General features: G+C 48.5%; 52 protein-coding genes, 3 pseudogenes and 1 riboswitch (1 of these 56 only partly in view). Of the genes and pseudogenes, 14 read left to right on the top strand and 41 right to left on the bottom strand.

The features are described from left to right. Positions 1-41: 41 nt before the first annotated feature. The 4 genes from spoVAE to ACAN56_RS20030 all read right to left on the bottom strand — a co-directional run bounded on the left by spoVAE (position 42) and on the right by ACAN56_RS20030 (position 2,235). Complete coding sequence (spoVAE, locus tag ACAN56_RS20045; protein WP_038587876.1) at positions 42-398, bottom strand: stage V sporulation protein AE; 357 nt, start codon at positions 396-398, stop codon at positions 42-44. Continuing rightward, on the bottom strand, positions 395-1,429 hold the full coding sequence (gene spoVAD, locus ACAN56_RS20040; RefSeq protein ID WP_379145307.1) for a stage V sporulation protein AD: 1,035 nt from the start codon (positions 1,427-1,429) through the stop codon (positions 395-397). The genes spoVAE and spoVAD overlap by 4 nt, the downstream gene beginning before the upstream one ends. 3 nt (positions 1,430-1,432) lie before the next feature. Next, positions 1,433-1,930: a stage V sporulation protein AC gene (gene spoVAC, locus ACAN56_RS20035; RefSeq protein ID WP_379145305.1), complete on the bottom strand. Its 498-nt coding sequence runs from the start codon at positions 1,928-1,930 to the stop codon at positions 1,433-1,435. Between the two features lie 134 nt (positions 1,931-2,064). Next, positions 2,065-2,235: a hypothetical protein gene (locus ACAN56_RS20030; RefSeq protein ID WP_179091735.1), complete on the bottom strand. Its 171-nt coding sequence runs from the start codon at positions 2,233-2,235 to the stop codon at positions 2,065-2,067. 152 nt (positions 2,236-2,387) lie between these two features. On the opposite strand from ACAN56_RS20030, the gene ACAN56_RS20025 reads away from it, so the two are divergent. After that, on the top strand, positions 2,388-3,461 hold the full coding sequence (locus ACAN56_RS20025; protein ID WP_379145302.1) for a M42 family metallopeptidase: 1,074 nt from the start codon (positions 2,388-2,390) through the stop codon (positions 3,459-3,461). 67 nt (positions 3,462-3,528) lie between these two features. Here the strand turns inward: ACAN56_RS20025 and ACAN56_RS20020 are convergent, their stop codons facing one another. The 15 genes from ACAN56_RS20020 to ACAN56_RS19950 form a co-directional block, all read right to left on the bottom strand. Next, the gene (locus ACAN56_RS20020) at positions 3,529-4,674 is read right to left on the bottom strand and encodes a mannitol-1-phosphate 5-dehydrogenase (protein WP_379145514.1); all 1,146 of its coding nucleotides are present in this window, start codon (positions 4,672-4,674) and stop codon (positions 3,529-3,531) included. Beyond that, on the bottom strand, positions 4,674-5,108 hold the full coding sequence (locus ACAN56_RS20015; protein WP_038587865.1) for a PTS mannitol transporter subunit IIA: 435 nt from the start codon (positions 5,106-5,108) through the stop codon (positions 4,674-4,676). Before ACAN56_RS20015 ends, ACAN56_RS20020 begins: the two co-directional genes overlap by 1 nt. Before the next feature lie 16 nt (positions 5,109-5,124). Beyond that, complete coding sequence (locus ACAN56_RS20010) at positions 5,125-7,191, bottom strand: BglG family transcription antiterminator (RefSeq protein WP_379145298.1); 2,067 nt, start codon at positions 7,189-7,191, stop codon at positions 5,125-5,127. Between the two features lie 96 nt (positions 7,192-7,287). Beyond that, entirely contained in the window at positions 7,288-8,736 is a 1,449-nt protein-coding gene (locus tag ACAN56_RS20005; RefSeq protein ID WP_379145296.1) for a PTS mannitol transporter subunit IIBC, read from the bottom strand. 389 nt (positions 8,737-9,125) lie between these two features. Further along, positions 9,126-9,989, bottom strand: a complete 864-nt coding sequence (locus ACAN56_RS20000) for an aldo/keto reductase (RefSeq protein WP_379145294.1) — start codon at positions 9,987-9,989, stop codon at positions 9,126-9,128. Positions 9,990-10,096: 107 nt separating this feature from the next. Continuing rightward, positions 10,097-10,411, bottom strand: coding sequence for a DMT family transporter (locus ACAN56_RS19995; RefSeq protein ID WP_076110504.1), 315 nt, complete (start codon positions 10,409-10,411; stop codon positions 10,097-10,099). A 1-nt stretch (position 10,412) separates the two neighbouring features. Further along, on the bottom strand, positions 10,413-10,745 hold the full coding sequence (locus tag ACAN56_RS19990; protein ID WP_038599007.1) for a DMT family transporter: 333 nt from the start codon (positions 10,743-10,745) through the stop codon (positions 10,413-10,415). Positions 10,746-10,852: 107 nt separating this feature from the next. Continuing rightward, positions 10,853-10,960, bottom strand: a riboswitch (guanidine-I (ykkC/yxkD leader). Positions 10,961-11,036: 76 nt separating this feature from the next. Next, positions 11,037-13,049 (bottom strand): beta-galactosidase, encoded by a 2,013-nt coding sequence (locus ACAN56_RS19985; protein WP_379145292.1) that lies wholly within the window; start codon positions 13,047-13,049, stop codon positions 11,037-11,039. A gap of 21 nt (positions 13,050-13,070) precedes the next feature. Next, positions 13,071-13,898, bottom strand: coding sequence for a carbohydrate ABC transporter permease (locus tag ACAN56_RS19980; protein ID WP_076110502.1), 828 nt, complete (start codon positions 13,896-13,898; stop codon positions 13,071-13,073). After that, entirely contained in the window at positions 13,895-14,779 is an 885-nt protein-coding gene (locus tag ACAN56_RS19975) for a carbohydrate ABC transporter permease (RefSeq protein ID WP_076110501.1), read from the bottom strand. The genes ACAN56_RS19980 and ACAN56_RS19975 overlap by 4 nt, the downstream gene beginning before the upstream one ends. Before the next feature lie 101 nt (positions 14,780-14,880). Beyond that, the gene (locus ACAN56_RS19970) at positions 14,881-16,185 is read right to left on the bottom strand and encodes an ABC transporter substrate-binding protein (protein WP_076110500.1); all 1,305 of its coding nucleotides are present in this window, start codon (positions 16,183-16,185) and stop codon (positions 14,881-14,883) included. Between the two features lie 79 nt (positions 16,186-16,264). Next, the gene (locus ACAN56_RS19965; protein ID WP_379145286.1) at positions 16,265-17,350 is read right to left on the bottom strand and encodes a response regulator transcription factor; all 1,086 of its coding nucleotides are present in this window, start codon (positions 17,348-17,350) and stop codon (positions 16,265-16,267) included. Next, complete coding sequence (locus ACAN56_RS19960; protein WP_379145284.1) at positions 17,343-19,127, bottom strand: sensor histidine kinase; 1,785 nt, start codon at positions 19,125-19,127, stop codon at positions 17,343-17,345. The genes ACAN56_RS19965 and ACAN56_RS19960 overlap by 8 nt, the downstream gene beginning before the upstream one ends. A 167-nt stretch (positions 19,128-19,294) precedes the next feature. Then, on the bottom strand, positions 19,295-20,644 hold the full coding sequence (locus tag ACAN56_RS19955; RefSeq protein WP_379145282.1) for a glycoside hydrolase family 30 protein: 1,350 nt from the start codon (positions 20,642-20,644) through the stop codon (positions 19,295-19,297). Positions 20,645-20,859: 215 nt separating this feature from the next. Continuing rightward, a complete protein-coding gene (locus ACAN56_RS19950) occupies positions 20,860-23,130 on the bottom strand; it encodes a glycoside hydrolase family 3 C-terminal domain-containing protein (protein WP_379145280.1) in 2,271 nt (756 codons plus the stop codon). Positions 23,131-23,242: 112 nt separating this feature from the next. On the opposite strand from ACAN56_RS19950, the gene ACAN56_RS19945 reads away from it, so the two are divergent. Together ACAN56_RS19945 and ACAN56_RS19940 are read left to right on the top strand one after the other, a co-directional pair. Next, the gene (locus ACAN56_RS19945; RefSeq protein ID WP_379145278.1) at positions 23,243-24,520 is read left to right on the top strand and encodes a helix-turn-helix domain-containing protein; all 1,278 of its coding nucleotides are present in this window, start codon (positions 23,243-23,245) and stop codon (positions 24,518-24,520) included. 67 nt (positions 24,521-24,587) lie between these two features. Then, on the top strand, positions 24,588-25,007 hold the full coding sequence (locus tag ACAN56_RS19940) for a hypothetical protein (protein WP_197073668.1): 420 nt from the start codon (positions 24,588-24,590) through the stop codon (positions 25,005-25,007). A gap of 186 nt (positions 25,008-25,193) precedes the next feature. On the opposite strand, the gene ACAN56_RS19935 is transcribed toward ACAN56_RS19940, so the two are convergent. The 8 genes from ACAN56_RS19935 to ACAN56_RS19900 all read right to left on the bottom strand — a co-directional run bounded on the left by ACAN56_RS19935 (position 25,194) and on the right by ACAN56_RS19900 (position 33,513). Beyond that, complete coding sequence (locus tag ACAN56_RS19935) at positions 25,194-25,415, bottom strand: hypothetical protein (protein WP_038587825.1); 222 nt, start codon at positions 25,413-25,415, stop codon at positions 25,194-25,196. A 668-nt stretch (positions 25,416-26,083) separates the two neighbouring features. Continuing rightward, positions 26,084-27,274, bottom strand: a complete 1,191-nt coding sequence (locus tag ACAN56_RS19930; RefSeq protein WP_379145274.1) for a trans-sulfuration enzyme family protein — start codon at positions 27,272-27,274, stop codon at positions 26,084-26,086. Positions 27,275-27,407: 133 nt separating this feature from the next. Continuing rightward, positions 27,408-28,244, bottom strand: coding sequence for a carbohydrate ABC transporter permease (locus tag ACAN56_RS19925; protein WP_038587822.1), 837 nt, complete (start codon positions 28,242-28,244; stop codon positions 27,408-27,410). Next, a complete protein-coding gene (locus tag ACAN56_RS19920; RefSeq protein ID WP_052091911.1) occupies positions 28,244-29,128 on the bottom strand; it encodes a carbohydrate ABC transporter permease in 885 nt (294 codons plus the stop codon). The genes ACAN56_RS19925 and ACAN56_RS19920 overlap by 1 nt, the downstream gene beginning before the upstream one ends. Before the next feature lie 96 nt (positions 29,129-29,224). Next, positions 29,225-30,574 carry an ABC transporter substrate-binding protein gene (locus ACAN56_RS19915; protein WP_038587819.1) on the bottom strand — a complete coding sequence of 450 codons (1,350 nt, stop codon included), beginning with the start codon at positions 30,572-30,574 and terminating at the stop codon, positions 29,225-29,227. 181 nt (positions 30,575-30,755) lie between these two features. Beyond that, positions 30,756-31,703, bottom strand: coding sequence for a PHP domain-containing protein (locus ACAN56_RS19910; RefSeq protein ID WP_038587816.1), 948 nt, complete (start codon positions 31,701-31,703; stop codon positions 30,756-30,758). A 41-nt stretch (positions 31,704-31,744) separates the two neighbouring features. Next, a complete protein-coding gene (locus tag ACAN56_RS19905) occupies positions 31,745-32,566 on the bottom strand; it encodes a metallophosphoesterase family protein (protein WP_038587813.1) in 822 nt (273 codons plus the stop codon). Between the two features lie 146 nt (positions 32,567-32,712). Next, positions 32,713-33,513, bottom strand: a complete 801-nt coding sequence (locus tag ACAN56_RS19900) for an HAD-IIA family hydrolase (protein WP_038587809.1) — start codon at positions 33,511-33,513, stop codon at positions 32,713-32,715. Between the two features lie 603 nt (positions 33,514-34,116). Here ACAN56_RS19900 and ACAN56_RS19895 point away from each other — a divergent pair. Together ACAN56_RS19895 and ACAN56_RS19890 are read left to right on the top strand one after the other, a co-directional pair. Then, a complete protein-coding gene (locus tag ACAN56_RS19895; RefSeq protein WP_038587806.1) occupies positions 34,117-34,968 on the top strand; it encodes a MurR/RpiR family transcriptional regulator in 852 nt (283 codons plus the stop codon). A 720-nt stretch (positions 34,969-35,688) separates the two neighbouring features. After that, positions 35,689-36,015: a hypothetical protein gene (locus ACAN56_RS19890; protein ID WP_379145266.1), complete on the top strand. Its 327-nt coding sequence runs from the start codon at positions 35,689-35,691 to the stop codon at positions 36,013-36,015. Positions 36,016-36,041: 26 nt separating this feature from the next. Here ACAN56_RS19890 and ACAN56_RS19885 read toward each other — a convergent pair whose 3' ends face one another. After that, complete coding sequence (locus ACAN56_RS19885; RefSeq protein ID WP_379145263.1) at positions 36,042-36,626, bottom strand: recombinase family protein; 585 nt, start codon at positions 36,624-36,626, stop codon at positions 36,042-36,044. Between the two features lie 99 nt (positions 36,627-36,725). Between ACAN56_RS19885 and ACAN56_RS19880 the strand changes: the two are divergent. After that, positions 36,726-36,956, top strand: a pseudogene (locus ACAN56_RS19880) (transposase); the annotation flags it as partial. 208 nt (positions 36,957-37,164) lie between these two features. Here ACAN56_RS19880 and ACAN56_RS19875 read toward each other — a convergent pair. Then, positions 37,165-37,743, bottom strand: coding sequence for a hypothetical protein (locus ACAN56_RS19875; RefSeq protein WP_379145259.1), 579 nt, complete (start codon positions 37,741-37,743; stop codon positions 37,165-37,167). A gap of 1,692 nt (positions 37,744-39,435) precedes the next feature. Next, positions 39,436-39,807, bottom strand: coding sequence for a VOC family protein (locus ACAN56_RS19870; RefSeq protein ID WP_038587795.1), 372 nt, complete (start codon positions 39,805-39,807; stop codon positions 39,436-39,438). A 489-nt stretch (positions 39,808-40,296) separates the two neighbouring features. Between ACAN56_RS19870 and ACAN56_RS19865 the strand changes: the two genes are divergently transcribed. Next, complete coding sequence (locus ACAN56_RS19865) at positions 40,297-40,476, top strand: hypothetical protein (protein ID WP_379145257.1); 180 nt, start codon at positions 40,297-40,299, stop codon at positions 40,474-40,476. A 6-nt stretch (positions 40,477-40,482) separates the two neighbouring features. On the opposite strand, the pseudogene ACAN56_RS19860 reads toward ACAN56_RS19865, so the two are convergent. Continuing rightward, positions 40,483-41,127: pseudogene (locus ACAN56_RS19860) on the bottom strand (IS630 family transposase). Positions 41,128-41,698: 571 nt separating this feature from the next. Here ACAN56_RS19860 and ACAN56_RS19855 point away from each other — a divergent pair. Continuing rightward, positions 41,699-42,178, top strand: a complete 480-nt coding sequence (locus ACAN56_RS19855; RefSeq protein WP_379145255.1) for a hypothetical protein — start codon at positions 41,699-41,701, stop codon at positions 42,176-42,178. A gap of 68 nt (positions 42,179-42,246) precedes the next feature. On the opposite strand, the gene ACAN56_RS19850 is transcribed toward ACAN56_RS19855, so the two are convergent. From ACAN56_RS19850 to ACAN56_RS19830, 5 genes and pseudogenes are all read right to left on the bottom strand, one after another. Next, positions 42,247-42,717, bottom strand: coding sequence for a hypothetical protein (locus ACAN56_RS19850; protein WP_379145253.1), 471 nt, complete (start codon positions 42,715-42,717; stop codon positions 42,247-42,249). 67 nt (positions 42,718-42,784) lie between these two features. Then, a complete protein-coding gene (locus ACAN56_RS19845) occupies positions 42,785-43,342 on the bottom strand; it encodes a GNAT family N-acetyltransferase (RefSeq protein WP_379145251.1) in 558 nt (185 codons plus the stop codon). A 661-nt stretch (positions 43,343-44,003) separates the two neighbouring features. Beyond that, positions 44,004-44,075 (bottom strand): annotated as a pseudogene (gene rpsI, locus ACAN56_RS19840) (30S ribosomal protein S9); the annotation flags it as partial. Positions 44,076-44,126: 51 nt separating this feature from the next. Further along, complete coding sequence (locus tag ACAN56_RS19835; protein WP_379145248.1) at positions 44,127-46,952, bottom strand: glycoside hydrolase family 3 protein; 2,826 nt, start codon at positions 46,950-46,952, stop codon at positions 44,127-44,129. 165 nt (positions 46,953-47,117) lie between these two features. Beyond that, entirely contained in the window at positions 47,118-48,059 is a 942-nt protein-coding gene (locus ACAN56_RS19830) for a helix-turn-helix transcriptional regulator (RefSeq protein ID WP_379145246.1), read from the bottom strand. Positions 48,060-48,145: 86 nt separating this feature from the next. On the opposite strand from ACAN56_RS19830, the gene ACAN56_RS19825 reads away from it, so the two are divergent. Next, the gene (locus ACAN56_RS19825) at positions 48,146-49,348 is read left to right on the top strand and encodes a sugar efflux transporter (RefSeq protein ID WP_379145243.1); all 1,203 of its coding nucleotides are present in this window, start codon (positions 48,146-48,148) and stop codon (positions 49,346-49,348) included. A gap of 25 nt (positions 49,349-49,373) precedes the next feature. Next, the gene (locus tag ACAN56_RS19820; RefSeq protein ID WP_038587775.1) at positions 49,374-49,739 is read left to right on the top strand and encodes a response regulator; all 366 of its coding nucleotides are present in this window, start codon (positions 49,374-49,376) and stop codon (positions 49,737-49,739) included. Positions 49,740-49,853: 114 nt separating this feature from the next. On the opposite strand, the gene ACAN56_RS19815 is transcribed toward ACAN56_RS19820, so the two are convergent. Next, positions 49,854-50,375: a DUF1036 domain-containing protein gene (locus tag ACAN56_RS19815; protein WP_231578393.1), complete on the bottom strand. Its 522-nt coding sequence runs from the start codon at positions 50,373-50,375 to the stop codon at positions 49,854-49,856. A 225-nt stretch (positions 50,376-50,600) separates the two neighbouring features. Between ACAN56_RS19815 and ACAN56_RS19810 the strand changes: the two genes are divergently transcribed. Continuing rightward, on the top strand, positions 50,601-51,644 hold the full coding sequence (locus ACAN56_RS19810; RefSeq protein WP_038587773.1) for a chymotrypsin family serine protease: 1,044 nt from the start codon (positions 50,601-50,603) through the stop codon (positions 51,642-51,644). A gap of 106 nt (positions 51,645-51,750) precedes the next feature. Continuing rightward, positions 51,751-52,095 (top strand): hypothetical protein, encoded by a 345-nt coding sequence (locus tag ACAN56_RS19805; RefSeq protein ID WP_038587771.1) that lies wholly within the window; start codon positions 51,751-51,753, stop codon positions 52,093-52,095. A 117-nt stretch (positions 52,096-52,212) separates the two neighbouring features. On the opposite strand, the gene ACAN56_RS19800 is transcribed toward ACAN56_RS19805, so the two are convergent. The 4 genes from ACAN56_RS19800 to ACAN56_RS19785 all read right to left on the bottom strand — a co-directional run bounded on the left by ACAN56_RS19800 (position 52,213) and on the right by ACAN56_RS19785 (position 55,177). Continuing rightward, positions 52,213-52,890 (bottom strand): sensor domain-containing protein, encoded by a 678-nt coding sequence (locus ACAN56_RS19800; RefSeq protein WP_379145239.1) that lies wholly within the window; start codon positions 52,888-52,890, stop codon positions 52,213-52,215. Positions 52,891-52,892: 2 nt separating this feature from the next. Continuing rightward, on the bottom strand, positions 52,893-53,534 hold the full coding sequence (locus tag ACAN56_RS19795; protein WP_379145237.1) for a TetR/AcrR family transcriptional regulator: 642 nt from the start codon (positions 53,532-53,534) through the stop codon (positions 52,893-52,895). Positions 53,535-53,768: 234 nt separating this feature from the next. Beyond that, the gene (locus tag ACAN56_RS19790; RefSeq protein WP_379145235.1) at positions 53,769-54,428 is read right to left on the bottom strand and encodes an urea amidolyase associated protein UAAP2; all 660 of its coding nucleotides are present in this window, start codon (positions 54,426-54,428) and stop codon (positions 53,769-53,771) included. A 32-nt stretch (positions 54,429-54,460) separates the two neighbouring features. Then, positions 54,461-55,177, bottom strand: a complete 717-nt coding sequence (locus ACAN56_RS19785; protein WP_038587762.1) for an urea amidolyase associated protein UAAP1 — start codon at positions 55,175-55,177, stop codon at positions 54,461-54,463. A 626-nt stretch (positions 55,178-55,803) separates the two neighbouring features. Here ACAN56_RS19785 and ACAN56_RS19780 point away from each other — a divergent pair. Next, a complete protein-coding gene (locus tag ACAN56_RS19780) occupies positions 55,804-57,531 on the top strand; it encodes an allophanate hydrolase (RefSeq protein ID WP_052092481.1) in 1,728 nt (575 codons plus the stop codon). A gap of 33 nt (positions 57,532-57,564) precedes the next feature. Further along, positions 57,565-57,671, top strand: partial view of a PucR family transcriptional regulator gene (locus tag ACAN56_RS19775; protein ID WP_379145233.1) — the 5' end (the start) only. The gene runs 1,522 nt beyond the window's last position; 107 of the gene's 1,629 nt are visible here — the first part of the coding sequence; the start codon lies at positions 57,565-57,567; the stop codon falls past the right edge of the window.

Here is a 57,671-nt window from a genome sequence, read left to right as displayed (position 1 = left end):
CAAAGTGGCGGCCGGAAATGAAACCTATAGTTTTCAGCTGATCAATGCGTTCCCTTAGGCCGTACAAGCAGGGCTGCCAGAAACGAGAATACAATGGCTGACGAAATCCCGGCACTGGTCACATCGAAAATCCCCGTCACCACGCCGACCCAGCCGTCCCGTTCCAGTTCCGTAAGCGCTCCGTGCACCAATGAGTTGCCAAAGCTGGTAATTGGAACGCTAGCCCCTGCCCCGGCAAATTTCACCAGCGGGTCATACAGCCCAAACGCGTCAGCGATTGCTCCGGCAACGACAAGCGTACTCATCGTGTGAGCGGGCGTCAGCTTCAGTACGTCGAACATGAGCTGCCCGATGACACAGATGGCGCCTCCAATCAAAAATGCCCATACATAAATCATGCTCCTTCACCTCCGCTCTCCAGAGCTACAGCATGCGCCACGCACGGTATGCTTTCTCCCTGCTGGTATGACAGCGGTGAAAGCAGCGCTCCGGTTGCCACGATCAGCACCCGCTTCAGCTCGCCTTTTTTCATCCGTTTGAGAATATGTCCATAGGTGACCACAGCCGAGCAGCCGCAGCCGCTCCCTCCGGCGATGACATATTTCTGCTTGTCGAGATTATAAATGAGCATCCCGCAGTCATCAAATGTCGTCTGCTCCATGGGAATGCCTTCTTTGGCCAGGAGATCTTTGGCAATGGGCAGGCCGACGGAAGCCAGATCACCGGTTACAATTAAATCGTAATGGCCCGGGGACAAGCCCGTATCGCGGAAATGTGCAGTTATCGTATCCGCGGCGGCCGGAGCCATGGCTGTGCCCATATTAAAAGGGTCCGTCAGTCCCATATCCATAATGCGTCCGAGCGTTGCCGACACAACATAGGGGCCTGCAGCCGAGCCGTCATTGCGGCCGACAATGGCACAGCCCGAACCGGTTACGGTATACTGGGCGGTCGGCGGCTTTTGGGAGCCGTATTCGACTGGATAGCGGAATTGCTTCTCCACGGTACAGTTATGGCTGGAGGTTCCCGCGAGCGCGTATTTGCCCCCGCCGGAATCCACAATCATCGAAGCGATGGCGAGACTCTCCATGGAAGTGGAACATGCGCCAAAGACGCCAAGATAAGGTACACCAAGCTTTCTCGCCGCGAACGAGCTGCTGATAATCTGATTCATTAAATCCCCGCCGACGAAAAACTCCAGCTTCTCCTGCTCGAGTCCCGCATGCATCAGCGCCAGCTTGGATGCTTTCTCGAAGAGGGCTCGTTCTGCCTTCTCCCATGTCTGTTCGCCCATTTTGAGCGAGTCATAGATAAAATCAAAATCGGAAACCAAAGGGCCTTCCCCTTCTTCCGGCCCTACTACTGCGGAAGAACCGAGAATGACAGGACGGGTTGTGAATTGCCAGGTCTGTCTGCCAAGCTGCTTCATAGTTTAGTGAGAACCTCCCCAGCCCATAACGGCATAGACTACCCCGACTATAAAGGCTGCGACGACACCGAATACAATGACAGAGCCGGCCAGCTTGAACATATTGCCGCCAACTCCGAGCACAAGACCTTCGGCACGGTGTTCAAGCGCTGCGGAGCACATACTGTTGGCAAAACCCGTGACGGGAACAGCAGTGCCTGCTCCTGACCATTGGGCCAATTTGTCATATACACCGCAGCTGGTCAGGATGACGGAGATAAGGATCAGAACTGCAACGGTAGGGCTTGAGGCTTCCCTGGAGGTCATATCGAATATCGCCATAAAAGCCTCCTGTATGCCTTGTCCGATCACGCAGATCAACCCGCCCGACAGAAAAGCCCGGATGCAGTTTTTGAACACAGGGCGACTGGGCACATACGGCTTGGACAATTTCTCATAATCCTGTGGGGTCATGGTGTCAAGCCGAAGCTTGACACCGGACTTTCTAGTTTTGGCCGGCAAATGAGGACACCTCCTGGAATGTATGCGAGGGGAGGGCTGGACCAGTGAGTGCGGACATTTCCCCTCGGACTTTTCTTCGCTTAGAAGTTTTTCCTTATTGTTCGCCTTAAGCCGCTTCGTTATGTCTCCCCAGTTCAGGAAAAATACAGCAGTATTACAATCAGCAGTATAAACAGAATCAAAATCAGCACAGCATCGCGCTCCGGCCCATACCGGCGGAGGTATCTTTTCGGCACCCCACGGGCATTCACTTTACCGTAGTAGCCCTGCGGGTTGTCTGCGGACCTGCTCCCAGCCACCCTCATCTTCCTCGCTTCCTTTCCCGGCTCCTGCCTGCAGAGCCACTACTGCATAATATTCGCAAAGGCGGCGCCCAGTGTTCATTTCCCCCTTTGCAGACATGGACAAGTAGCGCGACAATGTTCATACTAGACAATAGTAAAGGAGCGATATGTATATGAATCAAGAAACGACTAATCTGTTCAAAACATTGACTGAATTCCCCGCAGCTCCGGGCTTTGAGCGCGAGTTGCGTGCCTATGTCAAGGATGCTATGACACCGTATACCGAAGAGTTCGTCCAGGACCGGCTAGGCAGCCTGTTCGGTGTGCTGCGCGGCGAAGAGAACGGCCCCAAGATTATGGTGGCCGGTCATTTTGACGAGGTGGGCTTTATGGTCACCGACATCACTGACAACGGAATGATCCGCTTTCAGCCGCTCGGCGGCTGGCTGGCTTCCGCTGTAGCCTCACAGCGGCTGCAGATCATTACCCCGAAAGGTACATTGACGGGTGTTGTCGGCAGTACGCCGATCCATCTGCTGAGTGAAGACGAACGCAACAAAACCGGTGATATCCGCAGAATGTACATAGATATCGGTGCGGACAGCCGGGAAGAAGCACAGGGCTACGGCGTAGCTCCGGGACAGCAGATTCTGCCGATCTGCCCGTTCACCCCGCTGGCCAATCCGAAGAAAATCATGGCCAAAGCGTGGGACAACCGCTATGGCTTAGGCCTTGCCATTGAGCTGGTCAAAGCGCTGCACGGTAAAAAACTGCCAAACACCGTGTTTGCCGGCGCTACAGTTCAAGAAGAGGTCGGCCTGCGCGGTGCCCGCACAGCAGCTAACCTGCTGTCGCCGGACATCTTCTTCGGCCTGGATGCCAGTGCCGCCGCCGACATGACCGGCGACCGCCAGGCCTTCGGCCAGTTGGGCCAAGGAGCGCTGCTGCGCATTTACGATCCGACGATGATTACCCACCGCGGCCTGCTCGAATACGTTCAGGATACGGCAGATACCCACCGGATCAAATACCAGTATTTTGTCTCCCAAGGCGGAACCGATGCCGGGCAGGTGCATGTCAGCGGAATTGGCGTGCCGTCCACAGTGATTGGAATCTGCTCGCGCTACATCCACACATCCTCTTCCATTATTCACAGCGATGATTATGATGCCGCCAAAGAGCTGCTGATCAAGCTCGTAGAAGGACTGGACCGCACGACGCTGCAGACCATTATTGAGAACAGCTAAGCTACGCTGTTCGAAGAGCCGCAGGGGATAGAATCTTCCCTGCGGCTCTTTATGATGCCCTGCATCGTTATTTCAGTTTGTCATACTCTGCCATCACCGACCGGTGCACCGCATGATCTGCGGCCAGGCAGGTATATTTCGTAACTGCCGCTGCAGCACCAAGCTCTGCGACAGCCGCCTGAAGCTCAACCGCTTCCGGATCATCGCTCACGTTGAACAGCAGTGCTGCCGCCATGGAGCGGGACAGGGCCGTGAATCCAAGCCCTCTGTCAAAAGCCTGGAGCGCCGGCGATACCAGCCGGTCATTCGGCGACAGCTTGCGGATCGGTGAACGTCCTACACGGGTAACTTCATCCGTCAGGGCCGGATTGCGGAAGCGCTCCAGTATTTTATCGATATACTTGCTGTGCTGCTCCGCGTCGAATCCGTGCTTCTGAACCAGCACTGCACCTGTCTCCTCCAGCACTTCGCGCACAAGACCGGTCAAACCCTCATCTGCCATGGCCTGCTGGATCGTCCCGTAACCGCGCAGGTACCCGAGGTACGCTGCCGAACAGTGCCCGGTATTCACCGTGAACAATTTGCGTTCAATATAAGGTTCAAGATTATCTACATAGTGAACACCTTCTACCGGACGATAACCCGAAAGCATCTGAGAAGCGTCTACCACCCACTCATAGAATGGCTCTACCACTACCTTGAGGATATCCTCATGCTGCTGCAAGGGAACAATCCGGTCTACAGCCGCGTTCGGAAAAGCTACGGATTTATCCGCTTTGGACCGTGTCTCAGTATCCATCTTAGCGTATACGAGCTCTTTCAATTGCGCACTCCCGCCGATCGCATTTTCGCAGGCAATGACATGCAGCGGAGCGGTGGAACCCGCAAGCCGTCTGCCGATCCCCTCAGCCAGCCCCCCTGCAATATGCTTCAGGATGGATACTCCAACCGCTGTCGTAACAAGATCCGCTCCGGCAATGGCCGCGGCAACTTCTTCGGCATGGGTTACACTGCTTAGTGCAGTCACGTTCTTCACGATCACCGTCTCCTGACCCTCGCTGGCCAGCGTCACCGGATATTCCCCGCGTTCTTGAAGCTGTGTGACGAAGGTTTCATTCACATCGACGAAGGTGACCTCATAGCCTGCCTGCGACAGAAGCAGACCGATAAAACCTCTGCCGATATTGCCGGCACCGAAATGAACAGCCTTCATCATTCCAGGCCTCCTTCAAAGATGGCGATCACATCGGCCGGGGTTGGCGCATTCATGACCCGCTCAATGGCATCCTCTTCCGAGAAGATCATCGCCACATTCGTCAATATCTCCATGTGCCCGTCACCTGCCGCTGCAATGCCGATCACAACAAAGGCCGGCTCATCTCCGCCAAAATCAACACCATCCGGAAAGCGGATAATGGATAATCCGGTAGATTTAATGAAGGGTCTGGCTTCTTTGGTTCCGTGGGGAATGGCCAGTCCTTCGCCCATATACGTGGAAACGACCTCTTCGCGCTCAAGCATCTTCGGCACATATTCTTCCGTTACATGTCCGGCATCCACAAGCAGCTTTCCGGCCATGGTGATCGCCTCGTATTTATCTTTGGCAGCACCGTTCATAATCACTTTATTCTCTGACAGTATACTCATATGGTTTCTCTCGCTTTCACATTTTATTTTCGAAAAAACGCAGCAGCTCTGACGACAGATATCGCCTGATCTCGGACTCCGTACGCTCCTCAAGCAGCTTCACCAGCTCGGAATTAAGCAGCATTGCACTGATTTCACTCAACACTTCCAGGCTTTCCTTGGACAGCTTGCGCGGTGCAAGCATCAGCAGGATGACCCTGACCTCGGTACCCCCATCCAGAACAACCGGCTGGCGCAGACGGTACAGCGTCAGGGAAGACATCAGGATGTGGCTGCTTCTTGCATGAAACAGCGCAAGACCAGTGTCCGGAATGACCTGGCTGGCCATCCTTTCCCGTTCCAGCAGCCGCTCCAGCAGGATATCTGCATCGCCGACCACCCCGCTGCCATCCAGAAAATCGAGCATCGCCGAAATCGTTGCAGGCAGCGTTATCCCGCTGTTATCAAGCGGATAGAAGCGGAACCGCTCCAGCAGGCTGACCGTTTCATCCAGCATGCCCTGGTAGCTTTTCAACCGCTCCAGGGAATGCTCTTCACTCGCTGTTCTGTCGTACTCGCCTTGCGGAACGCTCTCCCGTTCTCTCAGCGTGGTGTTCTGGATATAACTCAGCAGTTTTTCTATTTCTTCCCCTGTCAACAGAGGACTGATTTTGATATAGCGGTCTTTGTCGAGCGGCAGATCAATCGTTGAAATAATCAGATCGTAGTCAACCTCAGGCAGCCGCGCCGCTTCGTACCAGGAAATATTGCCGAGAATTTCAATCTGCGGCATTTCTTTGGCCAGCCGGGTAGCCAGCAGCCGGGAAGAACTGAGACCGCTGGCGCAGACCAGAATTGCCCGGACGCCCCGCCTGAGCTGATTCAGACGTTCGACAGAAGCGCCGAAATGCATGACCAGAAATCCGATTTCCTCATCGGGGATGTCCAGTTCCAGCTCCAGCTCCTCCACCGCGGCCCTCACAATCTGGAACAAATATTCATAATCCTTACGGATGGGACCCAGCAGCGGATTGCGGATACGGGTTCCCTCCCGGAGCCGCTTGAAGGCCGGATCCATATGCTCCAGCAACCCTTCCCGCAGGGAGCGGTCGCTTTGAAACGGTACTCCGGTCCGTTTGACCACGCTCTCCGTCAGCTTATATACAATCTCCATCAGCTCAATGTCACCGGAGGCGAATCCGGCTGAGGAGAATGATTCCTGGACCCTGTCGAACAGACCGGCTATATATAGAATCTCTGCCCGCGGAATCTCAGCTCCCAGCGCCTGGCCCAGCCGCTGCCCAAATTGCTCGGCGGCAGTAATATGGCGGTGATCTGACATTCGGGGATATCCTGCTTCCCCGCCGTTGTCGATACTCCGGCCAATCTCAATCCGTCTGGTGGTTACAGCTAGGCCAAGCAGCATTTCCATATAAACGATCTCCGGCAGTTCCGCCGTCCATTTCCATTCCATATCCCACAGCGTGTTCTCCACGTCCATCAGATTGGTTTTGCCTACCGCATCCAGAAGAATCCGGAAGACCGGACTGCTCGCGGGCTGCGGATTATGCCCCACCAGATCTGAAAGATCCAGATGCTCGGCGGCCAGCCGGCCAATCGCCCTGCGCTTGTCAATCTCGCTGCCGGTAATCTCAACGCCGTAGCCCCGCCTGCGGACCAGCTGCAGGCCGAACTTGCGGACCCAGGGCTCCAGTTCATCCAAGTCATAGCTCACAGTAGCCACCGTAACTTTGAGCCAGTGGGCCAGTGTGAACAGCTTCACCGGCTCTTCTGCCTCCAGCAAGGAGCAGAGCTCATACACCTTGCGGTCCTCGCTGGAATGTTCCGCTGGCTTCTCTTCCCGCAAAAACAGGCGCAGCTCGGCAAGACCGGCCGCCGGGCCGCTCAGCTGAATCCCTTTTCCTGATTTACGGATCAAATCCAGACCGAAATCTGCCAGCGTAAGCTCGATGTCCTCCATCTCGCGGTGAACCGTTCTTACACTCACACCGGTGCTCTCGGCGATTTCGGCGGCAGTAATCTCTTCACTGACCCCTAAGAGAAGCCAGATGATTTGACGCTGCCTCGCGGTAACTTTTCTCATAACCGTGTACCCCCGCCCTAAATGGAGACAAACGCCGGCTTTGCGGGCCAGCGTCTCCTGAGTTAGCGTTATACATCATTTCTATGCTTGTTCCACTTACTTTAAACGTTCCACAAGCTCGTCATATTTAGGGCTCTTCAGGAAATTGTCGATGGAGATATGCTCTGCTTTCGGATTGCTGGCAATCGCCCGGTCCGTCAGCGTTTTTTGGGTAACCACGATATCAGCATCCGCAGGGATTTCGCTGACTGCGGAATTGACAACCGTAATATTGACTCCGGCAGCCTGCAGTTTTTTTCTTAACACGGATGCGCCCATCGCGCTGGACCCCATGCCTGCATCACAAGCGAAGACGATTTTGTTCACATCAGCTTTGCCGCGGACATTTACCGCTGTAGTTACAGTTGCGGCAGCAGCAGCGGTTTGCACTGCAGTCCCTGCCGACTTCATGTCTTTCACTTTTGCCGCGGCTTCTTCCAGATCCATCTCTTCTTCGTTGTTCTTCTTCACGGTCTTAAGGAGCAGTGTAGCCAGCACGAAGGATACGGCTGTGGCAACAATGACACCGGCAAGCATTGGCACATATCCGCCCTTAGGTGTCATGGCGAAGTAAGCAAAGATACTGCCTGGCGATGGAGAAGCTACCAGACCTGCGCCCAGCAATTGCAATGTGAACGTTCCAGACACGCCGCCGCCGATAACAGCCAGGATCAGACGTGGATTCATCAGAATGTACGGGAAGTAAATTTCATGAATCCCCCCCAGGAAGTGAATGATAACCGCACCCGGTGCGGAGGCCTTCGCCGAACCGCGTCCTACCAGCCAGTAAGCAAGCAGGATACCCAGCCCTGGTCCCGGATTCGATTCCAGCATGAACAGTACCGATTGTCCCAGTCTCTGTGATTCTTCCAGCGCAATCGGTCCGAGTACGCCGTGGTTGATTGCATTGTTCAGGAACAATACTTTTGCCGGCTCAATGATGATGTTGACGAGCGGCAGCAGGTTATGATTGACCAGAAATTCCACACCACCCGAAAGGATGTTGGTCAACCCTTCGACCAGAGGTCCGATTCCCTTCAGCGCAGCAATGGACAAGCCGCCGCCGATGATGCCAAGCGAGAAGTTGTTGACAAGCATTTCGAACCCGGCTTTGATCTTGCCGTCAACCGCACGGTCGAATTGCTTCAGAACCCAGCCGGCCAGCGGGCCGACAATCATGGCGCCGAGGAACATCGGAATAGAAGAACCGACGATTACCCCCATCGTGACTACCGCCCCGATAACACCGCCGCGTTTACCGTGTACCATCTGTCCGCCTGTATACCCGATGAGCAGCGGAAGCAGAAATTTGATCATTGGATCTACTAGAGCTGCAAGGCTTTCATTTGGAAACCAGCCTGTTGGAATGAATAAAGCCGTGATTAAACCCCATGCGATAAAAGCGCCGATATTCGGCATAACCATACCGCTGAGCATGCGGCCGAATTGTTGAACTCTCACCCTTGTACCCCCGGATGAAGTTTGCGTTGTTGCCGTTGTGGCCATTTAAAATGCCCCCTTAATAAATTAAATGGGATGCCTTTATTTAAGCTTTCTTTAAAAGATATCCCTTATGCACACAGCGTAAATCAAAGCGCTTTCTTTGTCATTAAATTGAAAACACGGTTTCGTCATGAACGTTGTTGACAACATTTAAGAGCTGTTGCCACAGGCTTTTGGACATGCATCCGGCTTATGGACACAAGAAAAAACGGCCCTGTCATCCCTATGGGATGAGGTCCGTTTCTTTAGCAAAAACAAAAATAATTTATGGCGTGAAGCCTAAACATCCTTATATTTACAAAAAAAACGGAAGTCTGCATTGGCTGCAAGACTCCCGTTTAGGGTGTGCTTTATTTAAATTTCCACTCCGTTATTTCTAATCTTTAAAAGTTTTAGATCATATCCAGTGGAACTCTCCAGGCGGGCTGCGGAAAAGCCTCATCCAGCTGCCACAGCTCATCGGTACTGAGCTTGATTGCCCCTGCTGCCGCGTTCTCGGCTACATGCCGCGGGGTCGATGCTTTGGGAATAGCGATTACGTCGCCTTCCCGGATGCTCCAGGCCAGCAGAATTTGCAGTGGTGTCGCTCCGTGTCTAAGGGCAACCTCCTGCACCGCAGCATTCTCCGTCAGCCCTTTTCTCAAGGTGCCTGCCTGTGCCAGCGGAGAGTAGGCCATTACAGGTATTTTGTGGCTCCGCTGCCAGGACAGCAGCTCATGCTCAATACCTCTGGAACCCAGGTGGTAGAGGACCTGATTAACAGCGCAGCGGTTGCCTCCGGGGATGCGCAGCAATTCCCGCATATCGTCCGTGTCCAGATTGGACACGCCCCAACGGGCTATTTTTCCGGCGGCCACCAGTTCCTCCATGCCTTCCACCGTCTCCTCCAGCGGAATCTTCCCCCGCCAGTGCAGCAGATATAGATCCAGATGATCCGTACGGAGCCGCTTCAGACTGTCCTCACAGCTGCGGGCCAGCTGTTTCTTGCCTGCATTTTGCGGATACACCTTGGAGACCAGGAATACGCTGTCGCGGATTCCCCGGATCGCTTCGCCAACAAGCTCTTCCGAGCGGCCGTCTCCGTACATTTCTGCCGTATCTATCACACTAAGACCCAACTCTACTCCATGCCTCAGGGCAGCTATCTCCTCAGAACGTCTGGAAGCATCATCACCCATACACCAGGTTCCCTGCCCGATTCTCGGCAAGTCTGTTCCGTCCGGAAGTTTAATCCGCTCGGGTATATTTTCATTCATAGTGGAAGTCTCCTTATACGATGGATTAAGTACTACTTACTATACTTACCATGTTACATCATTCGAAACATCGTACAGGTGTCTATTTCTTTAACATCTCAGCGTCGTCAGCCTACCATTTTCAAACCGACGGCAGCTCCGAGAATCACCACAATACAGATGATCCGCCGCAGATCCCGGGCTTCACCATACAGGACCATGCCCAGAATCGCACCTCCGGAAGCACCAATTCCTGTCCATACCGCATAGGCCGTGCCCATCGGGAGACTTTCCATGGCGAGCGACAGCAGCAGAAAGCTGCCTCCGAATCCGAGAACCAGCAGGGCAATCGCCTGCCAATTGCGGTCCCGGTGCAGCTTGCCTATCATCGCCACCCCGAACATTTCACAACAGCCGGCAGCAATCAGCATTAACCAAGCCATTTTAGGACACCTCCTTCTCTTTAGAATCACCAGTCACAAGCTTCAGCCCGATAACACCCGCCAGCAGAACCAAGACCAGCACCAGCTTCAGCGGCTTGAACGGCTCACCGAACCAGAGGATATCCGCCAGGACGGTCCCGGCTGTGCCGAGTCCGACAAATACAGAATAGACCGTACCTACGGGCAGCTTGCTGCTCGCCGAGATGATCGTATAAAAACTGATGATAATGGCCACTACTGTAACGAGCCACTCCCACGGAGCCGAAGCGTGCTTCAGCCCGATGACCCACACGACCTCGAAGCAGGCAGCGCCTGCGATCTTAACCCATGCCATACTGTTATTCACTGCCATTTCCTCCTCTTCCCCTAAATAAGTTATGGTACAAACCTCTTAACCGCGGAAACAAAATAAGCCCGGAAGGCCATCGTCTAATTGACGATACCTCCCGGGCTTTTATCCCTCCGTGTAGACATGTACATCGCAGTACAAGCGTTTTCCCTCGGACCAGCCCAGCCTGTAGCAGCTGCGGAACCCTAGAAAACAGAACAACTGATTAAGTTACATTGTATGTTAGCAAATACCGCCGATAAAAGCAACCCTCTATTATTCCCGGGGCCTCCGGTCTCATTGTCCGCTTGAATGCTCCAGGAGGATGTGCACACCCCAAGGCTCAAGCTCAAGTTTTTCCTCAGGCTGAACCTCTCTTCCGGACAACAGCTCTGCTGCCGCGCCATGCCGGTACACCATAGACACCGGCTCATCGCTATAATTAAAATAATAGCGTACCCTCTGCTGCTGCCGGTTCACTCCAGTCTTCACAATCAGCGGAAAAGCCAGCTCCTGATCGGGCCCCCATAGTCCGGCCTCCTGCGCAGCGGATTTCAGGATGCTGCCGGCCAGCCCGCTGCTTGTCATGCAGCCGATATAGGTTGCCGTACCGTTTCCGAACCTGTTTCGGGTGACGGCCGCATATTCGCCCCAATGAGGATGCTCATAACGGAACAGCACCTCCGCCGTATCCGGTGTAATCAGCTCCATCCATGTATTCACCGCAGGATCTGCCGCACCGGTATCCAGAGCTTCGCTGCGCAGTGTCACCTCATGCGGAGTCACAAACATGCTGTAGCTGATTCCGCAGGCCTCGCTGATAATGCCCGGCTGCTCTGCCGTGCGCACTTTGAGATCTTCATCCGCGAAACCGGATTTGAAGGAATAGACGGCGTGGCCTCCCTCGCGCACATATTCATTTAAGCGCAGCAGTGCTTCATCCGGAACGGCATAAAGTGCCGGAACAATGATTAGACTATATCTCGAAAGCCCGGTACAGCCGGGCTGAATGAAGTCGCATTCGATATTCATCCGGTACAGCTCATCGTAAAGCCAGCGAACCACATCATTGTAGTTCCTGCCATCCGGCAGCTTGAACCATTCCATCGCAGTCAGGGCTTCATTGCTGACCATTACCGCAGCCTTGTTATCCTTGCGCAGGTCACCCAGCGCCTGACTTAAGCGGGCAAAATCCCGGCCGATAGTCTTGGCCTCGTTGTATACCGGATTCGGCTTAAAGTCGTGGCTGAGCAGCCCCTTCCAGTAGGTCTCAAACGAATTATGAATGGAATGCCAATGCCAGTAAGCCACCATATTTGCCCCGGAGGCGAGATGGCTGAAGGCCTGGAGCCGCAGCTGGCCCGGATAGGGTGTCCAGTGGGGAAACGCCTGGGCTTGTGTCTCCAATACAAGATAATTGCTGCGCTTCAGGGAACGGGCGATATCCCCTCCGAAGGAGATTTCCGTTCCAGTCAGCTCATGCTGCGAGGGATGGTAAATATCCACTCCGGCGATGTCGAAGGCTTCAGCTGCGGCAAAATGATCCACGGACGGCTGTACGCCATACGAAAAGCCGCGCCATTCAAAATCAAAATTCTGTGTGACGAATTGTCCCGGCTGCTTGTACTCGTTCACCAGCGACACCTGCCAGCCAAGAAATTCCGTCACCAGACCGCGCTGGAAACGGGCGAATTCCGCACCCAGGCTGCCGTTGATCGTGCCGACAGCGGACGGAAAGTCCTCCCAGCTGTTAATCCGGTTGCTCCAGTAATCCAGCCCGAACCGGTCATTGATCTCATCCAGTGTTCCATACTTCTGCCGCATATGCTTAACAAACAGCAGCTGCACATTCTCTCCGGCTGTCCCGTAGTGCTTCGTCTCGTTGTCCGTCTGGTAGCCAATGACCGCCGGATGCTTGCTGACCCTGCCGATCAGCTTGCGGATGATCCGCTCCGCATGGAACAGGTAGACCGGGTTCGTTATATCCATGATCTGCCGTGCGCCATACCGGCCGGGACCGTCCGCCGTTACAGCCAGCACTCCGGGATGCTCTTTGACCAGCCATGTGGGAACGGCATAGGTTGGGGTCCCGACAATCACGGAGATTCCTGCGGCATGCATCGCATCCAGCACCCGGTCGACGGAAGTGAAGTCGAATATCCCGTTCTGCGGCTCATGCGTGCTCCAGGTCGATTCGGCGATGCGGACGGTATTGATCCCGGCCTCCAGCATCATAGCAATATCCTCATTCAGCCTCTCATAAGGCATATATTCATCGTAGTAGGCGACGCCGTAACGTAATTGACTCATTACTCTGTTGCTCCTCTCGCTTTAGCCTTTTATTGCCCCTTCGGCAATGCCCTGCATAATAAACTTTTGGAAGAATCCATAGATAACGATCACAGGAAGCGCAGTCAGCACCAGCGCCGCCAGAATCAGCGACCACTCCTTATTGTACTCTCCGAACAGTGTGTTGGTCGATAGAATCAGCGTATATTTGGTAGAGTCGGTGAGCATCAGCAGCGGCAGCAGGAAGTCATTCCAGATCCACAGGAAGTCCAGAATCGCAATGGTTACCGTAATCGGCAGCAAGAGCGGAAAGATGATGCGGAAGAAGGTCTGGAACTCGCCGCAGCCGTCAATCCGTGCCGCTTCCTCAAGCTCGCGGGGGATCGACTTCACAAAGCCGTGGTACAGGAAGATCGCCATGTTCACTCCAAGACCAATGTAGATCACAGCAAGGCCGTAAGTGCTGCCGCTGACATGCAGTGCTTTGGCCATCCGTGTAAGCGGAATCATAATCGAATGAAACGGTACCAGCATGGAAGCAATGAATAGCGAGAAGATCGCCGCGCTAAGTCTGCCGGAGGTCCGGGATAATTTGTAACCGGCCAGGGCAGCACAGAAAATGATGCCTCCAATACCAATGACCGAGACAATAACCGAGTTCAGGGTGCTGCTTAGCAGGTTGATTTTGCTAAAAGCCTGGCTGTAGTTCTCAAAGTGCAGCTTGGTCGGCAGCGCCGTGAAGGAAGCGAACATCTCGCCTTGGGTTTTCACGGAATTGATAATCGCCAGATAAATCGGGAAAAAGGACATGACAGCACCGATACAGAGAAACAGCGTGATGAATAGGTTGGCTCCCTTTCTCAGTCTCATGCTTCCACCTCTTTTCTCTTCATGACACCGATCTGGATAAAGGTGAAGAGCAGGATAATTACGAACAGAATCACCGATTTGGCGCTGGCATATCCGTAGCGGAAGTTGTTGGAGAACGCCTCCTCGTAGATATTCATCGTAATGACCTGTGTACTGCGTCCCGGACCGCCGCCGGTAAGCCCGTATACCACCTCAAATACCTTGAATGCCCCGTTCAGCGTAAGGAAAAAACAGATCGTAACCGCATGCGTAATCATCGGCATCGTCACCTTGCGGAACGTCTGGAACGGGCTGGCCCCGTCAATGACGGCAGCTTCCTTCAGGCTTTGCGGCACCCCCTGCAGGGCGGCCAAATATATAATCATCATATAGCCGACGCCATTCCACAGCGATACGATAATGATCGAATAGAAAGAAACGTTGGGATCTCCGATCCACAGCTGGTCCAGGAACGACGCTGCCGTCTTCTCGGCAAGCTGCGGCAGCACTTGGGAGAACACGAAGGTCCACATAAAAGCGCTGATGATGGTGCTGATCATATTCGGCATGAAGAAGATCGTCCGGAAAAAGCCTTTGGTTCTTGTTTTTGTCTCAATGAACACGGCAAGCACAAGTGCGAATACATTTTGCAATACGATCATGAACAGCACGTATTTCAGTGTAAAGAGCAAGGCGTGCACGAAATCCGGGTCCTCGCGCAGCGCTTCAATGAAATTGCCGAGGCCGATAAAAGAATAGTCGCGGTTCAGCCCGTTCCAGTCCGTGAAGCTGTAGTACATGCCGCCGATGGTCGGAATCAGCAGAAACAATGAATAAATGATAAATGCGGGTGCAACGAAAGCAAGCAGCGAAACAACACTTTTATAGCGCTTGACCGGCATAATATCCGCCCCTCTCCCTCTGTGGTGTGCAAAGCAAACGGGATGGAGGAAGGAGGGCCAGCGCCCCCGGTTTCTTCCATCCCGGACTGTAAAGCTGTTGCTTATTTGTTTACCTTATTGTAGGATTTCCAGGCTTTGTCGAGCGCCTTGAGCACATCATCCTGGCTCATTTGTCCTGCATAATATGCCTGCAGCCCTTTGCCCACCTCATCCTTGACGGATTGCGGAATGGCCGGGTCCTGCACCGACTTGCCAGCTTTGACATAGGTGGTCGCTTCGGTGATCCAAGGATAGCTCTCATAGGTGTGCACCGTGGACACCGGATTGAATTTCATTGCCTGGAATAAGCCGTTGGAGGCTTGATCATCCAGCACATAATTCAGGAAATCAAGCGCAACCTCCTTGTTCTTGCTGGTCGGGGATACCGCGAGCGAAGTCGAGGCGCTGAGATTGATCAGGGTCGCATCCGCATTGTCGCTGATCGGCAGCGGAGCAACACCGAAATCCAGATCCGGGTTCGACTTCAGAATGGTTTCCGCATACCACGGTCCCATCAGCCACATAGCTCCTTTGCCAGCGGCAAATGCCGCCGCACCGTCATCGCCGCCGACTTCGGTGGCCTTCGCCGTGCCGTTTGCGTTGATGAGATCAAACACATCAAAGATCGCGGATTTCATCTCGGTAAAGGAGCCCTCATCCTTGTTCATCTTGTTGACGAATTCAGGGTCCGCAGTTTTCATCATCCCACCTACAGCCAGCGGAAGCACCAGCTGCGGAATCCATGATTCCTTATAAGAGAGCACGAACGGCGTTATGTTCTTCGCCTTCAGCTTCTCGGTGACGGCCTTCATCTCTGTCAGCGTTGTCGGCGGGGTCAGGCCATTCTCGGCAAATATGGTCTTGTTATAGAGGTAGCCCCAGGACAGGGTTTCCAGCGGAAGCGCCACAACCTTGCCGTCCGTAGTGGTTACAGAGGGCTTCACGCTGTCCAGCAGCTTGCCGACAAAGGGCTGATCAGTCAGGTCTTCCAGGTACCCGGCCTTGTAATAGGATGGAATTTCGTTCACAGCATGGATAGCGAATATATCCGGTGCATCATTGGAGGCCAGGCGCGTCTTCAGAATTTGCGAGGCATTGTCTGCTGTCGGCATTTCGAGCTGTACGGAAACATCAATATTTTTGTCCGCTTTCTCTTTCTTCACGAACTCGGCAATATAATTATCATATTGTTCCTTAAAGCGCGGCTGCGCGATGAACATCTTCAGGGTAACGCTTTTGGCTGTACCGCTGCCTGTATTTCCTTCTTCCGCAGCATTGCTGTTGTTTGTACCGTTGTTGCTGCCGCAGCCGGCCAGCAGTGTGGCGGTGAGGAATGTACAGAGTACACCTTTGGTCATCTTGTTCATGTTGTAAGACCTCCCAATGTCTATGTTTTGTTTACGCTTTCATTGTATCTTTATTATGAAAGCGGTTAATTGGACGGAATTACCCTTTCGGATTGGACATTTTTAAACCGGCTGCTTGCTTGCGCATTTCACCGGGGGCAACGCCGTAATGCTTCTTGAACACTCTGTAGAAATAGCCGACATCCTCATATCCGGCCAGCTCTGCCACCGTCTTGATCGGAATGCTCTCCTCAGCCAGCCATTCCTTCGCCTTCTCCATCCGCAGCTGCAGGATATAATCCGTAACATTACAGCCATACTCCAGCTTGAACACCTTGCTCAAATATTCCTTGCTGACGAAAAAAGCTCTGGCCAGCCCTTCCAGCGTTACCACTTCGGCAAAGTGGGCATTGATATACTGCCGGACCTCATCCAAGTTCAGCTTATTCTTGAACTTGCGCTGTCCGATCAGCTGCTCCAGACTTGTCCCGTAGAGCTGTTTCAGATACGCTGCGGTGCTGCTCCCGGACATCAAAACCTCACGGGGGATCTCCGCCTTCAGGACATCCTCCTCCAGTGCGTTGCTCCGCATGAGCTCCTTCAGCAGCAGCAGCATTTCGCTTGCCGCCTGCCGCAGCATTCCCGGTCTGCCAGAGCCTCCCTGCACCAGTTCTTTCTCTATTCCTTCAAGGACGGCATTGACCCCTTCGGGATTCAGCTCATTGAAATGCACCCTCATCAGCTGCTTGTAAGAAGACAGCGAGAAGGATACCTCAATATCGAGGGCGAACGGTTCCCGGGCACGGTAGCTCTCCTCCAGCTCCTTCCGGCATTTGCGCAGCACGTCATTCAGTTCCCCCGGATCAATGGGCTTCAGCAAATAATCCACCGCACCGTAGCGGATGGCATTCTGGGCATAGTTGAAATCGTCGTAGCCGCTCACAACAATCACTTTAATCTCTGGATAACACTCATGAAGCTGATTCATCAGCTTGACACCGTCCGCACCAGGCATCCGCATATCGGTAATGACAATCTGCGGGGACAGCTCACCGGCCAGGCGCAGCGCCTCGCTCCCGTCTTCTGCTTCTCCGGCAATCTCCATGCCCAGTTCATCCCATAAGCCAAACGTCCGCACAATGTCACGGTTCCAGCTTTCATCATCCACCAGCAGCACTTTAAGCATGGTTTGCACCGTCCCTTTCCAGTGGTATTGTTACAGTCACCTTTGTGCCTTGCCCCTGAATGCTATCTAGACCAATCCCATATTTCCCGCCAAAATGCATCTGAATCCGTGAAGCAACATTGCTTAGGCCAATCCGCTCCCCATGCGTCCATAAATCGCCGCTGCGCCGCTCCAGTCTTCCCCGCAGCTCCGCCAGCTTATCCGGCTGCAGCCCGATCCCGTTGTCGCAGATGGTAATGACCGTGTCCTCCCCTTCACAAGTTACCTTGACCTCCAGCACCCAGGGGCCCGACTGTTGTTCCAGCCCATGAAAAAAAGCATTCTCGACAATTGGCTGCAGGCTCAGCTTCGGAATCAGACTGTCCGTCGCCTGCTCATCCACTTCAATCGCATAGCTGAGCCGGGCCGCGAAACGCTGCTGCTGGATCTGCATATAATTGTTCAGATGGTTCAGCTCCGCCCGCAACGGGGCCAAGTCCTCCGGCTCGCGGATGATGTAGCGGAACATGTCGCTGAGCGATCTCAGCACCCCGTAGCTTTCCGCCGGGCTGTTCTTGAACAGCATGCTGCCGATCATCTGCAAGGTGTTCTGCAGGAAATGCGGATTAATCTGCGCCTGCAGTGCTTTAAGCTCGGCACTCTTTTTCTCCAGGCCGATAACATATTCCGTCCGGATATGCTCGCGGATGCGGTACGACATCTGGTACAGCTTCGTCTCCAGAAGGCCAATTTCATCGACCCGGTTGCTGAGCCGCACTTCACGCTCCTTCATTAAGCCGAAGCCCTGGATGGACCGGGCCAGACTGACGATTGGCGTCGCCAGCCTCCAGGCCAGAATGACGGCGAGCAATATCGCCACGACCACGGTAATGGCGCCTACAATCAATCCGAAGTTCATGGTCGCCAGCGCACTCTGGTTAATGAAGCTGTTCGGAATAACGGTGACCAGCTTGAGACCCACTGGATCAATCGTATTGTAGAACACATAGGCCTGGTCACCGCGGAAAAAGCCCTGTGCCTCACCGGTGCCAGCAACCCGGTCCAGAATGGCTTCCGAAGGAGTCACTCCCCAGGGCTGGTACAGCACCTTGCCGTCGCTACTAGCGATAAATACAGTATGATCGTTGCCCCGGCCTAATAGATTCAGCGTCTGATCCAGTACACCCCAGCGGATTTCCAGGGAGATGCCTCCGAGCTTCTCCTGGTTCTCAAACCGGTTAATGCTGCGGATCAGCTGGAATTTCCCGTTGTCGTTGCCGCCAACGGCTATTGTGAAATCCTTGTTTTGCTCAAAAAGCAGCTTATACGGAGCAGGAATTCCGGCTGTTGAGGCAATGTCACTCTGCGAGGCGTTGATAGTAAACAGCTTGTTATATTCTTTCAGATACAGTTCCACCCCCACCACATGATTGCCCGCAGAGTAGAACAGATTCGTCAGCGTATCAATAATGTTCCGCTGTGCGGCAAATTGGCTGGACAGGCTGGACTCCTCTACATTCGCGAGGTATTCGCTCAGGTGGGGGCTGATCAGCACGGTATAGATCAGATTATTAAGCTGGGCGAACTGGTCACCCAGATAGACACCGGTCCATTTCATATTGGAAAGATTCGTGCTGATGACCTCGGCCTCCATTGAACGGCGGCTGTTCTCGGCTGCCAGTGCTGTAATCGTCACAATTGGCACAACAGCGAGGATAATCATAGTCAGAATAAGCTTATTGCGGATACTGCGGCGGAAAGGCTCAGTAAGTTTCATGATCCAATCGGCAACCCTCATTGCTGTACCAACCTCCAAGTTTCACTTGCCATAGTTTGCCCAAGTCAGAATGGAATTTTCTTGGGTTCAACAATTCATGCTAAGTGTGGAATGCTTTAAATTATTTTATCTTAACAAAAAACTAACGCCCCGCGAAGAATGGACGTTAGTTTAAGGAGAATGCCTTGTTAACTAAGGACAAACGTATGAAAGGATTCCGGTTCAAGCTCCAGGGAGTACGAGGAGGAACCACTATGCAAGTGCAGCATCCGCCGTTCCTTGAATGGATTGGCCAGAACGAGCGTGATCCCGCCCAGCGGTGTCCGGAAAGCAACGGCATGGCCGCTCCACGGACCTTTAAGCCCTACTCTTACTGAACCAGGGACGGCAAACCGGGAGAAATGCTTCATCACGTAATACTCCGGATTCACGGTCGCTTGTCTTTGGCCGGGGTCAATGGTCAGCAGGGAATTCTGCTCCCAGCCCCAAGTGCTCCTTCCCTTGGGCTCAAGCACCATGTTCCAATAGATATAAGCGTTCACACCGTTCATGAAATAATGCTGATACAGGTTAAATACATATCTCGCATAAAACCACGTATTTTTGCCATCGCCGCATTCATTTTCGGTCTGCATGTACCGCAGCTCCGGGTAGCTCTGCGCGGTGCGTTGGATGGCATGTTTGCCGGCCCATTGATAGCCTACTCCCTTAATATATTTATAGGCTTCGGGATCCCCGAGCACCACCCCGGCGAAGGCATCATGATCGCTTGATTTAGCTTTAAGCCACTCATCCCAAGGCTCCGGGGCATTGATCGTCCCCAGCCAAATTTCCGTCTCCAGCCCATGCTTCTCGAATGCCGGGCCAAGGTAGTCGCGGATGAAGATCCTCAGCTGCTCCCCGGTCCAGACGCAGGAAGGAAACTTCTGGTCGGCAACCACCTCATTCTGCACATGCACCTGATGAATCGTTATGCCTTCTGCACGGTAGGCTTCCACGAACTTCACGAAATAAAGGGCGTATGCTTCAAGAACTTGCGGCTCCCAGCATAGTGTTCCATAGTTATACGCTTTGGGGAACTTCATCCATGTCGGCGGGCTCCAGGGGGACGCGAACAGCTTGAGGTCCGGGTTCAGCTGCAGGGCTTCCTTGATGTAGGGAATCAGCATCTGCCGGTCACGCTCAATGGAGAAATGCTCCATGGCGTAGTCCCCGTCATTCTCGTTCAGGCTGTACCATTCCAGCGCATAATCGCTGGCTCCAATCGGCAGGCGGCAGATGCTGAACCGCTGCTCCCCTTCGGGATGGAACAGCTCATGCATCAGCCCCGCACGTTCTTCCTCCGGCAGATGCCCCAGTGCCACAAAGCCCAATTCGTTAAAGCAGCCGCCGAAGCCTTCCAGCGTCTGGAACGTCTCTGCGGTAACGGTCAGATTCGCGGCCGTCCCGGCTTGTTCTGGACCAGGACCAGGGATGTTTTGGGCCATCCAAGGTGCTTTTTCCGTGCTGGCAAACCATTTCTGAATTGTATCAGCCATATTATAAGTTCCTCCATTGGTTTAGTTTGGAGCTGTATTTTTTTAATGATTACGCTTTCATTATATCTCGGGTCATTCATAATGGAATTGGATAATCCGGCAATCACGGATTGGATTATTTTAACCTGTCAAAAGGCAGCGGCCTCATAACGGGGCGCTGCCTTTTCTATTCCTAACAGGTTATGTCTTCCTGCCAGTGATTCGGCAGGCGGCGATTATTGCTCTGCAACCAGCGCGTTCAATTCCCGCAAATCTTCGGCCAAATCAGCCTCGGTATATTTCCCTTGGCCAAAGCCGATCATCGCACGCAGCGGCATATATTTCATCATGGCAAGGAACATTTCCGGATTATCATCCATTGCATCTTCCAGGCCAAAGATACTGCTGTAATTCTTTGCTTTTTCCGCAGTCAACGGATTTGCCAGCAAATCGCCTACCGTGGTGTTGCGGTGGAAACTTACCGTAATCTTCGTTGTCGAAGTTACCGTAAGTGGAGCGGAGAGCCGGATATCCCGCGATGAAGAGCCTACGGCAATATTGAACGTTCCGCTTTCCACATGCCAGTCCGCCAGCTTCACGTTGTAATAGGCAAAAGCACGCTTATTCAGGGTGAAGGAGACTTCACGCTGTTCCCCCGGCTGCAGCTCCAGCTTCTGGAAGCCTTTAAGCTCGTGCAGCGGGCGGATGACACTGCTCTCCACGTCACTGACATAGAGCTGAACCACCTCTTTGCCTGTCCGGCTGCCTGTATTTTTGACATTGACCGTCACCTGGACAACATCCGTATCCCTGATACTGCTCTTGTCCAGTTTCAGACCGCTGTACTCGAATTGCGTATAGCTGAGTCCAAAGCCGAACGGGAACAGCGGCTCGATTTCTTTTTTATCATAATAGCGGTAGCCGACGAACAGGCCTTCCTTGTATTCCACCGTATCGCCTTCACCGGGGAAATTGAGGAAGGAGGGATTGTCACTCAGCTTCTGCGGGAAGGTCTCGGCCAGTTTGCCGCTTGGGCTTACTTCACCAAAGAGCAGATCGGCAATCGCGCCGCCAAAAGCCTGCCCGCCCAGATAACCTTCCAGAACAGCCTTCGTATGATTCAGCCAAGGCATCTCAATCGGGGAGCCGTTGCTCAGCACCACGATAATTTGGTCTTGAACTTCAGCCACCGCCTTGATCAGCGCCTTATGGCTTTCAGGCAGCGACAGATGGCTGCGGTCATACCCCTCCGATTCATAGCTGTCAGGCAGTCCAAGGAACAACACCGCAGCATCTGCGCCTTGTGCTGTTTGCTGTGCTTCCTTCAGCAGCTCACTGTTGATTTCATCGCTGTTCAAGTCATAGCCCTGTGCATACAGGAAGCTTGCGGAATCGCCGGCCACCGCCTGCATTTCGGCAAAAGCATCATCCAGCTTCGTCGGATTGACATGCGAGCTGCCTCCGCCCTGGTAACGCGGCTTTTTGGCGAATTCGCCGATAATGGCAAGCGTTCCGCTCTTGGCAATCGGCAGAATATTATCTTCGTTTCTCAGCAGCACCATACTTTCCCGGGCCACCTTTCGTGCCAGCGCATGATGCTGCTCCAGATCGAACGTTGCATTCTCCTTGCGGTTCTCCACTCTTTTGAAAATAAAGGACAGCAGCCGCTCCACAGCTTTATCCAGCGTTTCCATGGACAGCTCCCCGCTGTTCACTGCGGCCACGATTTTGGCATCACCAATGCCTCCGCTTGACGGCATCTCCAGCTCAAGCCCGGCCTGCAGCGCCTTCACCCGTTCATTGACCGCTCCCCAGTCAGACACGACGAAGCCGTCAAAGCCCCATTCCTCTCTAAGCACCTTCGTCAGCAGTGTTTCACTTTCGGAAGCGTATTCACCATTCAGCTGATTATAAGAGCACATTACACTCCAGGGCTGGCTTTGTGTCACTGCGCCTTCGAAGCTGGCCAGGTAAATTTCCCGCAGCGTCCGCTCATCAATGATGGCATTCGTAGACATTCTGCGGTGTTCCTGGTTGTTGGCGGCAAAATGCTTTAGCGAGGTGCCCACGCCCTGGCTTTGCACTCCTTGGATGTGGCTGGCGCCCATTTCCGAGGATAGATAAGGATCTTCCGAGAAGTATTCGAAGTTCCGCCCGTTCAGCGGGGAACGTTTAATATTGGTTCCCGGTCCAAGCAGGACCGCTACATCCTCCGCCTGGCATTCCTCGCCGAGCGCCTTGCCGACCTCATGAATCAGCTCACGGTCCCAGGAAGATGCAAGCCCGGCTGCGGATGGAAAACAGGTTGCCGGTACACTATTATGGAGTCCGAGATGGTCGGCGCTCCCTTGTTGCTTCCGCAGTCCATGGGGACCGTCGGTTAGCATCAAAGAGGGAATGCCCAGCCGCCCGATGCCTTTCGTGTGCCAAAAATCCAGCCCGGAGCAAAGTCCGGCCTTTTCTTCCAGTGTCATTTGCGAAATGAGGTTTGAAATGTGAGTTGTCATCATATGCCTCCTCGAAATAGGTTTTTCTACTCCCATTCTAATATACTTCAACCTGCATTTATGGTATTACTATTGTATTATTGGTATTTTCATTGGATCGGGAGGTCGATGGATGAAGATGTTAGACTACCTGGAGGAAACAGAAGGATTACAATACATCTGCAAATTAATCTACGAAGCTTACCAGATTCCGGTCTGCTGGCTGGACAGTGCAGGCAACCTTCAACTGGCGCTCCCTCCTTCTATGGAAGAACGGCCGGCTGCGCCCACCCACGCCGGGATGTTGGCCGAAATTGCGGAGTTCGTCTCTGGACTTGAAAACAACCTTCCCCGAAACACCGGGGGGACTTCCTTTTTGCCGTATCTGCACACTACCGGTTTTCTGGAAAATTTCATTATGCTTAAGCTGCCTGCAGAGCTTGGGACTGGCGGAACGATAATACTCGGCCCTTCACTGGCCGCTTCAATGACCGAGACTACTGTAGCCAGCCTGATGAATGACCACAACCTCCCGCTTGGCCATGTGGAAGAGTGGCTTCAGTATTACCGCGGCCTGCCGGTGCTGAGCCGGACGAGATGGTACCATGCCGCCCTGCTGCTGTACTCACTGGTCAACGGACAAGCCCTTTCGGTCACGGAGCTGCTGCTTGCCTCTACTCATCATGAGCCTGTGCAGCATACGGAAAGCCGTTCGGATCTCGATCACTCCTACCGGCGTGAGAACACCTGGCTGCATCATGAGCCGATGCTCGAACGGGAGATGTTCCGCCATATCGTAATCGGAGACAAAGCAGGACTCCTGCGGTCCCAAGCCTCCTTCTCCGAGGAAAGCTTCGGGCGGCTCTCCAAGAAAAGCCAGCTGCGCAGCAAAAAAAATCTGGCCATCTCCTCCATCACACTGGCAACCCGGGCCGCGATCGACGGGGGCCTGTTCTGGGAAATCGCCTATACGCTGAGCGACTTCCACATTCAGCATATCGAAGAACTGAAGGATATTCCCGCCGTTGACAAAGCCCAGCTCGCGGCTCTGTGCGATTTCGCCGATCATGTGCGTGACAACCGCCGATCAAAGCTGTCACGCACTTCTGCACTATGCCAGAACTATATTTTCAACCACATGTACGAGGAGCTTACTTTGAGCAAATTGGCTGAGGTGGCCGGGCTGAATGCCAGCTATCTCTCTCAGCTGTTCAAGAAGGAGAATGGAATTTCTGTCAGCGATTATATCCAGCGGGAGCGGATTGAGGAGGCCAAGCGGCTGATCGAGCTGCCCGGGGTCACGTTGTCGGATATCGCCACCCGGCTTCATTTCAACGACCAGAGCTATTTCACGAAAGTCTTTAAGAAATATACCGGAGTAACACCCAGGCAGTTCCGGCATGACCGCTGAATTATCTACTAGATGTGTCATTCTCCTGTGCAATTAAGGTGCAGAGCTGCAATAATATGGTACAATCTTGGTAAGAAACCTTGAAGGAGCGATTACTTTGGGCATCGGCATTGTTTTTATTGGTGTGTTAGTGTTTATCGTCGTCCAGGCGGTTATCCGTGATAACGGCAGGAAACACGGCGGCAGCAACCGGCTGCGGAACCGAAATAATTCGGCTGACAATTATTTCTTCCCCGGCGCGGATCCAAATCTCTTTACGGGCGATAACGACAACAACAATCACACCCGCAATCACCATGACGGAAACAGCGGGAACGGCGGTCATCACGGTCATAGTCATGGCGGCAGCAGCTGGGACAGTCATCATGGCGGGCATGGCGGCTGGGATGGCGGCGGTCATAGTCACGGCGGAGGCTGGGATGGTGGCGGCCATAGCAGCGGTGGCGATTCCGGCGGTGGGGGCGGCGGTGGTGGTGGGGGCGATTAAGCTTGCCTCCAACTTATATAGTGTGCAAAGAGAACTCACAGGCGTTTTTGAACTGTGGGTTCTTTTTAAATACAGCCAATTTAGATCTCCTGCAGCAACAGGCCCCATGCTCTCTGAAATTCTTAAACAATGAATTCCGATTAGTTCAGTTACAGATAGGGTCAAAATTTGGTCGAAAAAGTTTGTTCAACCACCTAAACTCTTTGCACTCCATATTTCTAAAAAACGAACCTTATCGATTTCGGCAATCTGCGGAGTAAACAAGTAGCTCTTGGCAAAGGCATCATAGAGCGGTGACATGAGCTCGTCCACCAACAGAACAACTAAACCTTCAATGGCATCTTTGATCAGCTTTCCGGACATGAGGTCTTTGAACGATTGAATCATATCATCGACTTTATGAATCATGTCATCTACCCAATTGGGAATATACCAGCTCGTCTCCCGCTCCACAAGCGGTGAGGCTGTGGGTTTAAGATATAAGAAGCCAGTGTCAACGCGGATCACTAAGTTCAGGTTTGATACCTAAAAGTACAATATGCAATGATGCCCTACCTCCCTATCCAATTTTCTTACAATATGATCCTACACTCTTTAAGCACGTAAATCGTTCGAAGAACGTGCTAAAAAAGTATGTATTTCTTCAAATCCTCTATAAAGCACACGACTCAATCCTGGAATGCCTCATAAACAACAAAAGAGCTGCGCAAATGCAGCTCTTCTGAATTTATTATAATAAGGATCATGCAACTGGGGCTTACTCTAAAGGGTTTCGTATGCTAACCTTGGGCTGGTCGGACGGGCATACGTTTCTCCCTCTGGACTTCGCTCTCCTGAGTTCTGTGAAGGCAGGTCTAACCGGGATTAACTCAGAAATCGACAAGCGCTTCTGCGGCTATAAATGACGGAAAGAACCACCGCTTTCCGCCCCGCGCGATTTTTACGCGCAGTTGCTCATCCGCGTTGAGGAGGAGGTACCTTAGGTTTAGCGATGCTTTACCTTCTTTATATGCCAGGATTAGGATTGAGTCATTTAGCTACTCTCCTAGCAGTTTACTTGCCTAACGTAACTTGCTTTATAGGCTAGCTAATGCCTGATTAAAGTCTTCCATTAAATCATCGATATCCTCGAGCCCAACAGATAACCTAACGGTGTGCTCTAATCGTGTTTCATGCTCGGTGCGAGATTTCTGTTCGGGATTAATGGCTAGACCTGGGGAATAAATCAGGCTTTCAAAGCCTCCCCAGCTCACGCCGATTTGAAATAGTTTCAGATTGTTCATTAGCTTTGCTACAGCACAAGGACCGCCATGCATCTCAAAGCTGAACAAACCTGTATTCCCGCTAAACTGTCGTACCGCAAGCTCATGCTGCTCATGCTGCTCCAGCAAAGGAAGATTAACTCTGCTGACTTGAGGGTGCTGGCTAAGCATAAGCGCAATTTGCTTCGCGGACTCAGCATGCTGCTTCATACGTAATCCGAATGTCTTCAGTCCACGAGTAACCAGCCACGCCTCCAACGGTGCTAGTGTAGCCCCAAGCAATACAATTTCATTGTTCGCTATCGCGTCGATCCGCTCTTGCGATGCAATTACTACTCCAGCAGTCACATCACTGTGACCTGACAAATATTTGGAAGCGGAATGGATCACGATGTCAATGCCCCATTCAATGGGGCGCATAGTTGCTGGTGTTGCACAAGTGTTATCCATTACGGTTAGTAATTGATGTTCCTTGGCGATTTGTACGACAGCCGGAATATCGAACACATCCATGTAAAAGGTTGAAAACCCTTCACAATACAGTATTTTCGTATTCGGCTTAATCGCTGCTTGTACCTGGTCTAATTGTCTGAAATCCACGAAATCAGCAGTAATACCAAACTTAGGCAAGTAACTTTGAAGCAGCTGATGTGTGCCACCGTATATCGGATAGCTGCAGACCACATGGTCGCCTTGGCTCAAGCAGTGAAGCAACGTAGAGGAGATCGCTGCCATTCCCGAAGTGAATAGCTTGGCCGCCTCTCCCTTTTCCAACGCCGCTAGCTTCTTCTCTGCTATCTGCTGAGTAGGATTAGAAATCCTTGAATAATAATAAGTCTCTTCCAGCCATTGCGACTTTTGGAATGCCTCATACGAATCAAATGTAAATAGTGTATTAATAAATACGGGTGGAACAACCGCTCCTAGAAACGTTTCATCCCCATAATGGGCAAGAATGGTCTGCATACCTGCGTCCTTGGTTTCCTTCCCTAATAACTTGCTCATCTGACCTCTCCACCCTCTACCTCTATCTATTCAAACTTATCGAGTGTTCTCCTTTAACGGCTCCATCTGTCAATCCATCTACAACAAAACGCTGTATTCTACTTAATGGACAGACTATCTCTTCATAGGGTTTCTACCCTTTTACAGCCCCATCCGTCAGTCCGTTAACAACAAATCGCTGCATAAAGGCAAACATAATCAACGATGGAACGGTTGCTGCTATGCCTCCAGCCGTCATGACACCCCAATCAATATCATAGTTGTGTATAAACATGTTCAATCCTACTGGAATTGTTTTTAAACTGTCGCTGCTAATAAGCATAACAGCTCCAAGCAGATCGTTCCACGCTCCAATAAAGGCAAATATGAAGGTTGCAATTACACCAGGTACCATTAGAGGCAGAATGATTTTGAACAGTGACTGCATTTTGTTGCAACCGTCAATCAATGCAGCTTCTTCAAGATCCATCGGAATTCGATCGAAGAAGCTCCGCATCAGGATCAAGCTAAACGGAATCGTTCCCACTGTGTAGAAAAGGATGAGTCCACCCATTGTGTTTGTTAACCCAAGCTTGGAATACATAATAATCGTCGGTACCAAAACAAGTACTCCGGGAATCAATTGTGTTAACAGCAACCCATAAATGACAAGATTATGCCCTCTGAATTTGAACCTTGCCATCGCATAACCACCAAGTACAGCCAGAGAGGTGCCAAAGAATCCGGTAGCTAATGAAAGAATAATACTGTTCTTAAAAAATACAGCAAAATTAGAGGTTTCGAAAAGATAGATGTAATTGTCAAATGTAATGTGTTTAGGCCAATACTGAATATCTGTTGTAAGGATATCTAATTTGGGTTTTAACGATGTGATGAATAGCCAATAGAATGGCGCTAATACCATCAGCAGATAACCCGACAAAACAACAAAACGGACTATAACAATAGGCGTACGTTGTTTTTTGTACATTATAAGTTACCTGCCTTTTCAAATTTAGTGAGACGAAGGAAAACAAAAGCAAATAGGAGTAATAACACCATAAAGAATAGACCAATAGCCGCCGCTTGGCCGTAGTCTAGCGATGCAAAAGCCTTCATGAACATATAGGAAGCTAAGGTGTTAGATGAATTTGCAGGTCCGCCAGTCGTCATAATATAGATCAATTCGGCAGATGAAAACACCCAAATGGTCCTTAGCAGCAATGTAATCAGAATAGTTTGCTTGATATAACTAAAGGTAACATTCCAAAACCTAGAAATTATGCCCGCTCCATCCATTTCCGCCGCTTCGTAAATCTCATGCGGAATAGATTGCATCGCTGCAAGCAGCATGATTGCAAAGAAAGGAATCCCCGTCCAGGCCATGGCAATAATAACCGAGTATAGCGCCATTTTAGGATCGGACAGGAAATAAATTTTATCGTGAATTATCCCAAGCTTCAACAGAATATCATTAACAGGCCCGTACTCTGTATTAAAAAACCAGCGGAATGTCAAGCCGATGACAAAGGAGGACACTGCCCATGGCAGGAAAACGACAGCCTGATAAACATTACGCAAAGGAAATGGGCGACTCAATGCCAAAGCGAGAATTAAACCGAGTACAAATTGCGCCCCTACCGTTAAAACTACCCAGATTAAAGTGTTTTTCATGATTAACGGAAAGTTATTATCCGTAAGAACAGCTTTAAAGTTTGCAAGCCCGTTAAAACCAATATCATTAGGAGCGGTCAGCTTATAGCTTTGGAAGGCATACAAGATAGAACTCAATAAGGGATACGCCAGAAAAATAAATAAAAGAAAAAAACTAGGAAAGAGCAGTATATACGGTTCATTCTTACGAATAAATTTCAATTGAAGAAACCCCCAGTCACTTCTGAATTTCAAAAAGACATATCAGAGGTCAGTGAACCAACCCCTGATAGTGTAGGAATCATATGCATCGTATCCTTACTCGCCTTTATAATTTGCTGCATGTGGAACTGGAATGTCAGGGTGGTCTTTCATAAATTTCTGTTGTGCCTTCGTTAAGAAGTCTCCCAAATGCTTCAACGTATCTTCTGCTGATTGTGTACCCAATAAATATTTTTGTACTTCTGCATCCATAAAGCTTTCTCTGAATTCACCAAGCTCAGGGAATTTGCCATAATCAGCAGGAGGTATCAGCTTCGGATCATTCAACATATCGATAAAGCCTTTCATTGGACCTTGGCCTAGTTCAGGATCTTTAAGAGAATCTTGCATGATTGGGATCATGGTCATTACTTTACTATATTTATTATTGTTTTCCGGTTTGGATATGAACTCAATAAATTTCCAAGCTGCTTCTTTATTCTTAGAGTTTTTGGAAATACTGTAGCCCCATGAAGCTCCTGCTCCGGCATATGTGTTGCCGTCTACTGCATGAGGATTAGGAATAACTGTCCAAGTACCATCCTTCATGGAATCTTTTGCCGTAGCTACTACTTCAGTAGTTTGAGCTAGTATTCCGGTTACGCCAGATGTGAAACCCTGCACCATTTCTTGGTATCCCCAGTTTATGGAGTCCTTTGGAGCCCAGCCTTTTTTATAGATATCGGTGTATCTCTTGAATGCAGTCAATGCTTCGGGTCTTAAAAGAACCGATGTGCCGTCTGCTTCATAGCTTTCGCCTTTTGTAACAGAGAAAATGTAAGCTAAGATTTGGTCAAACCCTGCACGAGCTCCACGATATGAAAAACCATAACGATTTTTGGCTGGATCTGTCAATTTCTCGGCAACATTAAACAATTCATCCCATGTTTTAGGCATTTCCAGATTAGCCTCTTTCATCCAGTCTGTTCTTATGAACAATGCTCCGCCCATAAAAGCATCCGGAATGAGATAAACATCTTTGAATGGTTCACGCTGCTGTTGCTCGATTGTAACGTTTTTTGCGAACGCTGTAAGATTATCCTTATTATCCCATTCATCATATTGGGTCGAAATCGGCTCCAGATATCCTGCTGGAACAAAAGTAGTTAACCAAGCTGGGTAAACGTTGACTACATCGGGCAATGTTTTGCTTTGACCTTGTGTTGTCAGCTTTGCAAACGCTTGATCCCAAGGCACTGTTTCCAATTTCACTTTGATATTCGTATTTTCTTTTTCGAAATCAGCAATGATTTCATTAAAGAATTTCTCTCTCTCAGGCGATGGAGCAACGTCAGTAAAGCTGATTTCAATCTTCTTGCCTGAACCTCCACTGCCGCCGCTGCTGCAAGCGGTTGTAACTAGTAATGCCGTGCTAATAGCTAGTAAACCAATCATCCTTTTATTCATCGAAATACCCCTCTCGATGCAATTTTGTATAATTCCATTTCCAATTACAAGGTGCTGCGTTTATGCATAATTCCACATTCCGGAAACTAAGATGAGATGAAGGACCTTCAACCTATCGTATCCGTCTGTTAAACAATAATTATCTTTTAAGCTAACGAATCCATACTCTAAAAGAATGCCCTCACTCTTCGGGGACAATCCAAAATGGCTGGGACCACGCACTCTTGTTACCATGCCCCAAGCACTCGATACGTACATAGAATGCTTCACTCAGTTCTTTATTGTGTAATCTGGGATTCTCACGCAATTCCTTCATGGTCAAAGTGGAAGAACCTCCATTTACTTTTTTCAATACAACCCCATTTCGACTAATCCAATGAACTTCATCAGCATCGGATTCTATTGAAATACACTGATTGTTATCTTTTGATTCAATTTTTGAAATGGATACTCCCGTTGATGCATAAAAGCGTCCCTCTGAAAGTGCGGCGACAATTCCTTCTGGATCAATGGCTTGCGAATCTGGCCACTGCACACAGTTCCAAGCTATAAATTGATCTACCCGCTCATGCTGGTCATCCGTTGCATGTCCATAAACCTTCCATCCCTTACTCAACAGATAGTCCCAGCGATCAGTCGCTAAAGCCTGTCCGAAAAGTCTTTCGATAACTCCAGTATAGATTTCTATACCTTTAATGCCTTCCATCGAATCGAGCATTTGATCTGTAGCATATTCATGAAAGGGCTTGAAGTTGGGATGATTGAAAATGCAAAGTCCTCCGGCCTGATGCACACTATCCATAATTTCGCTGGGAGTTAGTGAATACGCAGGGAGTACTCTGTCAGCTCCAAGATATTGAAGAGTTTGTAAGTCTTTAGCCGCGACCTCTACGGCCGGGATCACACACATCTTAGTATAGGGCTGTAGTTCTTCTCGTCTGAGTAAAAGATCATGTTCGGAAAGGGCAAAGTAATCGTATCCAGCTTCCTCATAAGCACGCACAATTGTTAAAGGTTCATCGGTGCCATCTGACCTCGTCGAGTGTCCATGATGATTGCCGCGAAGCCATTTGAAGCTGATGTCTGACCCTAAGTAGGACGATATAAATTTATGTTGTTTTATTTCCAATATTTCCACTTCCTCTCTCAATCAGTTTGGTCATCCATGAATTAAATGCCCCATAAACGAAGTTCCAAGTCGATGGGCCGGACCGGCGGCTGGATTTGGTCAGGGATATAAAGTAGTTCCTCGCCCAGCATTTGTCCGTATTGCGTAAGCATGTCGTCGTTCAAGAAACGGGTTTCGATAAATACATCGCTGTCATGTACTGTAATGATCCGATAAGATGGTTTTATTAGGCAAGCGGCGGTCTGAATATACACCCATGGGCTGCTGTGGTGTGTAGAGTGAATATGATTGTGACCGTTGCAATACAACCCGATTCCCTGCTTACTCGCGAGAATGCGTGTTAGCCGGTCATTCCTGATGGACAGATGCTCCATCTCGGAAAAAGTGGTGGTTCCAAACAACGGGTGATGGGCAAACAATATAACCGGCTTGCTCTCGCTGCTCAATATCAATTCCTGCAGCCAGTCGAGTTGTTCGTCCGAGATCGCTCCCGAAGAGTCATCAGGACACCGTTCCCGCACTGTATCGATAAACGCCACAATGGCATCCTCCGTCGACACATGAAAATACAGGGGACGCCGCATTACCGAAGGTATCATCTCCTTAGGGATCGTCAGAGCATCATGATTTCCTATCGCTTGGTAGAAGTGAATATGTCTCTCACTCGCAATTTGGTAGATCCGGCCGAATTCCGCAGGAGAGCCAGAGTGCGTTAAGTCACCGACTGAAACATGCATATCGGCCGGGACCTGAAATACATTATCGAGATAACGTTTGAGGAAATCTTCCTGATACTCCTTCAACGAAGGATCAGCGAACGATTGCGAATAATGCAGGTCCCCCATCACTACGATCTTCAACATGGCTTTCCCCCTGTGCTGGCTTTGATATCGTCATTTTTAAAGGTAAAAATGCCGCGAATTCAGGCACACAATCTTTTCGTAAAAACGTTCCTAAGACCCTATCGCCTCTTAGCATGATTACTCCCAGGGGAATTATTCTGGTAGTATCAGATCTGACTGCGCAACTTTCTGTAGAAACCGTCAATTGTGGGAACCTTATAAGTGGGAACTGGGCTTGCTCGTGGACGACTTCTATGGTAAGAAATCCAAAGCGTGTCAATTCCCGCATTCTTGCCCCCCTTAATGTCGGTGTAAATATTGTCGCCAACCATTAGGCACGCGTCCCGGCTCGTTCCGTAAAGCTCAAGCGCTTTTTGAAACGGATATGACTCGGGTTTTCCAATGGAAATAACACTTGGCCGGTCCAACATGGAAAGCACCGACGCCAGCAGTGCCCCCGTCTCTGGCACTCGTTCCCCGAATGCACCTGGGTGGTACACATCGGAATTGGTAATAACCAGTTTTGCACCCCTCTGCACTTGGTTGACGCTTCTACTCAATTTCTCATAATTAAATTGGACATCCCGGCCTAATACTATAAATTCGGATTTGCTGTGATCGTCCAGGCGGACGACTCGATGTCCAAATCCCCTTAGGCTTGCCTCCAAGGATTCCGATCCGCACACAGATACAGTTACCTTGCCGTACTTCTCTAACAAATATTTTCCGGTTAAATCGGTAGCTACCATAGCCTGCATTCCCAAAACAGGAAATCCCATGCCCGACATTTTGGCAAGTACCTCCTCCGATGTCTCGGTAGAATTATTGCTCAGAAAAATGATCTTTTTGTTCTTGTCCGCAAGGTATGAGATAAGTGCGATTGACCCTGGGTATGGTTCATTTCCCGCGTACAAACATCCATCCAGGTCAAAAATATAAGTTTCATAATGCCCAAGCTCACATGTCATCCCTATTTTCTCCCGATTTTGGCCTATGGAGTATAATTCTTTCAATAATTATTTCCAGTGAATTTCACTTCTTTTAAGCTTTTTTAATTCTATCTTTCATTTGTAAACTACAAATACATCTCAGGAAAATGTGATGTAAATATACGTCCAGGTAATGGAGAGATGAATCGATGTCCTCCGCTAAAGGTCATGATCCGAAACTTACTGCCTTCCATCGTTCGCTTCTTCAAACTAATAGGTTTGAATGGATTACCGATCTGAAGTTTAATCTTGCAAAAGCTGTATCGTAATCTCCTTCTCCAATCCCGCATACAAACTTTGCAAAATAAAATAAGTATCGTATTTTAATAAATGTGGATTCGATTCATGGATCATACCTCCTGACTGTTCGCCTTCATAAAGGAAAAATATTCTTTATAAATTCAGTTATTGCAGAATATTATTCCTTGACGATCATGCATTGTTATCGTAACCGTTAAATGTTAACTGAGGATTATTGTGATGTTTAAATATTGTAAATTTGAACGGGGTTTACTTGAATTGATTGGAGTGAGATAATATAAAATCATAGATGTTGATTAATTAAAAGTATGGAGAGCGTTCATGGACATTGAGAAGGATTACCTAGTCATTATTAAAAATTTTTTACCCTCTATGCATCAAGGAGAAAAAAAAATTGCGGAATACATTCTGAGTCACCCCGCTGATGTCATTAATATGACAATTGCTCAATTGGCTATTCTTCTGTCAGTCGCAGATTCAAGTATTGTCCGATTCTGCCGATTAATTGGTTTGAACGGATTTACTGACCTAAAAATTAATTTAGCTAAGAACATTTCCAAATCATCATACCTCATACCAGAAGAGATCAGTCTTCATGATGACGATTACTCGATTGCTTTGAAGGTATTCAGTTCAAGCATTCAAACCTTACAGAATACAATAAATACATTGGATAAAGAGGAATTCCATCGAACGGTTCAACTTTTATTAGAGGCTAAGCGAATAGAAATTTACGGCATTGGAACATCCGCCACACTCGCCCAAGACACTTATTATCGCTTTATGCGTATCGGTCTTCCGGCTTATGCAGCCACCGATCCTCATATCAGTCGCATATCTGCAAGCATGCTAGATGATGAATGCGTGGTACTTGGTATTTCACATACCGGCCGCACAAAAGATACAATTGAAGCATTACAAATTGCAAAAGGAAAAGGCGCAAAAATTATTGGCATTACAAGTTTTTATAAATCTCCCCTTCTGGATCTCTCAGATAGAAGATTGGTCATCTCATCTATTGAAGCAGACTTTCTAAAAGAAGCTGTGTCCTCTAGAATTGCACATCTGGGATTAATTGATAGCTTGTGTACTTGCCTTATCATTAGAAGGTACAAACAGACAGAGCCGCTACTTGACAGTATGACTTATATTCTAAATCAGTTGCGTTATTAGTTTTATCTGGAAAGCTACATATCAACGGCTAATACCCACCCTGCCTATTTTGCGAACAAATGATATGAAGCTGGAAGGGATTAAGTTGTAGCGGTAGCTATATCTTCTTTTTTTTGGCGGTCATGCATGCTTAGTTCGCGTCATTTGTTCAATAACTATTAACTTATGGCATATCACCGAACCACCACCTTTTGAGTCTAATTTAATCTAATTATGATAGTTTCCTAACAATAAGGATATTCCTACCATCTGGTCCTAAGCACTGAGTCGGTAATGTTTCTGTAACTATCCTGCCCTATTAGCAGAACGAGGGGGTAACCTTGGACTCACAAATTTTATATCACAGTATTCCTTTGATAGGGTTTTAGCTTGGGGATTGACAGTTACACCAGCAGGAATTGCTGCTTTTGGACCGCAAGTCACAGTCTCAGCAACGAATGGTACTGTTACTACAGCGTCTGGGCTCACACATTTTTTTAATGAAGCAAATATTCACGCCCCTCAATGAGCCCTCTAACTATTTATTTCACGGGAGTATATCGACTTACCGTACCAATTTTTGGGGAAATTCATACCTAGAATCAGGTGATATTGTAGGTGTTAATTTTAAGATTGATAGCTCACGCGCGGGAGGGATAGTGTCAGTTTCATGCTTGGTTCCATAAGATAAAAACAAAAATAAATTTTAGACCTTTTTCATTGAGTAAGGGAGGTATTGCCGTGGGCGAGGGACAAAACACAGATGAATACTCTTCTCACTTCATCAAAGATGAAAATCAAAAAACACACAAAAAAGATATACGCTGGTTCAGAGAAATGATAAATTTTGATACTTTACGAGAAGCAGAAGAATGGGTTTATAATGGCGATGCTTTTAATAAAATAGGGACTGAATTTGAAGGCTATACTACTGGCGACCCTAAATTAGCATATGCATTACTTTATAACCTAGTAAGAGAAAACACACTAAACCAACGCTTTCACAATATATATGCTGATAAAGAGTATAGAGATGGACAAACCTTATACATGGTTTGGGTAAGTTGATTTTTAACATTTTTTCGCAAAGGAGGCTATATTATACTTTCATTGAGTAGCTTCTTCATGCCACCCCTTCTCATGGCTTCCGTTGCAGTAAACTCACCAGATTTCCATGCCTCATATACTTCAATGAATGTGTTATCAATTTCACGTTTGGGTCGGCCAAAAGTAACCCCTTCCGTCCGGGCTACTTCAATACCCTCTGCCTGCCTCAAACGATTTTTCTTACGTTCCTGTTCAGCCACATATGCCAGCAGGCTAAGAAATTGATCCTCCACCACTTTTCCAAAATCCCCCATTTTCTTAAACTTCCGGGAATCGAATAGCGTTTCATTATCCAGACACACAATGTCCGCACAAATCTCGCGTGTGATATGCTTCCACTCGGTAATGATACCGTCATAGTCCCGGCCTAACCGATCCAGCGCATCCAAATAAACCAGATCTCCTTCCCGCAGCATAAGCCGCATCGCCTGATAGCGTGGACGGTCAAAATCTTTGCCACTCTGCTTATCGACAAAAACAAATCGCTCCTCGATCCCTAACTCCCGGAATTTCAGAAGCTGCCGCTCTACATTTTGCTCCTTCGTTGAAACTCTTCCGTAAGCAATCTTCAATGGAGCCCCTCCTAATAGAAAAAACGTCTCAGATGATCCCTTGAATCATTGAGACGTTCCATAATTAATTTTATGGCTTTTTGAAACGAACTAATGCCCAGTCAGGCTCGGGAGATTCTACGAAGTGAAGAAGGTTACGCCCTGGCCGTACGCCGAATGACGGAACCGGAAAGTGTATTTGGACAATTGAAGAACAATCGGGGCTTTCGGCGCTTTCTGCTTCGCGGCATGGAAAAAGTGACACTAGAGGTCGGTTGGCTTTCGCTTGCCCACAATCTGCTAAAGCAAGCCACTAATGACCAAAAACGCAAAGCAGCGATCCTCCAATAACGGGAGAATCGCTGCTTTGCTTACTTTTTGTGGTTTTAAGAATGAAGTGAACTGTCTCCCTTCATAGAGAATCTACTTTTGGGACAGCCCTTTCTATACCTGATTTATGAGGTTCTAGGCCGCAATTGCGTCCATTTAGTAGGATTGGTTACAGGGGCAGCTCCGCGCTGTACTCTTGGACTAACCTCTATCCAAGGTTGGTCATATCCTAAGTTAGCATGGAACTGTACATTTGCTTTACTTGATATATCAAAATCGGTTGGAGTTCCTGAAGAATTTTATTTACTACTTCTGTATAATTATCTAGTTCTCCAACTTTGGCAGCGCTCGTAACAAAATTACGCAGTAACGGATCATTCATGTTTTCACTTTTGCTTAAAGAAGCTAACACTTCTTTAAAATTAGGATCGCTTAATCTACGCATAGCTGTAATTGAAGCAGCTCTTACTTCAACAGGTTCACTAGAGTCATCATAAATTGCTTTCAAGTTAATTGACTTCTCGGCAGCAATTTCAGCACTCAATTTAGCGTCTTGTTGTGGTTCTAATTGTAATAAAGCGTATCTCCGAAGATTTTCATCTTCACTTTTATCTTCTATCACAGTTTTAATTTTATCAAAACCGCCTTTATCTATTCCATTGCCATTAGCTAGTATATCTATAGTCAATGCTCTTAATTTTGGATCGTACTCTTTTTCTGTCACTACATCTGAAACTTCAGCAGGAACGATGGTTGATATTAAAAGGATAGAAGTACCAATTGTTACAACTGGCTTGTTAAGTTTCATCACTTGACCTTCTTTCGCTTTTATTCGAGATAACTCATATAATTCAAGAAGTAGGTGTATATTTAATTGAGTATAGCTAGTCAGACGATTGGATGTTATTTCAAATGTAAAAATTGGAGGTGTGGTTAATGAAACTAATTCGTTCTTTAATGAAATCATTTCGATTTTGGTTAGTTTTAATTTCATTTGTTGCTATTGTTGTAAATGTTTCAGGAAATGACGACTATAACATACTGTTGGCCATAACTAGTCCGTTGGTCTGGATATACGAATCATCTCATTTTGTACGAAAAGCAGACATTCCAATAACGGGAGTTTATCTCACCACATTAGCTTTCTGGTATCTTGTTGGTTTCATTTTAGATCGACTGTTAAAAAAATTAAGGAACAACAAATCCTAAATAAGATTTATTTCCAAAACCCGTTCATATACCATCTCCTTTTTAAAAAAATAGTAATATAATCCTGTACTCTTTCAATATGCAGACAAATTTTTCTAATATATAGCAAACAATGCAACAATATAGATTTTATCATTTTATTACCATTAGAAACAATCTTCCGACATGTGAAGGGGCTTTCCCAAAAGTTGTCATAGACGATGACCTGAGGGACGCCCCTATTTTTATTCAGATTAAACAAAAGGAAACCATCCTTTGGTAAAATGGAGTGTCGAGCAACCATTCAAAATGGAATAAAAGCGCCTGCGGCAAATGTGCAGGACCTCACGCTCATTTCGCTTTCTTCAGCAGTCTTAGCCAGTTTCTTTTTACTTTTGCTGGTGGACTGTTTAAGGCAGCGTATAGCTCGACTCATAGCTTGCCGGCAGAATGAACAGACTGCGGCTCGTACTAAGCTGGGTGTCTCGATTCCTGCGGCCTCTAGAGCAGCAGAAAAGGCTTTTGGATCAAAATCACCACTGGAAATAAACTGCTCACGAATATCCTCAAGCACCCAGTCTTGCGGAGAAACAACGTGACCGTCTTCTACTCCTTTGGGCTACAATTGCCCGACAACTTCCACGTCATCAATCATCCACCCCATGGTGTCTATGTAGACAACCACCGTACGGATAATCATCGTTTGGCCACTTTATTGAATTTGGTCGTTACCTTCAGCTCGTTATAAAATTCCACTTTGGATTGGGAATCCGTATGCTTTTAAAGTATCAGTCTCAAAACATTACCAAGCCAGCTAACTATGGCACCAGGCTTGCGCATCGATCTGCAGCCTGCTACAGCCATGCGCTGAAGGAAGCCAGGCTACAGGGCGTCCACCTGGGCCAACTTACTTGGTCAAGTGTTCCGGGGAGCGCATCCTGACTTGCAGCCGCCCACTGTTGGCGCACTTCTGGATGCCGGCCAGCAGCGATACCCGGCCGTCGCATCGTTCTGCAGCGACTTCGTTGAAAAACTAAAAAAAGCCCGAGAAAGATTTCTCGCGCTTTTATTAAAATATACTTGTGTTACTTCTAATTGTTTTTTTAGAATTTCTCGCCATAATCCCGTATGAATTTCACCGCTACCCATGGACACTTTGGTTCTAAGCAGGGGGAAATTCGATTCCAAGGATTATAAACAGATGTTTCGATAAACTGTGTGTGAAGAATTGTAGACGCAAACTGCACACTAGCGAATTCCAAAAGAGCTGGTTTTGAGGGCTCCAGTATAAAAACCACATGTTGACTTATCTTCATTTTGATTTACTTCTAAAACATATGATGTTACCGTCAGGGTCTCGAAAATGTACTGACCTTGCTCCCCAAGGATAGGTTGTAGGCACAGTTACAAATTCAACATCAAATGCCTTCAATCGTTCATATTCATTGTCAATATCATCAACATTAAAACTTAGTGTAATATTGCCTGATCCCCAATATCTTGAAAAATCAAATTTCATATCTGATTCTGCAGCTTGTTTCGAATAGATCGCCAATCCAGGACCTTTCGTATGAATTACCGAATGGATATGATCTCCTACGGCTTTTTCATGTAAAACGACTTCATAGAACCTAGTTAATGTTGTGACATCCTCTGTAATTAGACATACATCTGAAAACAGCATAATTCTTATCTCCTTTAGAAAAATTTTAGGATCAGACTCACAAATAACCACTTGATATTGAAGAATTCGCGAAACAGATGAATATTCCTTTTGCATGACTCAACTATACTATCTGTTAGATTAATGAGCGAGCACCAGTCCTATACTTTATTTTTACAGAAATGGTTCCGAAAGATGTTGCACAGTACGAAGATACATACCATAAGGGCAAGGCCCTTATAAGGGGCGACCAGAGCTTGGCAACCATCCACCTCAAACGGCGAATAGAGCGATTTTACGATGATTCTGAAGGTGAGACAGTGTTTGCTTTATACGAAGATGTAGACGGATATGTTCACTACCAGTCAGTAGGATTTGATGCTGACAGGCAGCTTGTGCTATCCCGGCTATTTTATAGGATGTTTACTCGGTCTGACTTACAGGCTGAGAAGTAAAAAGTAGTAGACGCATATTGCTCATTAAAAAGGGGGGCTCAATGAGGGGCTCAATATGGATATAAAAAAGCAGCGAAGATATTACGTGAATCGTCAAGCAGATGGCTCAATAGATATTATGGATATTTTCCATTCTTTAACGACAAATCAACTTGAATTTTGTGTCTCTTATTTAGAGAAACAGCCTTTATTCGAAGATAATAAACTTAATAAAGAACTATATAGATTGAACTGAAAATCTTTACGCCCGAACCAGTAGCCGATCAATCAATTCAAGAGGGCTCTCATTGACCCGTTTCATGAAAGCTGCGACATGAGTACGGATGACGTAATACTTATGAAAAAAGACATTGTTTACTACATCGTGTTTTAGCCATTTCCACAATCCTTCAACAGGATTAAGTTCAGGGCTATACTTGGGTAGAAAAACAAGCTGAAGTCTCGGATTCTCTCGCAGAAACGGCTGAATCGCATCTGCATGATGAGTGTGGGCGTTGTCTAACACCATGACGAGTTTTCCTTAGGGATAGGTCTGTAAAATATCTATTAAAAATCGTCCAAAGGCCGCTGCATCAAACTTTTCTTCTTCTCGGTGGATCACATGACCCGTCTCGTAGTCGATGGCAGCAAACAGTTTGGCTCCTTTATGCTCGCCATGAGTCGGGATTTTGCGTTGTTGTCCTTTCGGAAACCAGTTGTTCTGCAAAGCCAAATAGGCCCTTATCATGGATTCATCTTCAAATAAAAGATGGTCAATTTCTCCCTGGTTCAGTTTCTCCTTCAGCTCAGGTAAAGTGACCTCGCGGAATTGTTTTTGTTCCTCTTTGTTGGCTCGTACCAGCGTATAGGTGGCTTTTGTGTAGCTAAAACCAAGCCGATTCAGCATTTTAGAGATTCCTTTTAGGGTATATTTCTCGCCGAACTCGCGAAGGATCCATTGCACGAATGATTCTTAACGTCCAAGTGTATTTCGCTTCGAATCCAACATCCACCGGTCTTTGCTTGGCAATGGTTTCCTTGTTCAAGTTATATAGGGTGAAATTTCTTGATTTGTTTGCAGTAACTTTAATACAATGCCAAATACTAAACTATACATTTAGATTTTGGAATTTAATAACCAAGTTTTTTGGGAATAAAACCATCATTACTGTTCACCATACTTCGGCTACTCTTCGTAAGTGAATTCATCTGTGTCCATGTAGACTACATATTAAAAGGCTTATTGGAACATAATAATACATAGAGGAGAATTGGAGATTTAATGCGTAAGGAAATTAATATTATCGTAAACTGATGTTCACATGCACTTTAAAAGGTATTATAATAAAATTAGGAAAATCACACATTTTATAGTGGGATCTTTTCCTTTACGGACCTTATCGATTCGTTCAACATTTTAGTGAATATAATGTTTTAAAGTAGGAAATAATTGTTGGTATAGAAAGGGTGGGGATAATATGTTTAAAAAAATAGGCTTAATAGCCTTTGCAGTGACTATTATTTCAGGAGTGGTATTAATATCGAATTCAAAAGCAGACACCTATCCAGAAATGGAAACCGTAAATAAGACAGTTAAAAATCCTGTTAACACTAATTTTTCAACAAATAACGTGAAATCTGTAGAATCCGTAGAATCAGTAAAAAACGTAGAATCCGTAGAATCAAAAATCGCAAAAGGGTATTATAGTCAATTCTATACACCTCATGGCATGTTCGTGCGAGCAGATGAACAAAGTATCTTTAAGGAATCGGAGATAGCAAGAAATATAGATGAAATCGGGCCTAATACGAATCAACTAATTTTTGAAGGCGAGTTTTTTTTAAAAGTAGATGAAGCAGAATTTTCTAAAAATTATCCCAATTCGTTGCTCTTAGGTAAAACCTTAAATGATGAAAACCCGACTGATACTGATGTTCCATCAAGTTCATCAAAATAGTAATTTCACTTCATAAAGAAGGAGCCATTGTTTTCGACAATGGCTCCTTCTTGGCCTTCTTGTTTTACTTAATCATTGATTGATCCATATACACTAGCATTTGTAACTCCAATATTTTTTATTTCCAAAGCATAAGTACCCGCTTGAACATTGTCAAAAGTTATTGTTTTAGTAGCACTTGAATAGTTACCAGCAAGTGGTATGCTATTTTTTTCAGCAGCTCTCAAAGTATACTCAACAGATGCAGTCCCGCTACCATAAGTAGGGTACTGAGCAAGCTGTACCGTCACATTTCCGTAAGAGTAATGATTGAACCATGCTGTAGTTGTAAAGTCATTAACTGAAAGAGGTCCAAAGGAATAGTTTGTCAATAAAGAGAATGGTGTCACGATTGGGTCCATATTTTCTTCTGTATAATTTGTGGTAACAACTACCGAACTAACTGCATACGTGCTAGTTTCTACTACCGGTTCAGCAGCATAAGTGCTTGGAACAATAAAGGTTAGTAAAGAAGCAGATGCTAGCAGAGACAATGCCATTTTTTAAGTTTCATTACAAAATTCCTCCCATTAGATAGATTTAGTTGCCAACTATAAACCAATATATTCATTTTATGTAATAATCGCTATAAGGAAAGGTGCTGTTCTCTAATTTATCAAAACTATTATTCTCCAAGGCTAAAACTCTTTCTCCATCGTCTTTGGTTGCTTTAATGATGATATTATTAATATCTAAGTCTACATAAAAATTATCGGAAACCATTCTTAAAATTTCAGATAAAACTATTTTATTTTCAAGGGATGAAATGATGTCTATTCTTAATATACCAGTCTGACAAGCACCATCCCAAAATCTTGTTGTATTAGGAACAGGTGCTATTTCGATAGTGCCTACTATCTTATTTATCTGCTTATGATTAATACTCCATCTTATATAAAATCTATCGTTATATTCTTGCACCCATCCCTTAATACCTTTTATTACAGCATCAATGTTGTGTGTATCCCATACACCGCCACAATTATCATTATTCATACGGCTTTTTGTAATCGGGTCAGAATAGCACTCAAATAAGTCTATTGCGTCTTCCTCTTTAACTTTTGTGAATATTAAGTTAATGGTTTCATAAACTGGACACTTATCAAATGGATTAATATTACTCATTATTGGATACCCCCATATTTGTATATATAATTCTCATATGATTATATAGCATCTCGAGTTTAAAAAAGGCCAGTTTGTACGATGATAATTCCAAAAGCCGAAGACATAGTGATTAAGTGTTTTTAGAGAGATCTTTTCAACTTATTCATTCCTACCAAACAAAATTAACATAAAAACCAAATTCAGTTTAACACAAAATGATTAAGTATTGCGCAGTCCGAAGATACAGCGAAGGAGTGAGCTAATGGCGATGCCGAAGTGCTATGGTTGTGAAAACCTTAGAGAAGGCGAAGCCTTAACTTACCGTGTAGCCAAGAAAATCATAGGAGTGGTAAAAGCTAAGTACTGTGAAACGGGTGGGTGCGTTATTGCGGCAAACGAATTAAGAACAAGTCCGCAATGGTGCCACTTACGTACTAAGTAAATTAAATAGTACGAGAAAACTTACTGTGGAAAGAGCTTAAGCGCTTTTGTGACAATGACGGATGGGAATTTTTCAAGGAAACAGATCATTATTTTTATCGGAAAGTATTGCCGGATGGCCGGCCGTTTCCCGATCGACAGCCACCAAACCGATATCAGGGTGAAACATTCTCAGGACAAAATTAAAGCCCCTGACCATGAAGGCCAAGGGCTGAAATTCATTGATATACAAGGGATATTAACGTTTCGAGAACTGTGGAGCGCGACGTGCTGCTTTGAGGCCGTATTTCTTACGTTCAGAAACACAGGGTCTTTGCATCCTCGATATGAGAATACCCTATTACGCGTTAGTTAGCTGGAGCTACACGGAAAAATGGAAGCGGTTGAGCAGCGTCTCGCCTTTAAAGACCAGATACACATCGTTTCCACCAGCTTCAATTTCAGCTTGAACAGACAATGTCTGCCACTGTTGCAGGCTTTCGCCCGCCGGAACCTCAAGGGTCGCCGCCAGTTGTCCTGCCGGGCCTTCTGTTCTGATCTCAATGCTGCCGCCGGTCACGGAGGATACGAGCGCGTGGAACGTTGCGGTGCCTTGACCGAACTCCACATCTTTGAAGGCGATCCATGCTCCTTCACCTGTCGGATGGACAGAAGCGCCGCCCGCCTTGCATTCATCCAGATATACCGCTTCGTAGTCGTCGTAGTTCTCGGCTTTGACCGTCGCATAGAGATTGCGGGCCGGAATCGTTTCGCCATGCACTTTGATCTGGGCGGTCAATTGAATATCACTTGAAGAGCGACCGATCATTACGGCATATTCGCCGTTTTCAACACAGTATTGTTCACGCGTTACATCCCAGAAAGCCAGCTCGGCAACCGGCAACGTGAATTCCACCGTTTGCGTTTGTCCTGCGGCAAGCCGGATCTTTTGGAACCCCTTCAGCTGCTTCAGTGGACGTGTGACTCGGGAAGACAAGGACTGCACGTATAATTGAACGACCTCGTCGCCATCCACGGCACCGGTATTCTCAAGCTGAACGGACAGGCTGATCGTTCCGTTCTGCTCCAGTTCCCCGGCAGCCAGCGACAGGCTGTTATAAGATACCTGTGCGTAGCTCAGACCGTGGCCGAACGGATACAGCGGCTCACCGTCGAAGTACATGTACGTTCTTTTGCCTTTAATAATGTCGTAATCCATCAGCGGAGGAAGCTGATCCACCGACCGGTACCAAGTCATATTCAGCTTACCGGACGGGCTGTAGTCGCCGAACAGAACATCGGCTACCGCGTTGCCCAGCTCTTGCCCGCTGTGGGAAGTATAGAGGACCGCCGGGATATGCTCATCAATCCATGTGGAGGTGATCGGATAACTTCCGACAATAACCACCACTGTATTAGGGTTGGCTTCATACACAGCCTTAACCAGATTCTCCTGCTCTTCCGGCAGGACGATATCCGGTCTGTCGATCTCTTCCTTGCCGTTCAGGAGCGGATGATTGCCGACGAATACAACGGCTACTTCTGCGGCCTTCGCCGCTTCAACCGCAGCCTCAACTCCGTTTACAACGATATTTTTGCGGAATGTATTGTCCAGCGCCACGGTATCCTGATCGGCTACACGGAGGGTTCCGTCTTCGGCATGGATTGAGATCGGCTTGTCATTCCAGGTCCGCAGGCTGACTGTACCTTCGGCTTCCGGTACAATATTCAGTGCTTCCTTCACATACCAGCCATAGATTTCATCAGCGGAAGCCGTCAGTGTATGGGCGTCGCTAAGGGTGACATACTGTCCCCGGCTTGTAGCTTCAAGAGTGTTGCTCGTCCAGCCCCAGGCCGTATGGCGGAACAATTCTCCGCGCTCCTTAGTCTCATGTTGCACTGCCAGTCTGCCGTCCTCGCCAGTGATTCCTACGGCTTGGCCTGTTGCCGCCGAAGTCAGGATGATCCGGTCATCGCCGCTTTCGAACGATACCTGTTTGCCTGCAAGCTTCTTGGTCACTCCCTGCAGAGGTGTGACAGCATAAGGCTGGGTGCCGGAATACCAGTCTCTGAAAGCTTCGTCCCCGAGCGGACCGATGACCGCAACTTTGGACAACTCTTTCGGGTTCAGCGGAAGCGTGCTGTTCTCATTCTTCAGGAGTACAATAGACTGCTTCGCAGCTTCCAGCGACAACTCGCCATGCTCCTTGCTGAGAATGACGGAATCGTCGATTGCCGCATACGGATTGCCTTCTTCAGGATCGAACTCACCCAGAAGGAAACGGACACGGAATGTATTGAACAGCGCACGGTCCAGATCTTCCTCGGCAAGCAGCCCTTCAGCCAGTGCTTCATGAATAACCTTGATCGTCTCTGCTGTTTCTTCTGTCACGCTGTCGATCCCGTTTTTGATCGATTCAGCCATCGACTGGGCGAATGACTCATAATATTTATGATCCTTCACAATACCGAACAAATCCCCGGCATCGCTTACAATAAAGCCGTCCATTTCCCATTCGCCTTTGACAATATCCATCACCGCAGGATGCAGGATGACCGGTACCCCATTAAGCGAGTTGTAGGCGGTCATCATGGACTTGGCGCCGCCTTCCTTGAAGGCAGGCTTAAAGGCTTCCAGATAATATTCACGCATATTTCTCGGATCAATGCTCGACGAGTCAACGCCGCGGTTGATCTCATTATTGTTGCCGAGAAAATGCTTCAGTGTTGCTACCGCTTTCAAATACTTGGGATGATCGCCTTGGATTCCCTGCACCAGTGAAGTACTGAGGCGTCCGGTTAATTCCGGATCTTCGCCGTATGCCTCTTCCGTGCGGCCCCAGCGCGGATCACGTTCCATATCCACCGTAGGTGCCCATAGTGTCAAGCCGTTAACGGTCGGATTCTTCTTGTAGAACGCTCTCGCCTCGTCACCGATGGCTGAGCCAATCTTTTTCAAGAGTTCCGGATTCCAGGTGCAGGCCAATCCGCTGACCTGAGGAAAAGCAGTTGCCTTGCCCAGCCACGAAATCCCGTGAGCCCCTTCCGTACCATGTTTATAGGCTCCTACGCCCAAGCGCTCTACAGCGGCTTGATATTGCGGCATCAGGTTTACCTTTTCATCCAGAGTCAATCTGGAGATCAGATCTTGCACGCGTTCATTTACAGGTAAATCCGTCTGCTGATATGGGTATGTAGCTGTTTCCATTAGTAGTTCACTCCTTCAATCTTTGTGATAACGGTTTCATCGTAGCTCATGGATAGCCGATTAAGGCGCTTCCACAGGACTCTCCTTCACCATCATAAAAGATTACCGTGAGCAGCAACACCTTAACAATTATAATAAAAATCAGTTCATAATTAGAGATTCTAATCATGAACTGAGAAAACGCCGGGCATCAGGGGAGATGCCTGACAGATTACCATCCGGGTGATGGATAACAAACCTGCTGTCCTGGTAGTTCAGCTCTGCCGAAGCCGGCCGGCTGCGGATTTCCTTGGGAGAAAGGCCGAACCTGGCTTTGAATACCTTGTGAAAATAGGAATACGTCCCGAAGCCGCAGCTCCCGGCAATATTCTCCAGACTTAAGTCGGTGAAGCGGATCCGCTCCAGGGCGTTGGACAGGCGAATCTCCTGTGTATACTGGATAATGGTATAACCCGTCAGCTCTTTAAAAAGATGTACGGCTCTGGATACACTCAGTCCGGCAAACCTGGCAACTTCCTCCACTCTTAGCGGATTCAGCGCATTTTTGTTAATATAGCGTCTCATCCGCAAAACCAGTTCATTCGAGCGTCCCTGCGGGTTATGCCCCGAGACAGCTTCACCCGACAAACGGTCAAAAGATAGGCATAGCGCACACAATAAATGCCGGATCAGCTCAGGGTTACCTTGTGCGATACGGTGCTGCTCGATGCTGAGCTGCTGCCATAACGAGAGCATGCCTTCATCCAGATGAACTCTCTGCTGAGTCAGCCGGGGCTGGGATTCCCACCATTCTTCGATCCAAGAACCTTCACACAGTAAATAATAGTCGCCGCTTTCGATTTTTCCGTCAATTGCATCCACCGCTAAATGATAAGGCTCTCCAGGACGATAGATTAATAAGTCGCCTGGCTGGACAAGACTCATTTTGCCGTCTACAAGCGCCCGGCAGTTGCCCACCACCTGCAGCCGGAACAGGAAAAACGGTGGCGGCGTAAAGGAAGATTTAAACGGAAGTGTATGAAAAGAATAGGCGCAGGCATGCAGCCTCAGGTCCATATCGTTCACCGCCTCAGCCAAATAGTAGAGCTTTTCAATCAGATAAAACATTCAATAATCGCAAGCCATTATCTATACTATAACCAAATCAAAGAGAAAGCCGCAAGGCTAGAAAGTGAAGGAGAAACTTTACGTACATGTTGACGCGAACCCGCCAGCTTTTCCTGATTCCAAGCTACTCCCTGTTTATGATCTGCATGATGCTACAGGGGATGGCCATTTCCATCAGCTCTCCCTTTTTGGCCGTTTATTTCACAACAAAGCTGGGGGTTTCCGCAGGAACCTTCGGAATCTTTACCGCAGTGACCTTAATCAGCGGGGTCTGGCTCAGCTCGATCATTGCCAAACGCTCCGATTCCGGACTGAACCGTAAAACACTCATGGTCACAGCCATGCTGTTCAACGCACTGGCTTTTGCCGGTTATTTATTCATCCACGAATTTTATGCGCTGCTGCTGTATATGACGGTCTTCACTGCGATTGGCGCTCCGGCCATGCCGCAAATGTTCGCCAGTGCACGGGAAGCGGTAAATGCCAGTCCGTCCGCCGATCATGCCTTTGCCAATTCAAGTCTGCGCTCGATGTTCTCCCTGGGGTTTATTACCGGCCCGCTGATCGGCTCGATCCTCCTTAATCACTTGGGGTTCCAGGGTATTTTCATGAGCACCTCACTGATCTTCCTGCTTAATGCCTTGCTGGTCTGCTTCTTCGTGAAACGTCCTGTATTAAAGAAGCCAGCCGGTATTCAAGCCGCAACGCAGCTGAAGCTGCATCAGAACGCCAGAGTGCTTATCCCGTTTCTGGTGCTGACCCTGTTATATGCCGGGCACTGGCTTAACAATCTGAATATCTCATTGTTCATCATTAACACCTTGGGCGGCAGTACGCAGAATGTAGCTACGGTCTCGAGTATTTGTGCGCTGCTGGAGATTCCATTCATGCTCGTATTAGGGGTATTGTCTGCCAAAACCTCCAATCGGGTGCTGATGTTCTGGGGAATACTACTGGGAGCGGCTTATTATATTTTGGTGCTTGCCTCGACACAATTGTGGCATCTCTTGGCCGGGCAGGTGCTGCTGGCTTTCTTTGTTGCCGTGATTTCGGCCATCGGAATCAGCTACATTCAGGATTTGCTCCCTGATCTGCCCGGATATGCTTCAACGTTATATACCAATGCCACTACCATCGGACGGCTGGGCGGAAGTCTGGCCGGAGGGGCCGCTGCCGAGTGGGTCGGATACCGGAATGCTTACTGGGGCTGCTTGCTGCTTGTTGTATTCTCCCTTGCACTTATGTTGCTTCCCCAGCGCTACTCCGCACAAAAGGTGTATGAATCCTAAATGCAACCAGACAGGAGGCAATATTATGAAAATCATGCTTGTTGACGACAAACCTCATGTACGCAATCACCTGAAGCTGATGCTGAAACAGCTCCATTTTAAAGAGGATGTTATTCTTGAGGCTAATTGCGATCAGGAAGCCATTCGGCTGATTACCGAACATGAACCGGATATTATTGTGACCGATGCCAAACTGCTGCTGCTCGGAGAAGCGCCTTTATCTGAACGCCTTGCCAATGCCCAATATCCGCAGAGTACAATTATTGTCACCAGCAGCCATCCGTTTGTCCTCGAAGCTTTCAGCAAAGGGGGCATTGTTTCCCTGCTGAAACCTATTGCTACAGGCGAGCTGGAAGGCGCGTTAATGAGAGCCTTTGCCGTCACCGGATAACCGGGACAATACATCCTTTGTTTTAGAAAAAAAGAGTGCCCTATCCAATGATAGGTGCACTCTTTTTGCATTTATTCAGTTGATTCAAAGATTAAAAGAAGTGTTTGGCGTTCACTATCTTCTCCGTTTTTTAGGCACGGCTCTGCGTTTGGCCAAAACCGGTCTTCCCGAGGCTAGCTTTCTGGCCTTCAGCGGAACTCTGCGCACAAGCCGTTTTCCAGGCTTTGTAGGCAATGCTGTCCGAAGATGGATTAACCCTTTTTTGCTTCGGCTGCTGCTGGAGATTAACACAACTGTGTAGTTGCGGACGCTGGATCCGACAGGAACTCTACGAAAGCCAAGTTCTCTGCAGTCGTTGCAGTCGCTGTCCCAGCACTGATTGAAGGCGTCATTAGGGATATCTGTATAGTATCCCCCTGACCAGGTATAGCTGTCACTCTCTGCATAGTAAAAGAATGTGTTGCCCCCGGCATACCCGCTCCACACTTGTCTCGACTGGCCCGGTTCGATCCGGTACCAGCCGATTGTGGCGTAGTTGACAGGAGAACAGCTGAAATCCGGGTAAGCATAGGCAACAAATATCGTCTCACTTGTACTGTTGCGGAAATTAAGCCCCATTGTCTTCATTCCCTTCATCACTTTTTTCCTTACCCTGCATCATATGAAAATAGTGAATAAAGGGGTTGGACAATAGTTTATTGTTAGACAAATAGGGCATATTGTCACTCCAGTCATTGTGCGGCATGTACGACAAAATAAATAAATCGCCTCTGGACTTCATAAAAGAGCGGATAATCGCCCATGCCTTTTACACCTCAGGATAATATACTATCTTATTCTAATGAGGTTAGGTGATGAACAGTGGCAACATTTGCTGAAGCTCTTGTGATAAAGAAAAACATAGCAAGTACCGTGCTCAAGAACCGGAAAATTCATGGAGTCGGGATAGGGTATTACGACCCCAAACATCCCAAAAAAGGCGCAGCCGTGATCCTCTACGCCAATGCCGTGAGCAGCACCGCCCTGGGTTTGGGTCCAAAATTCTCCTCGCAGGTCAAAGGCAAGCCTATAAATGTCCCCATCCGGGTAGTAAAGACCAAAAAAATACGCAGCAATGCAAGTTACCAGGACCGGATTCGTCCAGTCGTAGCAGGCTACAGTATTGGTACGACCGGCGGTTCAGGAACCGCAGGCTTAATTGTCAGCAGCGGCAATCAGCTGTATGTGCTCAGCAATAACCACGTGCTTACCAATCCGACCAACTCCAACAACCGGGCGGAAACGCTGCAGCCGGGCGGCGCGGATGAAGGGCGGACCGTAAGGGATCGGGTCGGGTATTTATCGCGTTTTGTAACTTTGAAGACAAATGGTACTAACCGCATAGATGCGGCCTTGTCCCGCCCTGTAAGAAACAGCATTCTCAGTCCGAAATATGCAACGGTAGGCAACATTCCCGGTCATGTCACTTCCTACCGTGTAGGGGAGCGTTTCAAAAAGGTAGGACGGACAACAGGTCTGACCAGGGGAAGAGTCGATTCGGTGAATACGGATGTACAGGTGGATTATGGTAGGGATGTAGGCGTGCTAACCTTCCGCAATCAATCGATAATTCTGAGTGATACACCTGTATCGCTTCCTGGAGACTCCGGTTCTGTCTGGCTCAGAAGCGCGGATAATTTCGCGGCGGCTGTGAATTACGCCGGTACAGAGGACGGAAAGACTTCGGTTGCCTTTCCCGTCGATTGGGCACTCCGGGCACTCCGGGTGCGTGTAGCACGTCCTGCGGGACAAAGAGCGGGCAAGGTAAAGGTTGTAGATACCCATAACGGCAATGCTGCTTATACCCGCCGCCTCACTCCGAAAGAGCTTTCCATGCTTAAGGTAATCCGGCCAAAATCTAAATAAGAAACTCTAGAATAATTTGGATTAATCTCCATGTACATTCATACAAGCTCACACCCCTCTCTTCTCGTAAGATAATCTATCCTACGAAGAAAGAGGCGAGCAGCAAATGGCAATAAAAAAACTATCACTTAGAAATAAAGCTAAAGGTAAAGGTAAAAGAGTCACCCTGCGGCCAAACAGAGCGCGCTCCACGCAAAACCTTGGGAATGGTTTCCGCCGTATTCAGTTTCCCGCTGTAATCATCGAAGCCAACGACTTCCTTTTCCTCTTCTTATCTGCTGGAAGAGGCAGAGCTGTCGTTAGTGCGGGATGGACAATTTCCAATTTGACTTCCGCCTGGCCAACAGACAGCTTCCCGAACAGCGACTCGGAGTGGGTTATCATCCTTGAAAACCCGACAGGCGTTGCAAGAAGCGTCATTCCGTTCCTGATTACCAAGTCACGCCGCTAATAGCAGAGGGTGCAAAAAGAAACGGCGGCTCCCCCTTTGAGGGGAGCCGTTGCATTTAAAAGAGACACGATATCCCTAGGGTATCGTGTCTCTTTTTATTAGAGATTACACTGGCTGCTATACTCTCGACCCTGCTTCCTTGTTAATAGACGCAGGTTTCACTCCATAGGTGAAGTCACCGGCTATCCCCCGAATCCAGGCGGAATATAATCTCCCCAACCCTCTTATGGTCATAGGCAGCAACAGGGCCAGCACTATGCCGATTGCAGCCGCTACCCAGGAACGCTGATATACATTAAGCCACGGCAAGAACAGATTCATCGTCCCGTCAAAGGAATACAGATCAAAGGAAAGGGATAAGACCTTGCTTAACTTGTAAGCTGCCGGTGACAATATAATCGCAATAACAACGGCGGGAAGCGTGACAGCAAGGGTAAACCCGGCAATGCCTACGGGAAGCTGGGCTATACTATAGAGGATCCCCCGCCAGCTCTTACGATTTAAAAGCATAGACAGCATGGAACGCCAATCCTTCCAATCCACAATGGATCGGGAGTCCTCAGCTTGGAGCGGTTGCTCTTCTCCCTGCATCCACTCTGTTACCGCCTGCTCTTCTTTGGCCATCATCCAGCGGCATAGGGTAAATGTTGCAGCCAGCAACGGCAGTCCAATCCCTACAATAAGCAGCGGCAAGCCGGCACATATGCCTGTAACGGCAATTACAAACGCTGCGATCCCCTTCGGAAGGGACAGGATAAGCAGGAGCCAGGACTTCAGCGCACTTGGTTTACGCATAATTAAAAGCCTCCTAATAAGGTCAATGTAGAAATGTACAAGCTATCCATCAGCCGATCCACACTCTGCCGCACACTTAATTCAGCAGGGAGCTCATCACCGGCAAAACACAGCTCCAGCGTGGCATCGCGGATGATTCCATCCACAGTTACCTGAATGAGCATCAGAATGTCGGTTAAGGGAACAAGGGGCCGGAACTGGCCTCTAGCTTCACCTTCTGCACAATAATTCATCAATTGCTGAAAGAAGTAATTGTAGCCGTGCCCGGACTCGGCTTCTGCTTCCGCAGCCTGCTCAGCAAGCTGCTTCTTAACCAGCTCCGGCTGACTGGCATAGATTGCATTTAGCTCAAAGGCCAATTTGCTGTAGCCACTCTCCATAGAAGCCGTAATCTCTTGCCCGATGAAGGTAAAGATTGCGCGAAGGGTCTGGTCAGGTGAAAGGCTGGCCGCAAAAAGCTGCGTTAAAAAACCTTTGAAATCTATCTCAAGATCAAAACGGTCGGACAACGCAAACCACACCTCTTCAATATTGGCAAAATACTTATATACGCCTCCTTGGCTTAGTCCGGTCTGCCTCACGATATCCTTCATTGTTACTTTATGCAGCGGTTTACGCGCACTAACCTCCAGCGCTGCATCCAAAATTTCATTGATTCTACTCTCTGTATATGCCTCGCTAACTTTTGGAATACAATGTCCCCCCTCACTCAAAATAACGACACATTGTCGTTTTAATTATTCTCATCTTACGCAGCATCGGGATCATTGTCAATATTTTGAAATTGAAGTTTTTTACCGGTCACGCAAAAAAAACAGCCTGTCCTTAGACAAGCTGCCAGATGTATTCGTTAACGTGCGCCATATAATCCAGCTGCTCTATTCGTTCCAAATAAGCACATGGACCGGCGTAGGATTATAGGCGTTGCATGGATTGTTCAATTGGGGGCAATTGCTGATCAGCACCATGGCATGGCAGCTGGATTGGAGCTCTACATAACACCCCGGTCCCGACACGCCATCCTCAAACGTTAATCCGCCTTCAGGCGTTACAGGCACATTCATGAAAAAGTTAATGTTTGGAGACAGGTCTCTTTTTGCATAACGGTGGCCTTCCGGATGTTTAGCAAGCTCCAGCATAAACGTATCCCGGCAATTATGCATGTGGCCCTTCTCATGCGCATACCGGATTGTATTGCTCTGGGAAGAGCAGGAACCGCCCAAGGTGTCATGTCGTCCGCAGGTATCGGCTACTATGGAGGCAAGCTCCTTGCCGGATTCCGCCAACAGAGTTGAGCCTGTAGTTAAATAAATATTGCTCTGTGAGTTAATCGTCCGTACAGCGCTGTAATGATCTTCCGGATTGTCCGCATCATACAGCAGCGTATCTGCGGCCTGGTTTCCTTCCAAATCCACGATTCTTAGCACCTGTCCCGGTTGCAGCGCATACATCCAGCCTTCTCCGGCCGGAATGACCTGATCATAAACAGCAGCCTCCGGTTTACGGGTGCTTTCCACACGATGAAATGCCTTTAACATGTTCTTCCTCCTTCACTTAACAAGACTTTCTGCTAGTTTTGCAGAGCGTAATACGTCCATGTGTTGTCAAAAGCGCGGCGGTTCTCCGGCCGGAAATTGACGCAATAGTCCCCTGCATCCACCTGCACGGCAGGAAGCACCTCAATCTTGACAGGCACAGATGGATAATCCCCCTGCGGATCGAGAGGATGCGGCGTATTGGAAAAGATCAGGAGTACATCCATCTCCAGGCGAAGTGTCACCGTTGTTCCGGCAGCACAGTGATTGTCAGCAAACCGCATATTCCCTTCCTCATCGCAGACAACCTTGGAGAACCAGTTCACCACAGGTGAGATATCGCGCTCACCCAAGCCATTCCTTACAAGCTCAACCGCCAGATTCTCCTGGCCGCTGCGCAGCCAGCCATTGCGGCTTTCCTGGTAGCAGCTGACTCCGTATTTGCTGTCCGTGCCTGCCCTTGTCGTGTAACCACCCAGCGGATCATGCCAGCCCAAATCATCATGCAGAATGCTGGCCAGCGCCCTTCCGTTATCGCTCATAAGCACATTGCCCCTGGTTAAGTGAGCAGTATGCTGCGCCTTCAGTGTATCGGGCATATTGTAACGCTCAGACAAATCTCGTGCATGATACATCAGCATTGAGACATTGGCGCCCGCTTCGAGTGCCGTCAGACGAATCAGCTTCCCTCTGCCAACAATGCCGGACCACTTGCCTCCCGGATGCATCGTTTCACTCCAAATCGCATTCATCAACAACTCCACTCCTTTTCCCCTCTTGTCAGCAGCTATTTCAATCCGTTCTAAAGCACAGCAGTCACATCAAACTTTATGTTAGGCAAGATAACATATCATTTCGATAATTGTCAAACAAGAAAATAAATAGTTTTGATTATAAATGAATGTCTCACCGCTTCTTTCTGAATCTTTCCCGCAAGGTTCCCGGAGGAACCTTCATCTATGTAAAATACGAATCATTCTCTCAAAACACTTCCCTTCTCCTCCCAATTCCTTGCTCAAAATAGCCGAAACAGTAGACATTTAAGGGTATCTTTGATTAAACGTTCACAAATCCGGAGCGATTTATTTAGCGACACTTCACAAATAGCACCTGTCTTTAGCGGCCTAATCTGTCAACTCATGATGAAAATCATCCCATGCTCCTGCGATGCCTTGACAGTCTTCCAGAACGGGAACGATAATGAAGAACATAATTAACGTGTTAAATTAATTTACATTTAAACATTGAATATCTCTCTTCATCATCGTTTAAGCTCTCACTAAAGTCATAATATCTAACACGAAACTTCATTATTTAACTTTCGCAAAACACATTGGTTAACTATCTGACAGAGAGGGGTTCAACCATTTTGAAAAAAATGACGATCAGCACATTGAAGACGATGTACAAAAACGGCAAACTAACACCTCTGGCATTAATGGAGGACATTATCAGGCAGGCCGAGCAGGAGAAAGAGAGCAACATCTGGATCACCCCTCCTTCGTTAGCTCATATCCAGCCTTATCTGGACAAGCTTGAACAGATGAATCCGGATGAATATCCGCTGTGGGGCATCCCTTTTGCCATCAAGGATAATATCGACTTGGCAGACGTAACTACAACAGCCGGCTGCCCCGCTTACTCCTATCAACCTGAGAAGAGTGCAGACATCATCACCAGGCTGGTGAAAGCAGGAGCTATTCCTATAGGAAAAACGAATCTGGATCAATTCGCGACCGGCCTTGTCGGTACACGCAGCCCGTTTGGAGAAACGCATAACGCGCTTAAGCCCGAGCTGATCAGCGGTGGCTCCAGTAGCGGTTCTGCCGTAGCCGTCGCAAGAGGACAAGCCGTCTTCTCGCTTGGAACCGACACTGCCGGGTCGGGACGCGTGCCGGCGGCGCTTAATGACCTGGTAGGCTACAAATCAAATATCGGCGATTGGCCTACCCGGGGTGTGGTGCCGGCCTGTGCCACCCTGGATTGCGTAACGGTATTCGCAAGCACACTGGACGATGTTTATCTTGTGGATGCTGTCGCCCGCAGCAAGCAGCCGGGCGGCAATGGCAAAGACAAATATGAAATCATCGCTTCCGTGAAACCTCAAAAGCTGCTGCTTCCCAAAGAACCTCTATACTTTTACGGCGAGTTCAAAGATGCCTACCGTACGGCATGGGAAGCGGCGGTACGGCGCTTGGAATTGTGCGGAATTCCTATAGAATATGTGGATTGCAGTCTGTTCAACAAGACCTCAAGTCTTCTATACGACGGTCCTTGGGTTGCCGAGCGCTGGTCCGACCTTGGAGAATTCGTCGAAAACCACCCCGGGGACATTTTTGAGGTTACCGAACAGATTCTGCGCTCCTCGCTGGTGAAGGGCTACGATGCAGCTTCTGTCTTCACAGCACTCCATGAGCTTCGTGAATACAAAGAACAAGCTGATTTGCTCTTGAAGGACGCTGTACTCGTAATGCCGACCTGCGGCGGGACCTGGACGAGAGAACAGGTTGCAGTTTCCCCGGTATCCACCAATAGCGACATGGGCCATTATACTAACCATTGTAATCTGCTTGATTTAAATGCTGTCGCTTTGCCTTCCGACTATGCAGGGGAGCAGCTGCCTTTTGGCATTACGATGTTTGCCATGAGAGGCCAAGAAAACATGCTGAAAGGTGCGGCTGGCGAATTTATGAAGACCGAAGCCATCGAGCTTGCCGTCTGCGGTCTGCACATGCGGGGTTTCCCGCTAGAGAAGCAACTGCTCGACTGTGACGCTTCCTTCATCCGTTCCGACCGGACAGCTCCCTGCTACCGGCTGATTCGTCTTAACTCCGTCCCTGCCAAGCCTGGACTGATTCGTTCTGAGCAAGGAAGCTCCATTGCCGTTGAAGTGTGGAGAATTCCGATTGGCCGGCTTGGCGAATTCATCCGGCTGGTGCCAGCACCGCTTGGAATCGGCAGAATCAAGCTGGAGGACGACAGTGAGATCACCGGATTTATATGTGAGCCTTATGCCGAGATAAACGGCGAGGATATTACAGGATACGGCGGGTGGGCAGCTGCGGAGCTAGACAGGTTCCAGAGTGATACCCCTGCTACAGGCTGATCACTATGCTGATAAGGAAGGGAGGCGAGAACGATGACTCCAACCGGAGTATCTGCTGAAGAAGCTTCACCGTCATTTCGGTGCAGTGATCTATATGATATGGAGTCCCTTCAGAATCTCAAGCTGCTCGCAGGTAAAGA

It is taken from the genome of Paenibacillus paludis (assembly GCF_042610515.1).
GTDB lineage: Bacteria > Bacillota > Bacilli > Paenibacillales > Paenibacillaceae > Paenibacillus_AQ.
The sequence above is the reverse complement of the archived record's forward strand: the minus strand, read 5'-3'. Positions and strand labels throughout refer to the sequence as shown.

Excerpts from the sequence above, each read along its gene's own strand:
- ACAN56_RS19915 (WP_038587819.1), bottom strand. The coding sequence starts at position 30,574 with ATGAATAAAAGGATGATTGGTTTACTAGCTATTAGCACGGCATTACTA.
- ACAN56_RS19990 (WP_038599007.1), bottom strand. The coding sequence starts at position 10,745 with ATGGCATGGGTTAAGATCGCAGGCGCTGCCTGCTTCGAGGTCGTGTGG.
- ACAN56_RS19825 (WP_379145243.1), top strand. The coding sequence starts at position 48,146 with ATGTTGACGCGAACCCGCCAGCTTTTCCTGATTCCAAGCTACTCCCTG.
- ACAN56_RS19970 (WP_076110500.1), bottom strand. The coding sequence starts at position 16,185 with ATGAACAAGATGACCAAAGGTGTACTCTGTACATTCCTCACCGCCACA.
- ACAN56_RS19815 (WP_231578393.1), bottom strand. The coding sequence starts at position 50,375 with ATGAAGGGAATGAAGACAATGGGGCTTAATTTCCGCAACAGTACAAGT.
- ACAN56_RS19845 (WP_379145251.1), bottom strand. The coding sequence starts at position 43,342 with ATGAGTAATATTAATCCATTTGATAAGTGTCCAGTTTATGAAACCATT.
- ACAN56_RS19805 (WP_038587771.1), top strand. The coding sequence starts at position 51,751 with ATGGCAATAAAAAAACTATCACTTAGAAATAAAGCTAAAGGTAAAGGT.
- ACAN56_RS20030 (WP_179091735.1), bottom strand. The coding sequence starts at position 2,235 with ATGAGGGTGGCTGGGAGCAGGTCCGCAGACAACCCGCAGGGCTACTAC.
- ACAN56_RS19905 (WP_038587813.1), bottom strand. The coding sequence starts at position 32,566 with ATGTTGAAGATCGTAGTGATGGGGGACCTGCATTATTCGCAATCGTTC.
- ACAN56_RS19870 (WP_038587795.1), bottom strand. The coding sequence starts at position 39,807 with ATGCTGTTTTCAGATGTATGTCTAATTACAGAGGATGTCACAACATTA.
- ACAN56_RS19785 (WP_038587762.1), bottom strand. The coding sequence starts at position 55,177 with ATGAATGCGATTTGGAGTGAAACGATGCATCCGGGAGGCAAGTGGTCC.
- ACAN56_RS19985 (WP_379145292.1), bottom strand. The coding sequence starts at position 13,049 with ATGAGTCAATTACGTTACGGCGTCGCCTACTACGATGAATATATGCCT.
- ACAN56_RS19865 (WP_379145257.1), top strand. The coding sequence starts at position 40,297 with ATGGATATAAAAAAGCAGCGAAGATATTACGTGAATCGTCAAGCAGAT.
- ACAN56_RS19960 (WP_379145284.1), bottom strand. The coding sequence starts at position 19,127 with ATGAGGGTTGCCGATTGGATCATGAAACTTACTGAGCCTTTCCGCCGC.
- ACAN56_RS19875 (WP_379145259.1), bottom strand. The coding sequence starts at position 37,743 with ATGAAACTTAACAAGCCAGTTGTAACAATTGGTACTTCTATCCTTTTA.
- ACAN56_RS19895 (WP_038587806.1), top strand. The coding sequence starts at position 34,117 with ATGGACATTGAGAAGGATTACCTAGTCATTATTAAAAATTTTTTACCC.
- spoVAD (WP_379145307.1), bottom strand. The coding sequence starts at position 1,429 with ATGAAGCAGCTTGGCAGACAGACCTGGCAATTCACAACCCGTCCTGTC.
- ACAN56_RS19925 (WP_038587822.1), bottom strand. The coding sequence starts at position 28,244 with ATGTACAAAAAACAACGTACGCCTATTGTTATAGTCCGTTTTGTTGTT.
- ACAN56_RS19835 (WP_379145248.1), bottom strand. The coding sequence starts at position 46,952 with ATGGAAACAGCTACATACCCATATCAGCAGACGGATTTACCTGTAAAT.
- ACAN56_RS19850 (WP_379145253.1), bottom strand. The coding sequence starts at position 42,717 with ATGGCATTGTCTCTGCTAGCATCTGCTTCTTTACTAACCTTTATTGTT.
- ACAN56_RS19935 (WP_038587825.1), bottom strand. The coding sequence starts at position 25,415 with ATGATTCATAAAGTCGATGATATGATTCAATCGTTCAAAGACCTCATG.
- ACAN56_RS20005 (WP_379145296.1), bottom strand. The coding sequence starts at position 8,736 with ATGGCCACAACGGCAACAACGCAAACTTCATCCGGGGGTACAAGGGTG.
- ACAN56_RS19950 (WP_379145280.1), bottom strand. The coding sequence starts at position 23,130 with ATGACAACTCACATTTCAAACCTCATTTCGCAAATGACACTGGAAGAA.
- ACAN56_RS20025 (WP_379145302.1), top strand. The coding sequence starts at position 2,388 with ATGAATCAAGAAACGACTAATCTGTTCAAAACATTGACTGAATTCCCC.
- ACAN56_RS19995 (WP_076110504.1), bottom strand. The coding sequence starts at position 10,411 with ATGGCTTGGTTAATGCTGATTGCTGCCGGCTGTTGTGAAATGTTCGGG.
- ACAN56_RS20020 (WP_379145514.1), bottom strand. The coding sequence starts at position 4,674 with ATGAAGGCTGTTCATTTCGGTGCCGGCAATATCGGCAGAGGTTTTATC.
- ACAN56_RS19830 (WP_379145246.1), bottom strand. The coding sequence starts at position 48,059 with ATGTTTTATCTGATTGAAAAGCTCTACTATTTGGCTGAGGCGGTGAAC.
- ACAN56_RS19800 (WP_379145239.1), bottom strand. The coding sequence starts at position 52,890 with ATGCGTAAACCAAGTGCGCTGAAGTCCTGGCTCCTGCTTATCCTGTCC.
- ACAN56_RS19965 (WP_379145286.1), bottom strand. The coding sequence starts at position 17,350 with ATGCTTAAAGTGCTGCTGGTGGATGATGAAAGCTGGAACCGTGACATT.
- spoVAE (WP_038587876.1), bottom strand. The coding sequence starts at position 398 with ATGATTTATGTATGGGCATTTTTGATTGGAGGCGCCATCTGTGTCATC.
- ACAN56_RS20010 (WP_379145298.1), bottom strand. The coding sequence starts at position 7,191 with ATGAGAAAAGTTACCGCGAGGCAGCGTCAAATCATCTGGCTTCTCTTA.
- ACAN56_RS19955 (WP_379145282.1), bottom strand. The coding sequence starts at position 20,644 with ATGGCTGATACAATTCAGAAATGGTTTGCCAGCACGGAAAAAGCACCT.
- ACAN56_RS19855 (WP_379145255.1), top strand. The coding sequence starts at position 41,699 with ATGTTTAAAAAAATAGGCTTAATAGCCTTTGCAGTGACTATTATTTCA.
- ACAN56_RS19930 (WP_379145274.1), bottom strand. The coding sequence starts at position 27,274 with ATGAGCAAGTTATTAGGGAAGGAAACCAAGGACGCAGGTATGCAGACC.
- ACAN56_RS19945 (WP_379145278.1), top strand. The coding sequence starts at position 23,243 with ATGAAGATGTTAGACTACCTGGAGGAAACAGAAGGATTACAATACATC.
- ACAN56_RS19790 (WP_379145235.1), bottom strand. The coding sequence starts at position 54,428 with ATGTTAAAGGCATTTCATCGTGTGGAAAGCACCCGTAAACCGGAGGCT.
- ACAN56_RS19900 (WP_038587809.1), bottom strand. The coding sequence starts at position 33,513 with ATGACATGTGAGCTTGGGCATTATGAAACTTATATTTTTGACCTGGAT.
- ACAN56_RS19980 (WP_076110502.1), bottom strand. The coding sequence starts at position 13,898 with ATGAGACTGAGAAAGGGAGCCAACCTATTCATCACGCTGTTTCTCTGT.
- ACAN56_RS19820 (WP_038587775.1), top strand. The coding sequence starts at position 49,374 with ATGAAAATCATGCTTGTTGACGACAAACCTCATGTACGCAATCACCTG.
- ACAN56_RS19780 (WP_052092481.1), top strand. The coding sequence starts at position 55,804 with ATGACGATCAGCACATTGAAGACGATGTACAAAAACGGCAAACTAACA.
- ACAN56_RS20000 (WP_379145294.1), bottom strand. The coding sequence starts at position 9,989 with ATGAATGAAAATATACCCGAGCGGATTAAACTTCCGGACGGAACAGAC.
- ACAN56_RS19975 (WP_076110501.1), bottom strand. The coding sequence starts at position 14,779 with ATGCCGGTCAAGCGCTATAAAAGTGTTGTTTCGCTGCTTGCTTTCGTT.
- ACAN56_RS20015 (WP_038587865.1), bottom strand. The coding sequence starts at position 5,108 with ATGAGTATACTGTCAGAGAATAAAGTGATTATGAACGGTGCTGCCAAA.